The organism is Gluconobacter cerinus (assembly GCF_025961355.1).
GTDB lineage: Bacteria > Pseudomonadota > Alphaproteobacteria > Acetobacterales > Acetobacteraceae > Gluconobacter > Gluconobacter cerinus.
The window spans coordinates 169273-225000 of record NZ_JAOQNM010000001.1; the positions used below are offsets into that span (position 1 = coordinate 169273).

The window sequence follows — 55728 nt, forward strand, 5'->3', positions numbered from 1 at the left end:
TGCCGACCAGAAATCACAGACGGGATTGTTCATCCGAACTGTCGGTATCACCCGGGCCACCATGAGGATCGGGCTGGCCAATATCGTCTACAACATGCGCCGCTTCCTCTTCCTCGAAAGATTGAACGCGAGCGCATAGTCATCCAGCGGGAGAGCAGTCCCCGATCTGCTCAAAACGCAGATCAAAAGCTCCCCCAAAAACCGTCAATCAAATCGCCAAAAGCCTGAAATCACGAGCCAGGCGCATCAACCAACGGTTCTTCGATCCCTCCACATCATATTTTATTTTGAAATTTACAGCGCTTTTCAAACATCCCTGTGCGTGGTGGTGATATTTCCTGAGTGAAGCTTGGCAAGAGAAGCCGGTGGGGGCCCAAATCCCTGTTGGCATGCCGTGAGATACGATTGCATGGTTATGCAGCTTTTAGGAAAAAGCTGTGCCAAGGTGATTTTGTGTTGGATGTTATTCTGCCCACACTGAAGTAGGTTAACCTAGACATCGGCCATGCGGCAGACAGATCCGTTGTAATGTTTTCCAGTTTCAATCATGCAGACAATACGTCTGCCTTACCGTATCGCATCATCAAATTGCACATCTGTAATCCCTACCAGAGTCACATTAGGGCGCCCATTCGATCACTATAATTTCTTTTGAGGCGTATGGTACAAAGAGGCTGAAATGCAGTTTGCATGTATCGCCTTATCACACCCTTAAAAATAACGGTTCGCTTGTCATGAATACGGAAAACAAAAAATTTTTCTGTAAGTGGGGATGACCAAGACTATATTTAAAGTCTTGGTCATCCCTTTGGCCAAGCGTTCATTCCGAACCGCGCGATTTCCATCAGTCTCTCCTGTGATGCTCCGTCACGAGCTTGGACAGCCATGCCGCGTAGGAGGGAACCGTAGAACGCTGCCAAAGCCTCAATATCGGTACCTGTCGGCAAATCACCTACCTCCAATCCCTGTTGCAAGCGCGCAGCCATAGCGCCTTCTGCCTGTGTCCGCTGACTAGCCAAAAGATCGCGCAAACGGTGCTGGTTCGGGGAGCATTGCGTTGCCGCGACTGAGATCATGCAGCCTGCAGGCTGGTCGGGGCGTGTAAATTCAACGGCAGCTGCTGTCGTTAAATCCTGAAAGACAGTTCGCGTATCGGCATCTTCACCGAGGATATCGAGAAACCAACCTCCAGCGACACTCATGTAGGTCTCAATCACCTCGTGATACAGCGCCTCTTTGCTTCCAAAAGCATTGTAAAAGCTGGAAGCACTGATCTTCATGACTGAAATCAGATCATCGAAGCTCGTCCCCTCATAGCCGCGATCCCAAAACAAGCGCATGGCGGCACACAAGGCTTCCTTGCGATCAAAAGATTGAGGGCGCCCGCGCCCTCGCCGCCCACTTGGGTCTTTTTTTGGTGTCATCGCTCCATAAATCCTTGAAACCAGAGATCCAAACCTTATATGCCTTATGTTGGAGCGATTACTCCACATTTAAATCCTTTGCTTTCGACCAACCGGGCATAAAGTACGCATGTGCGTTCTGGCCCATACAGACAGGCACATATCCATGAGCAAACTTTCCGGAAAAGTTGCAATCGTAACCGGCGCCTCTAAAGGAATTGGGGCTGGTATTGCCAAGGCATTCGCCGAAGCGGGGGCCGCTGTCGTCGTCAATTACGCCTCCAGCAAATCCGGAGCGGACGCCGTCGTCTCAGCCATTGCGAGCAATGGCGGTCAGGCCGTCGCTGTTCAGGGAGATGTTTCTCGTAAATCCGATGCGCAGGCCATCGTGGATGCGGCGATCAGTCAATTCGGGCGATTGGATATTCTCGTCAATAATTCCGGGGTTTACGAATTTGCTTCGATCGACGAGATCACCGAAGACCATTTCCATCGTCTCTTTAATGTCAATGTGCTTGGCACTTTACTGACGACCCAGGCCGCCGCCAAACACCTTGATGATGGCGGTAGCATTATCAATATCAGCTCCGTTGTATCTCGTATTACGCCACCAAATTCTGCTGTCTATACGGGAACAAAGGGAGCCGTTGACGCCATTACAGGTTCGCTTGCACGCGAACTGGGGCCAAGAAATATTCGGGTAAACGCTATCAATCCTGGCCTGATTGAAACAGAGGGCACCAAAACGGCCAATGTTGTGGGTTCCGAAATGGAACAGCTCATTATTTCACAGACACCACTGGGACGTAGCGGCCAGGTTCAGGACATTGCTCCACTTGCCGTATTCCTCGCCTCTGATGATGCGCGCTGGCTGACAGGCGAAACACTCATTGCCTCCGGTGGGCTGCGCTGACGTTTGACGTTTGACGTTAACCCGGCAGACCTCTGCCGGGTTAATATTTGATTATTGGTTTGTTTTACAAACAATATTGTCCGCGAAATATACTCTTCCAAGAAAATTTAAGCCCTATTATCTAGAAAATGTTTTTGCGAACAGATGTTACAATCGGTCGGGTAAGCGAAAGAAGGCCCTCGGCTCCTCGGGTAGTGCCATAACCGCTGCTTCGGGCACCTCCAAAGGGGAGCCGAGGATCCGCGGTTGGTATGATAAGGTCATTAATGCAAATGGACCCAGCCGAGATTTTTGGAGCGATGAGTTTGGCCGAAGTTTCTGAACCAAAAATACTGGCTCCCAAAGCGTATGATACCTGCCTGTCGAAGCAGAGCGCTTCTTCCACATCTGCCACGCCAATAATCGCGATCCAAGGCGCAAAAATGTCGGTATCAAGCAGGTGATGCAGTTCTTCCATTTGAGTCAGCAGAGTGACGCTACCTATCGTTTCGGTGCTTCCCCCAGACGCTTTGATAGTTGCCGAGAACGCCTCAAGCCGTTTTTTCTGGTCTTTATCAACCAACAAAGGTTTCTTTTTTTTGAGTAAATTGCGCAAGCGATCGACAAGTTCGGTCTTGTCTTGATGGCTGATAAATACGCGGTGTGGTGCAATACATGTCGCGCCATTATTCAGGCGAGCCCCGTAAACAAGTTTACGGGCGACATGTGCCAGGTTAGCATCTGGAAGCACAAAAACTGGGTCAACGCCCGAAAGCTCTATGATGGTGGGAGTTAGCGTTTTAGAGGCTTGTTCTAGAACAGCCCGCCCTGTTCGAGCTGATCCCGTGAGAATGATCAGATCAAAACCTGCGGCCACCGCGTCAGAACCGGAATCTGTTGGAAGGATCTCGCACAATCCATTTGGAAAACCCGCTGAGGATACCAAATCGGATAGCATCTTCGCCGCTGCCTCTCCTCCGGGAGCCGGTTTCAGCGCGACTGCATTTCCAGCTACTATTGATTGCAGAACCTGTATTCCGGGTAGCATCAGAGGATAATTTCCAGGTGCTAGAATGAGCACCGTGCCGTAGGGTCGCCGCTCGATAGTCGACGTGACACCCGGCAGCCATACTGGCCGCCCCCAGAACCCAGCCCTCCGGGCGCGAAAAGTTTTTGCAGCATTTTTTTCCAGAAATTTGCAAGCTGCCAGAAGAGGCAAGAGTTCAGCTGTAATCGTTTCAATGGCAGGACGATTTGGAAATAATTCAGGCAAAACCCGCCATTTTTGGCGCAGAAGATTTCGAAAACTACGGATAAGACGCAGTCGTGTGACCATCGGCACCGTTTGCCACAGTTCAGAAGTTTGTCTCAGTCGCTGAATATCACTATGGGATATGGTCATGTGCCTTGACGCTATTTCGTTCTCAGAGCGAGGGAAATAGCATTGTTCTGGGCTCCAAGAGACAAAGCGGCATCTGCGAAACTCGGTGGCCCAAAATGCATTGAGGGATTGCGAGAAAAACCTAGAGGTTCTTTTGGCATTCCGAAAAAATTCTGATCAAGCTTCTGATTTCCATTTCTGTCTTGAAACACCTGAACCGCATAGACACCCGGCTGAACATCCGGGAACGTTGTGTTGATCTGTCCTGCACTGGCTTGAACAACAGCATGATACTTGCAGTCTGGTTTGAGGAACTCACTTTCGGCACAGACCGCAATGCGAATTGTCCCAACCGCATCGGGAATATTGGTCACAGTCACGTCGAGTGTAGTGGCACAGGCTATGGAAGGCAGAGCCAGCAGGCCTAGGAAAAATCGGGCTTTCATGCGTCGGTTCTCCTTGGATAAGAGCGGCCTCGCCAGCGGGGAGCATATCCCAGACGCTCCCCGATCAGGGCTTGCCATTGAAGAAGCAAGAGCGCAGCCGTACCAACAGGTGCCACGAGAACCGTTCTCCACCCTTGTTGGAAGCGATAGGCTATCAGGGACCGTGTCAGAAGCGTCATACAGGCCGCAAGTCTCGTCACTTTGGTCCATGGAAGAAAGAACGGCAGGACCTGCGCTGCGCCGAGGAGGAGTGTCCAGACAGGAAGCCCCCTTGGTGTTGCCATCCCTTCGGTCGCGTTCTTCAGAAGTCCATTCCACACTTCCCCAGCACTGCGATACATACGGCACGAAGCAATGTCAGTCGCATCGAACAAAGCCGTTTTAAAACCTTGTTTCCTGAACTGCCTTGCGAGTGCCAGGCCATCGTGCAGCCTGTGACAAATGGCCGCGTGGCCGCCGCTAGCGCGATAGGCATAGTTCCGGACCATCACCAGTTGGCCGCACGCAGCTGCGAAGGCCGGATCTTTTCCCTTATCGAAGGCCATCGGGAGATACCCGACCAGCAGAACGTGAATAAAGGGAAGAAGGAGCCACTCCAGACATGTGCCGGTGATCTGAAGGGGAACTCCACTCAGGAACGCAACATCCGGTTGCTGTGACATCAGGCTCGACAACCGGCTTAATGCATCTGGCGACAAGCGCACATCTGCATCCAGAAACATCATGAGATCATACTGTGCAGCCTCTGCAAGCACAGTACAGGCATGGTTTTTACCACACCAGCCTTCCGGAAGCGCAGGTGCTGAAAGGACCCGTAGCCGCGGATCATCGCACGACTGGAGTATATTCAATGTTCCGTCGGAGGAATTGTCGTCAACCACGATCAACTCGAGTACCACGCCCCGGCTTGCCAGAACGGTTTGTATGGCCTCTGCGATAGTGTCTTCCTCATCCCGGGCAGGGATCAGGACAGAAATGGGAGTTGTGCCAAATTGCTTGGGTAGCCTTCGCAACCTGGGGAGGTTAAGAAGCGTCATGACAAGCGGCAGAAGTGCCGCACCAAATGCCAGTTTTTCAAGCTTTCTCGTCATTGGTCATGCCGCGGCTGAAATGCCTCCCCACGAGCCCACTGCCGAAGACGACGCCCGACATCGTAAAGGCCCCCTATCCCCCCTGTTCCCTGAGATAGTGTGCGGAATTTTGAGGGATCCCGCATCATGGCGTCACGAGCCAGCGTCTCCATGGTTGTGGTAAGAGCTTCTTCCATGAGAACAGTCGTGTTTTGGGTTTGGGTGCTTTCCAAGGCAGACACAGGATCACCAAATCGAAGTAAAAGCTCAGGTCGGCTTTCATTCCAGAACGTATATTCAATGGCGAGGGGCACGAGCATTGCCGAGGGTACACGCCGAGCCAGATGGGCAAAACCCGCCTGAAGACGGATGGGGCGGCTCCGAACGTCGGAAAAATGACCTTCCGGCGTGATCCAGAGTACATGTCCCTGCCCTAAGATTTTGCAGGCTTTCCGTAGAAAATGACGTAGAGATTCCGGATTTTCAGGAGAGACCGGAATCAGTCCAGCCTTTTCCAGGAGCGGATATTTCCGAAGTGCCTGAACTTCCATAGGGCCATAGCCGTGGCAATGACTGAAAAAACGATGTTGCAACCACGCAAAAACGGCTGGATCCCACCATCCCGGGTGATTTGCACAGACAATGAGCGGCCCACGATGGCGTAGGACGTCAGAATTTCCCGACAATCGGACGGCATTGAAATGCCGTTTGATGCCTCGCCGCATTCCCCGGGATACAAGTGCCGCAATGACTGGGTTGCGGCGAGGATATGTTTTCATGATGTCTTGGATTTCGCGCTATCCTGATCGGCACAGTCTGCTGCAATCCAGCCTGACATCAGCGCCATAGGCATTCCGGCTCCTGGATGGGCCGCCCCTCCCGCCATATATACCCCAAGGACTTCAGAAGATCGATTTGCAGGCTTGAACGCCCCATTGAGACGCCCATGGCTGGCCAGTCCATAGATGGCCCCCCGCAGGGTCGAATACCTCTCATGGATGTCGAGTGGTGTCAGATGGTGCTCAACCCGGATGCGGTCTTCGAGATCAGGCATGCCTCCACAGCGCTTGAGCTTGTCCAGAATAACCTGCCTGTATCCTGGGAACAGGTCCTCCCAGTTCTGACCCTTCCGGATATACGGCGTATGAACCAGCACATACAGAGCCTCGCCCCCTGCAGGCGCTACAGCAGGATCTGTTTTTGAGGGGGCCGCGAGATAACAGGTTGGGTCTGGCGCAGGGATGCCCTGTTTGTAGATGGCCTCAAACTCTTCTTCAGGGTTTGCTGAAAAAACGAAATCATGATGCGCCAGGTGGTCATATGAACGGTCCAGCCCCAGATACAGGACCACGCCCGAACATGCCGGTTTGCGTCGTTTCCACTGACGTTCGAATTTTTTCGTTGGAACATGCTCCAGCAGTTCACGCATGGTCCGGACGCTATCCATGTTGGAAATAACGATGTCCGCGTCCAGGACCTCGCCACCGTCAGTCATAACGCCACAAGCTCGACGATCTCGCGTTAGGATACGCTCAACCCTGGTACTGGTTCTGAATTTGACCCCGAGTTCTCGTCCAAGTTGAGCCAGAGCTTCAGGAACAGCCCTCGTCCCCCCCATTGGATACCAGACCCCGTCATGACTTTGCATATGCGCAATTCCCAGCAGAACGGCTGGCGCCCAGAACGGGTTGGATCCAACATACTGCGTCAGATGATCCAGCATCTGGACAGCCTGAGGATTGTGAATGCGCTTTCTGATTTCACGGGCAAAGGTGGAATCCATCCTCAGCCGCAGGAGGTCTCGCAGTGTTGCAGGCGTAAACGTGCTGCTCAGGTCCAACGTATCTGCGACGCCACCAACAGATTTCCAGAAAAAAAATCGCTCGGAAATATCGTGGAGTTGCTCACTCGCGGCCATCAGATCGCGATATCCGTCACCGTCCCCCGAGCACAGGCTTTCGAGAACCTGAGCCATGTTCTCAGCATTTTCCTGGAGGTCGAGGACGTTGCCGTCCTCAAAGAAACAGCGCCACTGCGGGTCCAGCCGGCGTAGATCCAATCGCTCAGTCATAGGGATGCCAGCCTCGGTGAAAATACGCTCCAGCACCCGAGGCATGGTCAGGATGGTGGGGCCCATATCAAATCTGTACCCCCCTTCCTGCCAGTCAGCTGCTTTGCCGCCTAACCAGTCATTGGCTTCAAGAACAGTAACCTCATAACCCCTTGCGGCCATCGTACAGGCCGCGGCAAGACCGCCAAGCCCTGCTCCAATCACGATGACAGAGGCTTTTTTCTCAGGACGTGACATGGGAGGCTCCTTGAAGGGAACGCTTGTGTTTCCGGGCAGACCGTCTGCGAGGTGAGAAGTCTTTAATGACAAGGTCGCTTGTAATCCGCGCTCCTTCGAAAATGACAGGAAGCCCACTCCCTGGGTGCGTTCCTCCTCCGGCAAGGTAGACGCCTTCGATATCTTCAAAACGATTGTGAGGTCGCCGGTGAAGCATCTGACCCAGATTATGCGCGAGATTGAAGACAGCACCCTTGTGAACATCATAACGCTCCTCCCAATCAACAGGCGTTATGATTTTTTCGAAGCGGATCCGTTTTTCGATGTTTTTGAAGCCAGCTTTTTCCAGACGTGCCATGACGAGCCTGCGGGCCTTCGCACGGCGCTCATCGTTCCAATCCAGACCATTCTCTCGGAGATGTCCGACAGGCATTAAAACGTAGAGTGTGGAGTGGCCGGCCGGAGCCTGTTCGGGATCTGTCACGCACGCATTCTGGATGTAAAGTGAGGCTTCTTCAGAGAGTGATTGTCCGGCTTCGATTTCCGCAAAATTCCGATCATAGGCCTCGGAAAGGAAAATCGTATGATGGCCCTTGTCAGGAAGAGTGCCCTCAATGCCGAGATACATCATGAAGGTCGAACAGGAGTACTTCTTGCTGTTGATCGATTTATCGGTCCATCGACGCCGCTTTGCATCCGGGATGAGCTTCGTCATAGCCCTGCCAAAATCTGCATTGATCACGATGGCATCTGCAGTTTTGGGACCCTGATCTGTTAAAACACCCGTTGCGCGGCCATTCGTACTCAGAATTTCACGCACAGGCGTCTTCAAGCGTATTTTCACACCTAACTGTTCAGCCGCCCTTCCCATCGCCTCCATGACAGCCATTGTGCCTCCGACAGGGTGATAAATGCCGTATTCATGCTCCATAAAACTCAGGATGGTGAAGAGGCTTGGGCATCTGTAAGGAGACATACCCAGATATTTGCTCTGAAAAGAAAAAACGAGCCGCGTTCTTGGATTTCGGAAATAACGGGATAAATCTTTATCAACCGAAGAAAAAGGCCGGAGCCTTGGGAAAGCCCGCAGCATATCGGGCCTGAAAAGATCTAGCAGCGTATGGAAAGGACGCCTGAGAACAGGAATGAAATTCTGAAACTTGAGGCGATTATCGGCGATGAACTCGCGCACGTTGCCAGCATCATGCTCATCAATCTTGGCGATTTCGCGCTCTAGCGCATCAATGTTGGCGGTGACCCTTAATGCCGGGCCGTTTTCAAAATTCAGGTCATAATTTTCATTCAGTTTTTTGAGAGTGACTGTGTCTTCCATACGGAGCCCACACCGTTGGAAGATATCTCTTAAAATCTGAGGATAAAGAAAGAACGTTGGCCCGGTATCAAAGCGAAAACGCCCAACATCTGTTTCGGCTTCAATTGCCGACGACCGACCACCCAGTTGTGCATGCTTTTCATACAAGGTGACGTCGGCCCCCTCATAAGCCAGTAACATTGCCGATGCCAACCCGCCTGGCCCACCACCGACAATGGCTATCCGCCTATTGCGGAGAGAGCCAGACTTTGTGAGCGCTTTGACTGTCGCATCATTTTCCAAGGTTTGGTCTTTTCCATTTGAGACAGAATTTGTGTTAGAAACAGAGACGCGATGAAAGTCTGTATTTTGAGTATGCAAGAACTCGTCAGACGACCGTTCGTTGCATTTTGGATCTATTTTGATTCGGCCATTATCGCGGACCAAGTGTTACAACCAGTTTTCGGGCCGAAACGCCTTTGCGCTGGAGTTCGAGCGCATCCGAAATCAACTGCAGGCCGTGTCCGACAACTTCAGGTTCAGGTGCAGGCCTGAACTGCCCGCTTGCAAGCGCCGACGGCAGAAATTCCCTGTAAATCATAGGCCCGACGTCGTTATGAAGAGGGGCGCCACCCCATATGAATTTTGTTTTCACGCCTCTGCGTCGGGCTCTCAGAGCGAGCGAAATATTTCCGACCACCATTTGGATCAAGGCAGGCACCAGTTTTTGCCAGCGCCCACGTCCCGCTGGAACCTCGTCAAAAGACACAGGAGGCGTCGCCATCGCGATAAAACGTTGCCCTTTGGTGGACCCAAGAATGTCGATACACGCTTTGGCCGATCCTTTACCGATTGCAAGAGCCCCGCAGATCTCCCGTCCCCGCAACCCCTCGATCATTGCAGACGGTGTTGACGGACTATGTCGATCATAGACGGCACGGGCTCCCAGACTCTTCAGATAGGGGGCATTTCGCAGAGACGACGTCGCGATGACATCATAGCCGGCCGCGACCGCAAGCTGGATCGCGTTGCATCCAACGCTTGTGGAACCTCCCCATACAACCAGTGTCTGACCCGCTGGTGCAGGCTGGACACAGGGATGGCTCATTGCAAGAAAATCTGGTTGGAACAGGCCTGCTGCGGCCGTTGTAAGGCCAAGAGGTAAAACACTTGCCGCCTCGAAAGACAGGTTGTCTGGGAGCGGCGTAGTCATTTTTTCCATGAGAATGACCTGTTCCTGAAATGCGCCCTCGGCAGACCTTCGCCCCTTCTCTCCTCCCGCGGCAAAACCGGCGACCCTGTCTCCCACCTTGAAACGTGTAATATTCGAACCGATCGCGATGACGTCCCCGGCAACGTCTGAACCAAGAATAGCCGGGTAAGTCATCCAGGGTGTGATGAGATCGCCCATGGACTGGATCAGCCGTTCAAACGGATTAACAGCAACAGCCCGTACGGAAACAAGAATTTCATCCATACCGGGAGCCGTATCTGGAACAACGTGTACCGAGAAAGGACCACGCTTCTTGCCGAGAATAAGGGCTTCATGACTTGTCATGGAATACTCGCATCGCGTTTCAGAACGGCCTTTTTTCTAACGAGCCCTTCCTGTACGATCCATGTTCTAAAAGCTGTTATTTCGTCGCAATCGTACAGAGGCATTATGGACCCACTTTCCGAAATTCTTCGGCTTCTTGAACCTGACAGCTATGGCTTTCGTGGCCTGAGTGCGAAGGGGGACTGGTGTCTTGAGTTTCCTGGCGGACCCGGTCTGAAATTTCAGGTCATACAGACAGGAAAATGCTGGATTGAAGTGGATGGTCTGAACGTTCCTGTCCAACTTGAGGCAGGCGACCTTGTTCTCCTGTCAGGCCAACATGGTTTTCGGACTTATACGGACAGAACCGTTTCGCCTCTGAATGCCTACGATGTTCTGTTGTCCGTGCCCGCCGGCCATACTGCCGTATTGAATGGCGGAGGGCATGTCCTCGGCGTAGGCGGGTTTTTCAAGTTTAGAGCGCCCTATGCAGAACGAATGCTCAGTGAGCTTCCACCTCTGATACACATTAGGCCGGATTCATCGGGAAACATGATGAGATGGGCCATCGAGCAACTGATGTCTGAATTACGTCACCCGGCAATAGGCGGTGAACTTCTTGCGGCTCATCTCGCTCAGACCCTCCTCATCCAAGGGCTACGACTGCATATCGCCAGTAGTGCCCACGGTATTGGCTGGTTATATGCCTTACGAGATCCACGGCTTCATGCCGTCCTGTCCGCTATTCATAAAGCCCCGGAGACCCGTTGGACGATCCAAATGCTTGCTGGCATTGCGGGAATGTCACGCACAAGTTTTGCTCATCATTTCAAGGCTACAATCGGCGAAACCTGCATGGATTATTTAACAAAGTGGCGAATGACTGTTGCGTCATACCATCTTTCTGAAGAAAAAATGAGTGTAGGTCGACTTGCTGAACTGGCTGGCTACAGTTCTGAAAGTGCCTTTAGTGCAGCATTCAAACGCATCATGGGGAGATCGCCATCAAGTTTTCGCTGACATACACAGACGGTTTCTAGAATATTATTGAGAATTTTTCTTAAATGACATGTTTCGTTTGGATGAGCTTGAAGAAAACTAAAATCAGAATGTCGCGTTACTGAGGTGCAGGCCAGTATTATCACTTCTCGGCCCTACCGACCAGACCATCGCCAAGAACGAAGCATGACCATTTTGATCCCCGTTCCGGGGGACCAGCTCTCGTTGTCTCTTGCCTGCTTGCAAAACGTGGATCGCAGCAAAGCGATCGTCCTGCTCACGAAGGTACGGGATGAAGTGGCCTCCGTACGGCATCATAAAAGAGATCGCGTTTATTTTCTCCGCCACGCGGCACTTCGCAAATGAATGACGCTCGGACGAGGGGCAGCGTTGACTACGTCACGCTCGACGATGGTTAAGCATACTGTCTGTGCCACGACGCCGCCACAGGTTGAGTATGCATCGAGCGACCTTGGCGCTCTCTAGCCGAGCCTGTGCGGCAGATGGCTCAATGGGCACTCGTTCATCTTCCAGTTATTCATAACAACCAGCAGCGCTACGACGAGAAACATTGAGTCGAAACTGGCAAAAATCTCTTTCCCTCAAGAGAAAATTCTGACGGAACATGTTGTGAAGACTTCCTTACCTTGTAGCTGCTCTCCGCTTCGGTTTTGGGATCGCTTTTCTTGGGAAGGGTGGCACCAGCACCTAATAAAATGTTGCTCTGGTGCCTTACCCTGCGACCAAGACCTTTCGTCACGACTGTCTCGCGAGAAAGCTGATTGCTGGCCAACTGGATGACTTCTGCATATTCCGCAATCGAGTTGCCCATCATGATGATCCGGGTCATCAACGTCGCCGCGTGCGATGCAAGGCACAGCGATGTCCGCTCTTCAGAAACGGCCGAGCGAAAACCTCTCAGGACAAACATCAATCAAGTGTCCTTCGAGTTCTCCATGCATGGCTTTAGTGTTTCGAAAGGTCGAGTGGGTTCTTAATGGCCAGGAAAGCTCCAATGCTCTCAAGGATTTGCCACCGATTCCGTTCCATAATCACCATGTGGGTACCTTCACCGATTTCGACCCAGCGTCGGAAAGGCGCATTCTGAAAGCGTGGGAACAGGTTTACCATCTGCTCAAGGGTGACATCTCTGTCCCATTCGGCATGAATCAGCAAAACAGGTACCGTGATGTCTTCGGGCTTATAGAAGGACCTTTCGGCAGACCAGAATTCTCGGACATCCTGAATCACCCCCGCAGGTGCACGAATGATACCATTATGTTCTTTAGGATCGCTGGCCAGAATGACCTGGGCCCACTGCTCGAACCATCCTGAGGGAAGCACTTCAGAGCACTTGTCTTCAGAGACACCTTCGAGCCAGTGCTTACGAAACGCCTGAACATCGAACCGGCGATAGGCATGAATGGGGCCACCGGGATCCAGTCGGGTAACCCCATTGTTGATCCATTGCGGTGCGATCAGTGTCAGCTTCTCGATCTTCCCGTTATTGGCTGCTGTATATGCTCCCGTTACGGTTCCGCCCCATGACATGCCGATCAGGCACAGACGAGGAAGGGCGCGTTCAGCGAGGATATGGTCGACAGCCGATCCCAGGTCCCGCACAGCCGTCTCGGTCCGGACCTGTGGAGGCGCATCTTCCGGAGCGCCCTCCATGCCGGCCGGACGTGTCGAGCCGCCGAAACCCCGTACGTTGAGCGCGTAAACGTCAAATCCCTGATGGGCCAGGTTGTCCATGAATGAGCCGTCATCAACGGGTACATCGAAAAGACTTTCTGCCGGCAATGTTGCGCCATGCATCAGGAGGACGGTGCGATCCGGACCAAACACTTGAAGATCCTTGCGTCTCTTGTGACGAAGATGGAGTGAAATTCCTCCAGTATCGCTCGGGATATGCAGATTTTCCGTAAGGATGTCAGTCATCCGATGTTTCCTTGATTTGGGTGTACAAATTCCCATGAAAACCCGTCTTCGCGACGCTTGACCCGCCCCACACCGGTTTCTGCAAAATGCGAGGTGAAGCACAAACTCCCGCTTTCGGCCGCCCGAGCGAGGAACCATCGGCGCGACTGCTCGGCGGGCTTGATGAACTCGCAGTAAACGGATCGCAGATCAGGACGATAGACCTGCAACGGGTGATGCATGACATCTCCTGTAAACCAGGCTTCTTCGCCTCCGGACTGCAGACGGATCGAAGCGTGATCGATGCTGTGGCCCGGGGTCGGATAAAAGGAAAAGCCCGGAATGATTTCCTGTCCGTCGATCTCGATGGCCTGTGCCAGACCCGCTTCGATGACAGGGAGAATGCTGTCCGTATAAACCCGGGGCAGAGGACGATGATTGGGCGCCCCCAACACACCAGGTGGCAAGTCCGGAGCCGGGTAGACACCATCATTGCTGGACCCATATTGTGCTTCGACTGCTGAGAAGATGTGACGTGCGTTGGGAAAGGTCGGAACCCATTTTCCATCGTGCAGACGGGTGTTCCACCCAACGTGATCCGCATGGATGTGTGTATGGAGAACGAGATCAACCTGCTCCGGCTGGACACCCATTTCAGCGAGACGCTCAAGAAAGGGGGTATGGAGATGATCCAGTGCAGGCGCGTCGGGTAAGGGCTTGTCGTTTCCGGTCGCGGTATCAATCAGGAGATTGAGACCCGGTCGCTGAACAAGCCAGGCATGTGTGCCCTGGGCGAGCAGGCCGGTCGCGGCGTTATAGGAGCCTGCGGTCAAACTGGGAGCGAATGTCGCGAGGGTCTCCACATCAATATCCGGATACAGGTGACCGGGATCTGCGTTGTTCCAATGAAGCTCGGGGATGCGGGTGATGCGGGCATCGCCTACCTTAAAAGACGGCGTCATTTCTGGCCTCGGAGCGATTGTGTTGCGTTGCATCGGAAGGTAGGGTGCAGCCGAACATCACACAAATCGATTTGAAAAATGAAGCCAATCGATCACTTCAATTTACGATCTTTCGACCTTAATCTTTTGATCGCGTTTGATGCGCTCGTATCGGAACGCAGCGTCACGAAGGCTGCGCGCCGTTTGCGCATTCAGCAGCCTGCAATGAGTCACTCTCTGGCGACGCTGAGGCACCTTTTGGCCGATGATATCCTGGTGCGAACCGGCGCGATCATGCAGCCGACTGCCAAGGCGGCTGCCATGGCCCCGCAGATCCATACTCTGTTGAGGCAGACTCAGGGTATTCTGACAGCCGAAGACCAGTTTGATCCCAGTACGGAGCAGCGGATTTTTCGCTTTGGGTTTTCATCTGAACTTGAAGTCTTCCTGATGCCGAGACTGACGGCTTATCTTCAGCGTCACGCCCCGGGAATACGGCTGCTATCGCGAGGATCTCCTAGGAACGAAGTTCATGCCCTGCTGGATACAGGCGCACTTGATATCGCTATCGGGTGCTTTGACTTTGGCTTGGAGCGGCACCTTGGTGTGCCGCTCTATGAACAGTCGCTTGCCTGCTGTTTCAATCCTGACCTAATCAATCTGGAAGCGCCCCTCACCGTCGAGAGCTATCTGGCCCTGCCGCATGTGCTCATGACGTTAAAGGACGACATTCAGGGGTGCCTGTCAGACGCGCTGATGCAGATCGGTCAGGAACTGAATGTTGTTCTGGCTGCATCGGATTTCCTGACCGCGCTGGCCACAGCAGCGGCTGCGCCGGTTCTGGCAACGCTTCCCAATCGGATTGCACATCAGCATGCTGCTCATTTTGGTTTGACGGTGCAGCCGGTGCCGCTTGATCTGCGCATACCGGCAGTCTCGATGGTCTGGTCAGCACGCAACAACCGTGACCCGGCATCCGTATGGCTGCGTGAGCAGGCTGCTTCCCTGATAAAAACCTCCGAAGCAGCGGCTTGAACTTTCACGCTGCCTGCAGCCGTAGGGTTCGCAAAACCCTCTGGTTTTGAGGCTGCCTTTGTGATTCCATTTTTTCTGCGTTGATTGGGGTATGGAAGATAAAGCAGCCCGGTTTCGTTGATGTTGAAGAGCACTTGGCCCGCTTGAGCGGGCTTGGTGATTAGCTCTCAGCGTTTTCCCGGACAGTGGATTTTGAAGTATTCCGTCGTGACTTGGAAAAGGCTCTGGCGTATTCTGACGAAAGCAAGGGCGGCCGTCCTCCGTTTGATCCGTTGCTGATGTTCAGAATTCTGGTCATCTAGACGCTGAACAATTTGTCCGACGAACGGATGGAGTATCTGATCAACGACCCTCTGTCGTTCATGCGCTTTCTGGGATCGGGGCTGTCGGACCAGGTGCCGGATGCCAAAACGGTCTGGCTGTTTCGCAAGTGTCTGACTCAGGCGAGGGCCATTGAAAGACTGTTTGACCGATTTGACGCGCCCCTGCGCAATGCCGGTTATCTTCCGATGTCCGGCCAGATCCTGGATGCAACACTGGTGGCTGCTCCAAAGCCGCGCAATACAAACACTGAGAGAGTGGATCTCCGGGCAGAACGTATTCCCGAAGACTGGCAGGACAAGCCGGCAAAGCTGTCGCACAAGGATCGTCATGCGCGCTGGACGCTGACGCTCACGAAAGCAAAACGGCAGGATGACGGAATGATCCCCGCAACGGATCTCGCTATCCCGTTCTTTGGCTACAAATCCCACGTCTTCATCGACCGGAAGTTTCGGTTCATCCGGAAATGGAAGATGACGGATGCCGCCGCCAGTGATGGCGCGCGATTGAGGGGCTGCTGGATAAAACCAATACGGCCTCAACGGTGTGGGCTGACACGGCGTATCGCTCAAAAGCCCATGAGGACTTCATCGAAAAGCAGGGCTTTGTCTCAAAGGTTTATTGCAAAAAGCCGCATCTCAAGCCTATGCCTTGGCACCTCCAGAAATCAAATGCTGCAAAGTCAGTGATACGCTCGCGTGTCGAGCATGTCTTTGCTGACCAGAAGTCTCAGACGGGGCTGTTCATCCGAACAATCGGCATCACCCGGGCCACAATGAGGGTCGGGCTGGCCAATATCGTCTATAAAATGCGCCACTTCCTGTTCCTGGAGCGGATCAACGCGAGCGCGTAGTAATTTTTCGGATAAGAACTCCAGATCTGCGATAAACACAGAGCGAAAATCAGCTCCAAGAACCAGAAATCAGGACAAAACTGTATCAACAAACGGTTCTTCGATCCCTCCCGGTCCTGATGACGTTAGCCCATTTCCTGTGCCATGAGATCACTATAGGCCTTAGCTTCATGGCGGTCAGTAAGGTCACTGGAAATTCCGCTCATGAGGAGCGGGCGGCTCTCGCTATCGAAGCGCGTCTCTCCACGTACTTCCATCCAGCGCTGCTCACCGTTTGGCCTGATGAAAGGCTTCAAGTTTTCCAGGCATTGATGGTGCGTAGAGCTCAGATAGTGGAAGCACGTAAACGGCTTTCTACTCAGATTTCGGCGTGTCGTAAGCAGGCTGTGAGCCCTGACCTAGAGAATACGGACAATAATCTCAAAGCATTTATTGAGAGCCAGTTCAGGCGAGCTCGAACACCGGATTGAAAGCGTCATCGCACGGCGTCTCGTCATAATCGCCAATACTGCCCTCAAACAGGCTTGCCGTGGTGCGTTACACCCTCCGCTCAAACACAGTTTCTAGCTAGTTTTTAAAGTTTCTGCTGTTACAAGCATGTGTTCTACGAGATTTTCGATATTTTTAATTAGAAAGGATGATCCAAACCCCGCCTCTGTAGCTTTTTTATCCACATCAACGATAAAATATTTAAATGAAGATCCTGAGGAATAGTCTAGCATATGAAAAGTCTTTCTAGAAAATTCTGGCGAATGTATTTCATCTACGCAATAACAGATACCCCTTGAATTTTTAACAAAAATCGAATTATGTAAAAAAGAACCGGAAAACGATACTACAATATTATTTTCAAACATTGATGTCTGATCTTCTATTTTAATATCATCAACTCTAACAACAACGACACCACTTCTTTTTAGGGCCTCTTCTAAAATATTTTCATTTATTATTGAATAAGTTCCGGATTTCAAACCTATTCTAGATACATATATTATTTTTTTCTTCAAAAGAAAATTATTTTTTCTTTTTGATTTAACTTCCTGCAAGAAAGATGGAAAGCAATTATATATATATTCATTTATTTTGAACGATGGTTTAGAAAATGTAAGGTTTTTAATATTGGATATACCTGAGACTTCGACTATGTTGTCTTTTTCAATTCCAAAAAATTCAAAATAATAGCTAATCCAAGGCAACGAAAGCAGTTGTTCGATTCCAAATAGCGTATGAAATATTATTTTTTGGCCTCTTTTGTATCCCCATAAATTCGATAACGTTTCGATACAGAAGTGTCCATAATGTGGATCTAAGTACCCTCCCCAGTATAAATCTGAATGTGTCTCAGACAATTTTCTGCTTGATATGTCACTAATATTATTCATAAACCGCTTCGGAACTGCGTCTTCTAGGGGCTCCTTATGAATATAATATAATCCACACGATTCTCTACTTTCGTGGAAAGGAATATATAAAGATCTTCTAATTACACGGACTTCGGGGGCGCCTTCAAACACGGAATCCCTAACATCTATAGGATCTAACTCTATCAAATTTTTCATACTTACCACCTTACGAACAACTAAATGATATATAGGATAAAATTATACAAAAATATATTACTCTAATCAATTAATATTTCTTTCCTGCATACAGAATATACGCTTTATAATTTGAAAATTTTCTCAAAATTTCCATATATCGAACATGTCTTTACTGCTCAAAATTCATGGGAGGGACTGTTTATCCGAACAATTGGTATCGGGCGAACCAACACACTGGCCAATATTTTCCACTGCATGCCCATCTTTCTCAGGAGAAGTTGGCCAGATAGCACCAATGCTGTCCACTGAGCGAGAAATAAAGTCTAAAAAATTGGCTGTAGAACCCTCGAGATTCTGCTAAATCATCACACTCTACAGCCAAATTTATAGATAAAAACTTCCTATTTATTATAAATAAGCATATTATTACCAATTTTTAACATACAATTAGTCACATCAAAAGTATTATCTATTTTCCTCGTTGTTAAAAAATTCGGATTATTAATGAATTCAATTTTTTTTGTATGTATATAAATAGAATCACAACCAGAAACTGTATCAATTAACTCGAAATTAGAATTTATTTCACTTGTTGGGTTTAAGGCTACAACAATCGGCACACATGGTGAAAATATAATAGAGTGAAGGAACGACCCTGCCGTTCCATAAATAATAGATCGGGTAGATATCCATATTATTTGATCCCGAAAGCTTTTTGTTTCAGGTCTAAAGATCTCTATATTACGGTTAGCCATAATTTCAACGATTTCATTTTCATTTGAAAAAGATCCTACACCGGATTTTAATTTATCCTTAGAGTAGTAACCTGGCTTCTTATTCGATATATCTACGTCCCGTAAGATTTTTTTTGATAGAGATAAACAAAATTTCCTAAAATAGGTGTAAATATAAGTCTGCTCCATTAACGAGCTTTCAGGAATAACAACATTCTTAAAGATAATGTTCTTATCAATATGGATAAGATCACTCACATTTATATTCAATAGGTCCATTATTTCGGAAAAGAAATTTAATGAAATTAAATAATCAATAGAAACTTCGGAATGAAAAGCTATTTTCATCTTTTTGTCGGAAAATTCATCTGATCCAAGTACCCACATTCTAGGTAGCGTATTTATTAAGAAATGACCAAAATGTGGGTTGATCCTACCTATATAAATTACTTGTTCATCGATATTTATAACATTTTCGAAAATTATATTAATATCTTCTAAATTAGATATATCCTGATTTATTGGGTTTTTATTATTACCTCGAAAATCGTAGGAATTTTTCATAATAATACCGTCTTTATTATAAATTCCCCACTTATTGTTATAGTTAAACGGGATCGCTAATATATTATCTTCTATTCTTATAGATGGAATTCCTTCTATTACCTTGACTTCTCCCCAATATCTATACGACATAGAGAAATCTTCATATTTTTCGTTATCCAAGCTTAAATTATATATTTTTTTTCTTCTAAAAAATTTTGGAAATAAATCAGCATTGAGATAAGAGATACCTTCCACATACGAGAGAAAATCTTTCTTATCAAGCAACCACCAGCCTGTGTTAGTTATTTCTTGAGCGGTTTTTTCGGAACATCTTCTTTTAATTAATTGTGCCGGATTTCCTGCGACAATTTCAAAATCCCCTACATCACGTGTAACCACAGAATTAGCACCAATAACAGCTCCATTACCAATCTTAATACCAGGTAAAATAGAGCTATTGGAACCAATCCATACATCATGACCAATTATTACTTTACCTTTAGACACGTGGTCAGGTACGCCATTTTCAGATCCTGGCCACAATCCAAATAGTGCCCTAAAAGGGTAAGTACTTGTTAGGCTTAAATTATGGTTAGATAGTATTATATTAACCCCACTGCCAAATGAGCAATAACGTCCAATTTCTAAACTTCCATACTCGGGATCAATAATGTTGGGGCAACCGTACGAATGAGATCCAATTGTCCATCCATATGTTTCTATTAGGAAAGAAAGGTTTTTTTTCAATGAAAACGGAAAATTTTGATCGTCATCATTTTTATCACGCCATTTCATATCTCAGTTGTACCCCATGCGACATTTATGAGCTCTCAAATCGTACGGAAAGCGATCCGATACTGTATTAGTTATAGCTTTGCTACAAAATCTACGCATGTTCTTGGACTTGGAGAGATCGAAAACCATTTGGTAAAGTTCCTATTTTCAGGTTGTAGTACAGTGATTTTGAACCGAAAGGAGAAAAGATACACCCTCGATTTCCCGATAGAGATGTAAGTGACGTGGGGCCCGGGAATGTAACCCATTAAAAATAGAGTCCGGCTGATGAGTCGTATCATGATCCCCTCTGATCCGGGCTGGACCAGAAGACCAACAACAAAGCCGTCAGAATGTCGGCGTAACGCCACCTAGTATACTCCAAAAAAACTGTCCGAGCAGGCGGGTGCTTCTTTATTAATCGGCTTTGCAGATGCGACGATAAACTTCGAGTAGCTCCTTAGCTTGCTGGCTACATCTTCTGAGTTTGGGTTTGTGCGATATCTGCCGAAGATAACGCGAGGGATCTTTATCAATCTTCCTTAGCACCTCGATCAACTCTGACGTATTAGAGACATCGATGCGGAATCCATTAGCTTTTGTTATACCATTGCCAATCGCGCCTTGGTCGGATGCAATTACCCAGCAGCCGGATGACAAAGCTTCACGGGTCACCAGCCCGTAGCTCTCGGGCCATAAAGAGGGGGCGGCGAGTACGTCAATTTCTGCGTAGAGCCGATTAACCTGAGCTTGAGGCAAGCGAGCGCGAAAAATGACATTTGTCGTACCCCATCGATCTTTCTTTTCCGCCCCTGGAGGAAGGGCATGGTCCATAATGATAAGCTCGATATTATCGAGCGGCGTGAACATTACCGCAGCCTTGAGTAGGCTATAACCCTTATGGACAGCGGCGCCTCCTATATGGGCAATACGAACCTTGCCTGATGCTGAAGGCACATGAGGAATTACCTCCAACGCAGAAACGCCGTTTTCGACAACCTGTATGTTTTTGAGACCAAATTCTTCATATATCTTGGCAAACTCTCGCGAGACTGGGAGAACAACCGCGGCTCGTGTTAAGGCGATGTAAAGTTGGTTCATTCTGTTAAGCGTGACTGCACCTTTCCTCTCAAGAAGATTTGCCCCCCGGTTAAGATCGTAAATAGCGGGCTCATGCGCTGAATCGAGCAGGAACTGCTCGTCCGAGATCCACCATCCATCATGAGCTGTAATGATGTAAGGAATTTTGCGCTGGAAAGCTGCATCGCATACTGCCGCAGTCAAACGCTGAATACAGTGAAAATGCACTAAATCAGGCTTAACTAGATCAAGATATGCACCGAAAGTGGCTGCCATTTTGGGGTCGTACGGATCTTTATCGACGTAAGCATTGCTAGGCGCGGTAACTGCAGTAACGCGAATTCCTTGCTCAGAATAGCATTCAACGCTGTAAGGCTTTCTACCGCCTTCTGTTGTAGTGAACACTTCAACATCTAGCAAATCGTGGGCCAGTGCAAAATCGTCAATATTATCTGCAACAACCCTCGTCGCACCCCCGATAGCCTGCGGCGGGTAGTATACATTCACAATAACAACTTTGAGCTTTCTCTTATTGCTTCCAGTAGTCTGCGACGGGATCGTGAACGATAAAATCTCGTTTAAGTTTTGCGCAAGTAGCTCGAGATTGTATTCGGACACTACTTTGCGTAGCGCATTTTCTCCTATTTCCTTACGGTGCTTTCTACTGGTTACAAGGTGCTTAATCTCTTCATATAGACTATCATGACTATCATAGAGAAGGGCATATTTTCCTTCCTCAGCAGCCTCGCATAGCGTCTTCGTCTTGGGAAGAACCGATGGAATACCTAGCATCCCAGCCTCTAACCATTTAATCTCGCTCTTGCAGTGTGATATCTCATTTTGCTGCAGTATCGATAAGTTTATGTCCATTTTCTGTAGGACACCCCAATATGTGTCCAGATCCCAGCAAGGGTTAAGAACTGAAATTCTATTAGAAAACGGTAGCAGGTCATTTGGGAGGGTCAAATAACCCATGATGAAAATACGCACCGAAGAGAATTCTCGCAGAATTCGCACTAACGCTGGAGTTGCAAGGAGATCGAAATCCTCATTGTGAGCACGAGTGCCTGTGCCGTAAAAAATGCGAATGACACCATCACCTTCATCATGACCTTGCCGATCGAGCCAACGCCTATGGTCATCACCCAAACCATTCCGATGGATGAAAACTTTTTGATTCCGAACTATGGACTCCATGTGAACTGCAAGTGCCGGTGTCGAAGCGATACCATAATCACAACGCGCCATTGCAGCATGATATAAAAATGTGCCGGTTACCAACCCGGCATACTCCTGAGCAGTGATTTGGCCACCATAGCTCTCAAAACTATCAGGGTAGTATTGGGGGTCGAAAATAAGATCGTCTATATCGTAGTAAGTTGTGACACCAGCTACGCGCGCCGCATCAATAGATGAGAGAATATTTGGAAACCCTGGAACACGATAAAAAATAGAAACAGCTATAGAAGGAATTATATTAAGGAATGAATCCATATCCTTCCAAACATCAAATACATGTACTTTATGACCAAGGTATTTTAGTTGATCTATCTTCTGTTGAACCCGATACAGCTTACATTGCGGTAGAGACATTTCGGCTACAATTGCTATATCTGCCGCAGCAACAGGTGATTTTAAGACTGCGGAAAATGGGATCTCGGCAGATGTCGATTCTATGGCGGAATGCATATAATCGGTCGCCGTCGATTTTAGTCCTAACGCGGCGCTTTCTTGTGCTTTTTGATACAACGTATTGAAATTGCGATCAATCGCTTGTTGCAATTGCTCCTTAATCCAGACGTCTCCAGTGTGAAGACGGTGCAAGTCGGCAAGCGTCTCTATCTCTGCTTTAAGGTTGCCGACCTCGCGCAGACAGACCGACTTATTATAATATGTCCAAACATTCGCCTTCTCTAGTTCTATAACACGATTATATGCGACTGCAGCAGAATAATACTGAGAAAGCTTTAACATACAGTCGCCGTAATGCTGCAACGCAATGCCGTTATTTGGATCATGGGTTAGAACCACTTCATATAGCTCTTTCGCGCCCTCCAAATCACCAGAGATGGACAAACGATCACCAACGGCCAAATAGATTTCGATAGCAGTTGCAGGCGGAGGGCATCCAGGTCGCTTTTCATTTAAGCCGTAAAGAACAAGGTGCCCAAGCAGTTGCCAACGCGTCAAACCAACGTGTGACAGGTCGGGATTTAGCGCTTCATAGTGGGAAGCATCAAAACCATCAGGAAACTTAACGACGTCACGTAGCCCAAGCGAACGCATAAACGCTGAAGGATTAGGGGCGCGACCACTAGGGCCGCCGTCATTTAGCCAATGGCGATAAATTTCCGCATCCGTAATGTTTGGATCTGCGTTGATTTCAAGGCGGTAGAATTCCAAATCGATAAATTGATCAAGTGAAATTGGAAAAAATTTGAATATTCCCACCTCCAGGAAGTGGCGCAAACACTGTTCGATGTTATACAACCCTTTCTCACCCGAAATAATCAAATAATCAGATTGAGAAAATTGCGTCAATATCCACCGGGAATCAATACCATTCTTGTTGAGCATATTATCGATAGATGAATACTCCATTTCACCCTCTTGAAGGCGCATTAAAATTTTATCAAAATTCTCTCCGTAAAGATTAAGTAAAAAATCTTCATCTTCAAATTTATATTGGCGCCCTTCTCTGCAACCATGTCGAGCATAATGAAGTGCGACTTCCCAATCAGAATTGAACATCCCCTTCAAATCAGGATTAAGATGAAGATAAACCGAAGCAATAAAATTATTAGGGAAATCGTCAGAACCCGTTTCGGCATTCAGATATGCACGCAGATTGGGGTGTCGACCTTCAGCTGCCCCATAATCTGTAAAATGGATCAAGATATCCTCGTCCGCGAACGACGCGACATCAGGATAGAAACTTTTGTAAAACTCTAAATCAAACTCTCTCATCGTCACAATTATCCTGCATTCGTTTTTAGTTTCTAGATCAAACCGGATTTACATACACAGAGCTACGAACAGATAATTAAGGGCTTTTTTCTATTCGCAAGAAGACTTAACAATGCCGGGCTGAACCGGCTGCGGAGTAGCCATAGGAGCCAATTATTTTCACTCTGCGACACATGCAGTGCGAAAATCAGACCGAGGAGCCGTCAACCAATCGTTCCTCAATTCCTCCACCTGTCTGAGAAACGGGACGACATCTTTTACTAACTTGATATCGATTTCGACCGGATGATTTAGCGAGGTAAAGTGCTCGATCTGCGTCTTCAATCAAATGCCGGTAATCAGGATGGCCATCAAACGTAGCAATGCCAAATGATGCCGTCGTGTGGATATTGTTTCCATGCACCACCAAGACAGATTCCCGTTCAATCGCTTCACGAATACGTTCTGCAACTTGAATTGCTTGTTCTTCTGCTGTTTCTGTCAACAGAACGAGAAACTCCTCTCCTCCATAGCGGAAAATAAAATCACTCATCCTGCACTGGGTAACTAATACCTTAGCGACATACCGCAACACTGAATCCCCTACCACATGCCCGAACGTGTCGTTGATAGACTTGAAGTGGTCTACGTCCACCATCAATACGCTGAAAGGAATATGCCGTCGTAGAGAAAGAGAGACTTCTCTCCCAAGAATGGTCGGCAAAAACCGTCGGCTTAATGTTTTTGTCAATGGATCACGGCCATTCTCCACGGCCTCTGCCGCCTTGAAAAGTTGGTCCATCATGTAGTGAATTTCGTTCAGCGCCCCCTGAAGGGCTTTGACTGCCTGCGGGGACATAGGACGTTCTGATACGAACTTGGGGACAAAATCGTTATCAACGTGTTCTACTGCCTTCAATACAACGTCGATTTCTGATGCTCCCTGAAACAGAACAGTGCCTTTATGTCTTAACCAGAGCCCAAAGGCTGAGTCCGAAAGAGTGCTTGCTGAGTCTCCTCCGTAACAGATGTCGAGCAGAAAAGACTGCCCCCATTCCAGCAATGCAGCACGTTGAGTTTCTCGTTCAAGGCTGACATCTTTTCCTAAGGCCATGAGCCGGAACGCCTCGTTGACTTCAACTTCCTTTCGCGTCCCCTGCACAAACGCAAGGCTCATGACCTCAATCGCAATATCGATCATGTCTTCGACATATGCGATGGCCATGGAATATTCTGTCCCGACCAGTTCAAGCCCTTGAATGAACATGCGCAGTTTTCTTTTCAGAAGACGCGCCCCATGCATTACGACATGGATTGGAATCTGAATACGCGCATGAGCCCCCCCAATTCGTTTCTGAGTCTGCACAAGAGCGTCAGCGTCCGGCGCGTCATGCGAGAAAAGCTCTGCCAACCAGCGTCCCAGTGCTGCACGAAGGCGGGTATCGACAATTTCGTTTGAAAGAAACGGAGCGGCATCAACGTTATTCAGCAGCACGTCATAAAACCTTTGCACGCAGTCCATAGCGTGCCTGTCTATCACTTCGGCAACAATGTTCCGTACCCGATCCGATGTCTGTGCGATCAGGTTCTGCCACTCCTTCAGAGCAGCAGAAGACTCTTGTACTTCACGGGCATCAGTGGTCATGAAAAGATTTCCGTACAACTATTAAGATGATGTTCCTGAAAGGCATACAACCTCATCCTCATGAGACTTCGGACACATAAAGATGTCCAAACCAGTTCTGGATCCGTTTCAGTTCTCACTGTGTCTCGCAATGATATTCGAAAGAAGAACGAGTGATGAAGAGTAATAATCCGTGCTTCTGCTTAAGGCCGGGCGGAAGCCGTTTTCAAACCCACAAACCGCACCAATCGCATGGAACCCTTCAGGCGCACCATAAGGCGATGTCTCATCTGTTTTCAAATCGATCCAGGCGGGCAATACGCCTGAAGCGTAAGCATGCCAGTAATTTACGAAAGGACTTGCAATATCCAGATCCAGCATGCCTCCCCATTGAAGGTATAAAGGGACCCGAATTGCATCATAAGAAAACCGGGGAGGCCAGCCCGTAGCAATCTCTGGTGTATCCCGATCCTGTCCCAGAGTAAGCCAGTCTGGCGGAAGACCCCATCGACCAAACCGTGCCTGTCGAATTAGAGCTACCCCATCATCAATGGCTTTCGTCCATATCCCGGCATCGTCAAGCTCCTGTGCTGCCCGCATGGATGGAATAACGTAGTAGGACATGTTTAATGTAGCCTTACCAGGCGACAAAAAACCTGAAAGACCAGGGAGAAGAACAAGACGTCCGTTAAAATTAACCAGCAATTTCTTCCGAATACTTGAGTAAATCTTCTTTGCTTGCGTCAGAAGATGTGGGCGCTGCCATTTCCTTGCAGCACTCGCCAGGGCGAGAGCAATGAGAAGATCGCCATCTGTGGCGTTATTGTGATCAGGCACATGCGGAACAGAATTATTGATATATCGCCAGGAAAAAAGCGAATCCTGCGGCCTGCGCAGCGTAGTAGCCGTCCAACTCCAGAGCTTGTCAAAGGATGATTGATCGTTGAACGCAACCGAGAAGAGCATTCCATATCCCTGCCCTTCACTATGAGATGCAACACCCTCATGAGCGTCAATGATGCGGCCGTCAGGTGTCATAAAGCGCTGCTTGTAATCTTCCCACAGACCGTCTGCCGTCGCTGCGAAAGCATACGATCCGGTTGCCGCAAAAAGCGACGTACAGAAAGCCCCTTTCAGGACCATTCGCCTGTGCAGGAGGTCTGTTGCCATGGCGGGATCGCACATCACGTTTTTCATTGCATATATTCTCTCGGAAACCGTCTCGCTTGAGGAGTTTTCAACGAAAAATCTCGTTGAGGTCCTTTGCGGGCGCGCCGCCGGTGCTCCTGTCTTGCTCCAGAACCGAAAATACCCGGGAGAGTGGAATACTACCGGCGTCCATGGATGAATTTTCAGTCGGGAGGACAATATCCCTCCTGCTCACGTCCTGAGGGGGTAAAGTCACTACAGTTTCTGCTGGAGACTTTAATGCTTCACCGTGTTCCTCTTCGTCCACAGGCATCATTTTGTAATGCATCTGTGGAATGAAAGAGACATTATCGAACGAATGATATCTGAAATCAGGCTTACCCATTGCCTTACACAGCGAAGGCACGTCGGATGAGAACTGTGGCATGTTTAATCGTCCTGATGCAGTGAGCAACCAGTAGTGGTTCTGTTCAGCCCGTACTCGAACTGTAAACTTTCAAGCGCGGTAGAAGATGTTTGCGAAACCCACGTTATCCGGCAGTTTTCCGTAGTATTCGGCTGATCCATGAGCCATTGTTCATAAAGGCCAGCCAGACATGCTGTCAGCCAGCGTCCTGACGGCGTTCCGGTACTCCCCAGCAGTGGCAAATCCTTATGCGTCAAGCGAAGACATGCATGTGTTTCGTCCAGGGAAAGCCTCGTTTGGCCCCACCCAAGCATGGCAAGCTGAACATTCATTTCCAACTCCAGGTTAAGCAGCGTCTCGCAGGCCGGTAATGTCACTCGGCACGCGATCCGGTATCCAACTTTCCGAAGAAAATTATCTCGCGCGCCCTCACCGGCCTGCTGGTCAAATTCACGGGCAAGTTCAGTAAGAAGCAACGTAAAATCAACAGCCATTCAACGAACTCCGGAAAAATCATAGTGAACGGAAAGGTTCACATCTGTCTGATTCCAGGGACCAGACTTCTGATAAAGAAACCGACCACCAATCTTCAGATCAGGCGTAATGTGGTAATAGAAAAGCGCATCTATACCGCCTGAAATTCCCGATGAGGATTTCGCGGGATCACGATAATTGTACTGGCTCAGAACACTTGTAGAAACGCCACCGCAGGGTGTGATTGTTGACCCGTTTGCGGCAGCGAGTGCTTGCTGTTGCACGCAATCCTGTGCAGCATCGTAATTTGCTCTTGCTTGTGTCTGATAGCTACTGTCTCGAGGAAAAAGCAGTGTGCTGCGCTGACGATACGCCTGAAAGCCCCCAAAACCGGAAGCCGCCCAATCCCACGCCCCCTTATGTCCTGCATACCGCACCGGGATAGTCAGAGAAAAAAAGGACTGTGGCGAAAAATAACCGCCATTCCCGGGCGTATAGAGAAACTGGTTGTTATTATACCTGAACCAGTCGGCATCCGCACCGATATGAACTTTGTTCATACCATCGTCGTAGATACGAAAACTGCCCCCCACACCGGCTTCATAACTGACATTGGACTGCGTGTTACGCCCATAGATGTAAGCACCGCCCCCACCTGCATACAGAGAAAAGGCATCATCTCCGTATTCGAACTGTGCGTGGGCTCTATTTTTGGTGACACCGCCCCAGCTCCTGTGCTGGGTTACGTCCCTCACTTTCTCCGTCTCACGCAGACCTGCATAAGAGAGGACGCTATCCGCGATAGCACGTCGTTCGAATATCGTATGCAGTATAAGATGAGGCGCAATCTGGGGGGTTAATTCAATTCCCCCTAGAATGTTGGTCACAGCAAAACCCAAAGGGGACGTACCAATATCCGCCCTGAACCAATCAAGAGAATAATAAAGATTTGTACCCACGCCATAAGCCGAGCGGCGACGTATCGCATCACTGTAACAGGCAGAAGTTACCTTGACGTCTTGAGGCGCGCAGGTCACCGCTGTCGTTCCGGTTTTCCATAACCCTTCCCGATAATCCATAGTCCCCGTACCGGACGCAAGCACCGTAGGATCCAAAACAAGACCCAGCCGTCCTGAGCCAACCGTCATGGCTCCTTCCATTTTCAGATCAGCACGGGAAAGCCTGGTCAAACCGGATCCGGAACGTCTCAAAAAGCCGGGGGTAATATCCACGGTCGGGGCATAAGTCTGGCTGACCCGGCTTTCATCTTCCTGAATGCCGCTGAGCATGGGATCCTGCTCGCTGTCGGCTTTACCGTTTTTTTGCTGCCGAAAGGGATTGGCGTCCTCAGCGAGACTTCCATCCGTCCTTCGGACCTGGGCGGCACGGAATTCTCTGGCCCGGGCGAGATCTTCAAGGCTTTCTCTCCAGTTCCCATCCATTTCTGCCACACGCGCCGCCGCAATCCATGCACGCGGATCGGTAGGTGCACGTTCTTTGAGAGCGTCGGCGTTAGCTCTGGCCTCATCTTTCCGGCCAGCCTGAGCTTCCAGCTTGACCAGCGCGAGTCTGGCTTCCAGATCGTCCGGATCGCGACTTACAACAGCCCGTACGATTTCATCCGCCTTGGTCGTGTCCTGCCGGGCTTCATACAGGCGCACAAGTGCCATACGGGCTGAAGTATCAGACGGATTGTCTGCCAGAACAGGCCTGAGAACTTCATAAGCTTCCGCCTGATCACCTTTCGCATTCAACTGATCCGACCGGGTTATAGCCAAACCTGTTGTAATATCGTGGCGCTCACGTTCCTCGTCCGAAGTCAGGCGCGCACCTGCCAGGCCTTCCATCAGGTGTCGCGTTTCGTCTGTCCTGCGAAGGCTCAGGAAACTGCCCGCATAAGCCAGTCTTTGCTGTGCTGTTAGCTGGGCCGAGGAAGACAGAAGGCTTCGAAGGAAGAAGATTGCAAGAGACGGTTTGCCAGCGCTGATCAGTTGGTTTGCAACACCAGCACCCCTTACGCCTGTAGGGTCACTCATCCTGTCAGCAAGTCTGCGCACATAGAAACGCGCATCGGTGTCATCTGGCGGAAGAGTGGCAATCCGATCATGATCTTCAAGACGCATCTCAACCTGTCGAATGGATTGCGTCCGTGCCTGTGCAGGTAATGTTCTTAGAAGCTGCTTGATTCTATCAAAATCATTAACCTGACTGCTAAAGAAAACAGCGGCCTGTAACTGTTCGACTGTCAGATGACTATCTGCAGACAGAATGGGCTCCATGACCTCCCGCGCTTCCTGCTGTCGCGAAGACTGCAGGAGAGCCTGAGCGAGATGCAGCCTGATCCACGGATCATCTGGTTTTTCGTTTAGAGCCGAAGTGAGTAGAGTAATCTTTTCCCCAGCGTTATCGGACCTGGCGGCTTCAGCCTGAAGATCGGATGCACGCATATCGCGCAGGAAACGGTTTCCCATACCCGGAATACGTCGGGCAAAGACCTGAGCCTCACTCAACCTTCCATCCGAAGCCAGAAGTCCACTCAGCCCCTGAAGCGCTGCGATATTGCCGGGCTCTGAAGCAAGAACACTACGATAGCCTCGCTCGGCTTCAGCCGTTCTCCCCTGTTTGCGATCTATATCTGCAAGTTTGACTTTAAGAGCTATTTGATCAGGCGCCACCTGCAATGTATCAACAGTAAGCTGTCGTGCCTCGTTATAGCGTCCTGTAGCAATCAGGCCGTCTATTCTGTGATAGGTGCCAGCCAGCTTCGACCCTGCGAGCGCTTTTGTCCAACGCATAGCCTCCGCAGGGTTCAGTTGCGATGCACGGTTCAGAAGTTCCGTCGCTTCGTCCGAGCGCCCTTGCCGCAGACGCACAAGTCCGAGCCCCCCTACGGCGTCTGCATCATCCGGATGAGTCTGTAGCACACCATTGAAGTCACTTTCTGCCTGCTGAAGATTACCATGGTCCAGAGCCTGAAACCCTTCCGTACGGGTCTGTGCCAATTCTTCACTCGGTGCATGCTCGGCTCGGCTTCGACGTTCCTGCACGTCATGATCCTGCGGGAATATCGTTAGAAAAGCATCATAAAGCGGGAGACTTCGAGACGTTGTGGGAACCCAGTACAGTGCCGTTCGCCAGGCCCTCATAACAGATGCCCGCTGTTCGTTTGAAAGCCCCCCAACACCAGCCAAACGTTGCAGCCGCTTCATTCCGTCAAGACGGGTTTCCTCTTTCCATGTCAAAGCTTCGGCGTAACCAATCTGAGCCGCAATATTATTATGATCAGCACGCAGGAGTGATTGCAGTCCGAAAATGCCATCGTTTCTCATCGAACTGGCTGCTGCCATCACCTGATAATATTCAAGCGCATATCCTTCAGGCGGACCATTCGGAAATAAACGCTCGTAAATACGCACTGCGTCAGTCGTCTTCCCTGAACGGGCAAGAGTGCGGGCCTCCTCCAGAAGAGGACCAGAAACAAGACTGCCCCTCATGACGGACTCAAGCTTTTGTGCCGCTTCCGGATTAACTTTCTGAAGCGACTTCAGAATTTTTCCCGAGGCCTCAACGTCCCCTTTTCGGGCCGCCCACTCTCCATCAATTTCCAGAACAGCCGGGTTTTGAGGGGCTATCTGCCGCGCCTGAGCCAGCGTTTCCGCTGCACGATCATATTGACTGCGACTAAGCCAGTAACGCGTCTGTTTCAATAGAAGCTCGACAACCTCTCCCTGCCCCGCGGAACGCGTGGTAGCCTGCTCGGCCTGTGCATTTTCAGGTAACCAAAAGAACATACCCGGCGCCAGACCGGAAAGAAGCAGGGCAGAGGTATGCAGTGACGGTAGGAAACGTCCTTTCATTGCACTTGACCGCCCTGCCTCGAAAATTGAACTTCATCCATGACACGTTTGCGCAACATGGCCTGATACATGACAGCTTTGTGCAGGCTCCGCCCGATCAGGAGGATAGCGATGGCAGCCGCCACGATGATGCGAAACGGATGTTCCCGGAAAATACGTTCAATATTTACCCAGAAAGGTAGACTGCCCACGGTGTAGGAGACACCGTTACGGGACGCGACAACATGCGTACCATTAATGACAGTCAAGTCTCCCTGAATACCCCGTTGCCGTTCCGGATCACGCATGGCGTGGACCAATTCATCCAGCCCCTGCGGTGTGCCTGCCAACATCATGACAAGCGAGCGATGAGACGCATAAGATGAACGTGCTGCAATCAGGGCTCCACCGCTCTGGAGACTGAGCGCACCCTGAAGCTTTACGGTACCGGCGTCAGAAATCGTATTTCCGGCAAGATCGGCAAAGAAGTATCGAATACCATCCAGCATTGTTCGCTGCCGGAAATGAAGCTTACCATTCTCAAGAGCGTAGGGAGTTGCAGCTAGCAGGGAAGCATAGGACCTGCCCAAGCCAAGCGTTCCCATAACCAATACATCCTGATCCGGAAATGTCTTTCCTGAGGTCAGTGCGCTCTCGCCAATCAGGGTCATTTTGTCTGCTGGATACCAAGTATAAGAACCAATCGTACCCATCATGTCTAAAAAAGCTGTGGTTACAGCTGAATCCGGATGGTCAGGAAGGCAAATGACCGTTTCGGAAAGGTCGGCAAGCCGCGTAAACGGAAAAGCACTGTTTGCGAACATTGCAAGATTTGGAAGCACGGCAAAATGATACGCCCGCCTGAAATCAAGCGTGGAATCAGGATCAATGCTGACCGTGACATCCTGTCCGGAAGCAGCAATCTGGGTGTTCGCAGTGGGACGACCGCTAAAATAGAAATCAAGCTGATTCTGCGCGTAAACACCCCAAACCGGAAGTTTGATCCGGTGCTCCTGCGAAGCAGAAGTCGAGGGAAAATAGCGGGAAACCCATAACGGCAGATGTGTGTAAACTCTCCAGGAATAACTCCGCAAGTACAGACCATTAAGGCTGACATCGACATGAGACCGGTCAAGATCGACAATTGACCCCAGGGGACCATTGATTCCTACCTTGGCGAGAAAGGGCTTATCTCGCCATGTGTAGAGATCCGGCAGAATCCGAAAAGGGATACTCAACGTTCCTGGAATATACCCATGTCCCGTAAGTGCCGCGTCGCTAACCAGTTCTCCAAAACGGACAACGCGGCTTGTCGATATAAACGCCGGAGCATCGTAAGGAATTCTGGGGAGTGCTTCCGGCGCACTCACATTCTGTGAGGCGTTCTCCGAAAGCCCTTCTGGTAAGAAGACTACCGCACGCGCAGCTTCCTGAACCTCTTCTGGCGTACGTCCGGTAACAACCAGTACGGTTCCGTTATCATCTGCAGGATTGGCGACTTCAGCGACGAAGGGCCCTTTGACATATGAAGGAATCACAAGCCCTGCTGGCAACAAAGCCACTGGCGCGATGGCAACGGCATTACCGCTTGCGGGGATACTCCTACTGACTTGAAACGAAATTCGTCGAACATCCGTGATCTTTCCAAACCAGCCTGCCATAATGGCCGCAGCACGCAGATCGGCTGGGGACTGGTTGTCCGGAAGAACAAACGGCAACACGACAGCGTCAGTCGCCTCCATATCCAGAAGAGGGGCCGGAAGACGATTGAGATGCCGCTGAGGCGGCAAAGGTAAAGTCGTGAGTGTCAAAGACGACATACCTCTGATTTCGGCCCACATATCAGCCGTCCCCTGAGCAGGAACAGGCGTTCCATGATCCAATAAGCCGCTTCCCAACGAAAAAGTCAGCGTATTCTTTTTCGTAAAAAGGACAGGATCAATGTCAAAACTCAGAGCATCAAATGAGACATGAGAACGATCCAGAGTAATCGTTCCTACATATTGATCATTGAGGCGTATTGTAATTGCTCCCCCCGTTGCGACGAGTTGAGGCGAAAATGCGCCACTCACGACAAGACGCGCGCCCGTAACAAGACGGGACGACGGAACAGGGAGGGTGACACCCTGAATGGAAGCCCAGGGCAACATTCTCAGAACTGAGGGCATTCCAAAGTGCATAAGAGAAAATGTTTGCGGCGTTCCTCCCGCAACGGGCGGAATAACGTTTCCCGGGGCACTCGTCCCAGTACCGATATCCGGCAAAGGAATATTATCTCCGGTATCTGGAATTGAAGACGGTAATGTCTGAGCATAAACCTGTCCGCTCGTTAGGACACTGACCATCAGGCCGACAATCAGAAGGGCGATCGTTGAGCCATGCTTCATGGGGTGCACCACTACTCTCTCACGTTTTTTCTTGCGGGCAGCAGCTGCAAAATCTTTCGCTTGCTGTTCAGCATTCAGAATTCGTTTATCCCGCTCCGAATAGACAGCAGCATCAGTCCGCTTCAGCAAAGATCCAAAACAGCGCAAAAGCAACCATGCACTTCGTAGCGGGCGGTCTGGCGCATAATTATCCCAACCGAGCCACGCATCAGCCCGACCAAACATGAAGCGTACAATCACCGCTTCTTCCTGTGGCGACACAGGTGTCCAACGCAGGCTGACTTCGTCCTCTTCAACAAGTACAACTCTCGCGAATACATCTTTTTCATCAGATTGCAGGCGAAGACGCACGGTCATGTCCGGACTTATTTCAGCGACCTCTTCGGGAGGAACGTGAACTCTGCAGCCTCCTCGTGAGATATCTATTGTGAAGACCTCAACAAGGCTGCCATTCTGCAAATCCAGCGTTAACGGAAATATCGCGGCAAGCCTAGGACTATGCCTGATCTGACGTGTCTCGCGCCCCACGAGAATAGCTCCGAAAACTAGCAGAGCATTCAAAGCTGCCCAGAAGCAGGTAGTCCACAACGCATTCAAGACCACGATATCATTCTGTGCAAAGATAATTCTCCACACTCCGGAAATCACAGCAGCTAGAAGTAAAATTAGGATACCGATCTGTGGCCAGATGGCGCGCATGTCTGTGTATTGATGCTCAACGAGACCGCCCTTGTCAGTCACGTTAAAACGGCCGCGCCTCGGAAAAAGCAGTGTCATAAGAGTAATTGGAGCGATAAATGGCGCAAGCGCGATGTCATAGACCTCACTCCAGAATGAATAACGCCAGTTTTTCTGGATGTGCGACGCGGTTGCGACGGAATGAAAAAAGTGAGGCAACACATAGACAGCAAGAGCGACAGGAGATGCTGCGATGAGCGTTTCTCCAAAAAAAAGATAAGCGAGCGGCGCCAGAAGAAAAATCAGACGCGGTATCGCAAAAAGAAAACTCATCGTGGCAGAGAGATAACAAAGCCTCTGAGCAATGGTCAGGCCAGGCCCAAACAACGGATTATCGACACGAAAGATCTGTGTCATGCCTCGCGCCCACCGGGCACGCTGGCCGATATGCAAAATAAGGCGTTCTGTCGCCAATCCTGCTGCCAAAGGCAGACGCAGATAAGCGCTCGACCAGCCTGCCCTTTGCATCCTGAGTGCTGTGTGACAGTCTTCCGTCACCGTATCGGTTGCGACCCCGCCAATCTCTTCCAGTGCTGCTCGTCTCAAGACCGCACACGAACCGCAGAAAAATGCACTATCCCAAAAATCATTACCCGGCTGAAGCAGCCCATAAAACAGGTTGCCTTCTGGCGGCACGGAAAGTCCTTCCGAAAGATTTCGCTCAAAAGGATCGGGAGAATAAAAATAATGAGGGGTCTGAATCAGACCAATACGACGATCAGCGATCATCCATCCCATCGTGGCCTGAAGAAACGCTCTGACTGGCATATGATCGCAATCAAAAATCGCGACATACTCACCTGACGTAAGAGCAAGTGCATGGTTCAGGTTGCCAGCTTTTGCATGAAAATTGTCGGGACGCGCGATATAGCCTGCTCCGCAGGCCTGCGCGAAGTCGAAAAATTCACTTCGATGTCCATCATCCAGAATGTAAACATTCAATCGATCAGCAGGCCAATCCAGCCCCATACAAGCCAAGACTGTCATCCGTACAATCTGAAGGTCTTCATTGTACGTGGGAATATAAACGTCAACAGAAGGCCATTCTTCCGGTTTATCCGGCAACTCTGCCGGTTGTCTCTCTAACGTATGCAATGTCTGGAAATAACTCAGAACAAGCATTACTCCCGCGAAGAACTCTGCAAATATCAGAGTCCCACTTAAGGCAGCCTGAGCAAAGTCCTGCAGCTCAATTGTTTCGGCCAGTCGCCATACAAAATATCTTAAAGAGACAAATAAAGACAATAATTTAAGTATAATTGCTGCGTTTTCATTGCGAACTCTATCTACAACAAAGAAAGCAAGAATACCAGCAACAGCAAGGACAGCTTGATTTTGCGTAGAAAGAGGGATGGTTGCCGCCCCCCCGAACAGAAGCACCCCACCTATCGTCGCAAATATGAGATGGCGCGCTCTGAACGAACGCCATGTGGCAAGGGAGGAGGCTACCATTCTCTATGAACTCTGAATACTCTAATATTTTTTGTAGTTAATAGAAACTACAAAAAAATTGGGAAATTTGATTTTAAATAATCATGAACACCCCTGTTGAAATATAGGTGTTCATGATTATTTTATTATTTATATCTATTATTCACATAGTCGGTATTTCTATTGGCCCACAATGGACTTCTATCGCCAGGCGTTCATCTCGAGAAAGTTCTACCAAAGCCGCACAATGATATGCAGAGCCACGTGCTGCCGACCGCGCGACATGCCACCATGCATTAATGTCGCTTCGTTCGACCCCACATATTCGACCACCTGCGTTAGGACTGTATTCTATTGTCCACCCCTCGCACGTTGCCTGCTTCAAATCGAAGCTTCGTGAGCATGGATCAACCGATTTGTGTGCCGCGACCTCCTCACTAAAATCCTGTTCGATAGCAAGAAGCGTTATCCCGGATAGGGGTTGTACTCTACAATTTCCACCGCTTGTGAGGTTCTGACCTACATATAATCCGGATCGTTCTTCCTTTTGACCTGGCGCCAAAAACGGTCGTTTAACGCAAGTATGATCGATACCTCCGACACTCATGCAGTGAGCCCAGTAAAATGGCTGATTTTCCAAACGCCTCCTCACCTCAAAAAGATGTAAAACGCATGGGAGTAAAACGACCGTTTTTGTCAACGTGATCGCGCGTTCGTTCATCAATTCGATCTTAACCATCCCTAGCATACGAATAGCTTCGTACGTTGAGGCACAGATGGAGACTGCTAGTATGATGATAGGTTATGCGAGGGTATCTACAGACGAGCAGAAATTAGACTTGCAGATACAAGCACTTGAGTCCGCTGGCTGTGATACTATTTTTACCGACCAAGGAGAATCAGGGGGGCACTTTTCTCGCTCGGGCCTAGACGCGGCAACAAACGCTCTTACTGAAGGCGGCACCCTTGTCGTTTGGCGTCTTGACCGTCTGGGACGCTCACTATTCGGGTTAGTACAAATAATGGAGACATTGAGTAGTAGAGGTATTCATTTTCGATCATTAACAGAACACATTGACACAGCCTCCTCTGGCGGGCGATTTATGTTTCATATGATGGCTGCATTAGCCGAATTTGAAAGATCCCTTATCGCGGAGAGAACTCGTGCTGGTCTTACTGCAGCACGAATACGGGGTAAGACACTCGGCCGTCCCCGGCTCCTTTCCGAAAAGGATCTTCGCAATGCATCCTCCCGCCTCGATAACGGTGCAGAAACGTTAAGCGACATTGCTTATTCATTTAAGGTATCATCTAGAACACTATCGCGTTACCTTAAAAATATGAAATATCGCAACGTAGATGTACGACCTTAGGTGTTTAGCCCCGGGATATAATAAGGTTCCGTTACGACAACCATGAGCAACTGAAGGCCCATCTAACGACTTCATGGCAGCCTATAACTTTGGGCGAAGGCTCAAGTCTCTCAATAGGCTAACCCCTTACAAATATATCTGCAAAATCTGGCCTCCAGAGTCGGAAATATTCATCCTTAATCGGTTGAATCCACGCGCAAGTTAACTATCCATAGTTGCCAGAAGAGCGTTGTATGATTCAGGTCGGCTTTTGGGAAACGCTCCTAACCGTATGTGTGTCCGACATGAGGCAATTCTGTTGAAAAAGTCAGGTCGAGGTGCCTGGCTAGGATTTCGTATGCAATCAGGAATGAAGAATCCCCATAATTAGAACTTTCTAAATGTTGCAATATCGAACCTGATTGCTACGTAGAAATTCTATCACGACTTTTTCAATATAAATATGCGAAAGCCGCCTGTCTGCATTGCTGATGTAGAGCAGGCAGGCGGTTATGGGGGGAAAGCGGAATGTCTGCTAACTGGCAGCCCCAACATGATAGCTGACCTCCATTGCAGCAGCCTTTCTCGAACGTGATTCTTTTGAGAAAGCACCGGCTATCTTGAACGCCGTTTCCAATCGGAGAAGGCGTTGGCTTAACTGCCTATCCTGTCATGAGACCTACAATACCTAATCCGAGCCTTGATACTTCATCCTGACGCAAGGTCAGAATTTCCACACCGCTTTTTGTAACTGCAACAGTATGCTCGAACTGAGCGGAGAGCTTTCGGTCTTTGGTCACGACTGTCCATCCATCGTCTTTAGTCATAACCAGCCGCGTACCCTGATTGACCATGGGCTCTATGGTAAACACCATTCCTTCCTTGAGTTCTTGGCCAGCTCCTCGCTTTCCGAAATTAAGCACCTGTGGTTCTTCATGCATCTCGCGACCGATCCCGTGTCCACAATACTCGCGGACAACTGAACAGCCATTTCTTTTGGCATAACGCTCGATTGCGAAACCGATATCTCCCAAGTGAGCGCCTGGGCGCACCTGTTTTATCCCTTCCCACATCGCCTCCTGGGCGATCTGGACAAGGCGACGCGCGGCTGGCGGTACATTCCCCACAAGATAGGTTTTGCTCGAATCTGTTATGAAACCGTTTTTCTCGAGTGTAATGTCGAGATTGATGATGTCCCCGTCACGGATGATCTCGTCCAGATCAGGAACCCCATGACAGACAACATGATTGATTGAGCTGTTCAGGACAAATTTGAAGCCATATTGTCCCTTACTGGCAGGGCGAGCTCCAAGATCAACAGTGATGAAGCGTTCAACCAGATCATTGACCGCTAACGTCGACAGACCAATGAGATCTAGTTCATCCAGCATTTCAAAAACGGATGCCAACAGTCTGCCTGACACCCGCATGAGGGCCAGCTCTTCAGAGCTTTTTACCATGTCACGCGGCTGTGAGGTCTGGGACACGAACGTCTCCGATAACAAGCTGCTGCTTCACAATGTCATTGAAGGAGAGAGTCGGATTAGCTTCGGCCAACATTCCGATTTTCATCCAGAACTCGGCCTGAGCGTTGATGGAACGGCACATGACGGCACTGGCCCGACGTGCTTCCTCGTGAAGGTCTTCGTCGATCTTTACAATGCCCATCGATGTCGCTTTCAAAAAAAGAATATATGGAACGTATATGGACCATATATTTCTTGCGTCAATGGCATAGCAGTTTGAAGAGCCCTCGCCTTTTTGAGCTCTCCATAAGGAGAGTCTACTGGCAGCTAGCTTCTGAGCAACTGCTATGAGGAAAGTATCAATCTCAATCGAATATCCAGAATATCGGCGATAGCTAGCCTGCTGCTTACATCGGTTATGTCAGATATAAAGTGCCTAACCCCTCATCCTTGAAGGTAGGCCTTTATGGGTAAATATAATTTAGCATCAGATAGGGCGCGACAAAATATTCGGGCGATACCTCAAAATACTCTAGCGTAAATGCGTTTATATTTAGCCGCACCGCGCGATAAAGCCGCAATTTATCTAAAATGATTTCTTAGTTCTCACCTGCTCCATGCCCGAGCCTGTGTCCACGTCGGAACCCGTGAGAGTGGGCTCGCCATGCGATTAAAAATCCAGCAGTTGTAAGCCCCAGCACAGCCCAGGGAAAAGATGGTGCCCCCCATGTGTCCAGCATGATCCCGCCTAGTAGTCCGCCGCCTGCAATCGCGCTGTTCCAGACGACAACATTCATCGATAATGCCTGGGAGCACCGTCAATCACCGAGTTAAATATCGCACTCAAACTAATTGCCGATATACGAATGAAAAATCCAATAATTAAATCTAACTTAGCGATCTAGACTCACAATGGCGGGATGCCCATTCCTGAGCAGTCCGGTTAGGGCAAGGTATCCGTTCAAGACATTCGTCTCTGTCGTATGGTGTAGCCACAGGCTCCCAAGACGGGCCTGAAGGCCCCAACCCCGCTCCATCACACAAAAGTGAATCCCGACAAATCTACGCCCCAGTACCTTTCCGTTTGTTTCCTATGAGTTTCCTGCGCCGCGCTTTGGGCAACAAAAAACCCGCCGTGTGAAGGCGGGTTTATCGTGTCCTATCAGTGACTTATTATATGGTTGCGGGGGTAGGATTTGAACCTACGGCCTTCAGGTTATGAGTTCCAGTCGAATACTTACACTTTTGCCGTGCGCAGCCAGTTTTTCTACGATAAATGGCGGTTTTTATTACGTTTTTACTCAGAACATGGTACACTCTCCTACGACTGGAATCGCCTGATTTCGCCCCCAAATGATTCCTATTTGATTCCAGTGATTCCAACCAAGGGAGGGTTCTCCATGGTCAAGATCACGAAACGTTCCGTCGAAGCCGCCGCTAGAACCGGCAAGGAGTATTTCCTCTGGGATGACGAGCTTCGGGGCTTTGGTCTCAGGGTCCATCCGTCGGGCCGGAAAATCTACCTCGCCCAGTTCCGCGCGGGCGGGCGCATCCGCCGGGTCAATATCGGTCCGCATGGTCCTATCACCCCGGATCAGGCCCGCACCGAGGCCATGAAACATCTGTCCGATGTCCGGCTGGGCAGCGATCCCGGCGCGCAGCGCGACCGCCTGCGCGCTGCCGCGACCATGAAAGAGTTCGGCAAGCGGTTCCTCGACGAACACGTCGCCTCGCACTGCAAGCCCTCGACACAGTACGAGTATCGCCGCTGTGTTGACCTGTTCATCCCCCCGAAACTGGGAACGCTCAAGGTTATCGACGTGACCCGCGCCGATGTCGTCGAATTGCACCAGGGGTTGAAAGAGACACCCTATCAGGCCAATCGCGTGCTGGGGGTAATGTCCATCATGTTTACCCTGGCCGACACATGGGGCGTTCGGTCGGATGGGATCAATCCCTGCTGGAAAGTGAAGCGTTATAAGGAGACGAAGCGCGAGCGTTACCTGACACTGGACGAACTGGCCCGGCTGGGCAAGGTGCTCCGCGAGGCGGACGGCGAGCCGGAAGCCGCGACCTGCATCTGGCTTCTGCTGCTGACCGGCTGCCGTCTGGGGGAAATCCAGACGCTGAAATGGGACTATGTGGACGTCCGCGCGGGTGTCCTGCGGCTGCCGGATTCCAAGACCGGAGCCAAGGTCGTGCCCATCGGGACGGCGGCGCTGGACGTTCTGGCGAGGATTCCCCGGACCGAGGGCAATCCCTATATCATCACCGGGAAAGTGGAGGGGCAGTATCTGACCGACATCCAGAAACCCTGGCGGCGGCTACGCGCGCGGGCCGGACTGGATACGCTGCGTATCCACGACCTACGCTATTCCTTCGCATCGGACGCACTCCAGCTTGGCGCGGACCTGACCATGATCGGACGACTCCTGGGCCATACGCAGGTACAGACCACCGCACGTTATGCACACCTCAAGACCGATCCGATTCAGAAGACGGCAAATTTGGTCGCCCACACAATCTTCCAAGCATTAGATGGAAATAAAGTATGAGATCTTTTTATCTACGGAAATTTTTAACATTTCCATAGGGATGCATCTCTTACAAACGTCCCCGCGCCGCCAAGTTACCCAAGCGAATACTCATAGCATGCTGGCTTACTTTATAACGTGCAGCAAGAACTTTAACCGACGCCGGGTCTTCCACATCAAGCTCCGAAAGCAACGGATCAGATCTTAGGAACTGCCACGGCATCAAAATTGATGCGGCAAAAAAATTTGCCTCAATTTCCTCAATATCCGTGCCTAACGTTGACGTATGTGAACGGAAGTCCACCTTGAAATTCTGATCGTAATGTACTTCCTTGCCGTCATGGAGAAGGGCATGCCCCAATTCATGAGCCATCGTAAATCTTCGACGTTGCGGGCCGTCAGATTTATTAATTCCAATCACAATATTACCATGATCTCGCACCACCAATCCAGATATGTCTTTAAGATCAAGGAAGGTTACTGTAATTCCACAAGAATTTATCAACTTTTCTACTGGAACTGGAGCAGATACAACTTCAGCCTTTTGCAACAAACCCGCTGCCAAAGCTTCTATACGTCCGAAACGAGGCCGACTTGGCGTCACGACTTTTCAGAACCTATTTTACCTGAGATCTTTTTCAGCTTCTGCACAGCATTCCTAACATTTTCTGGCATTTCTATCTGCTCCTCAGATTCAATATTCGGCGACGGGAGAGCCAAACACGGATCAAGATCTAACACCGAACACAGTGTCAAAAATTGGTGCAACAGCACTGATTGTCTACCCGCTTCAATATTGGCCACTGACCCACGCGCAAGCCCAATTTTTTGCGCCAGTTCCAACTGCGTCAATCCTAGGTCATCACGTCTTTCCCGAATTTTTTTCCCGAGTTCCTTATACACCCATTCCGAGTTCATAGCGCTCCTCATTTGCAGTTCATGTGCATGATTGGAACCACAATGTCAATCTCACAAACATCACAAGCCCTGCGATAATGACAGTAATACAAACATTGATTGTATGATTGACATTGCGTTGCGCGATATGCTTCCTTGGCTTCAAGGAAACGAATCGATTACGGTTCACTTAATTCGAGGAAAAAGCCTGATGGCTGATGTAAGAGTACTGTGTGTTTCTAAGCAGCCCCGTACGGATACTCACACAGGGATCACTCACCTGGGGGGTCAAGGGTGGAAATGGACGACAAACCAAGTCGTTCAATCAATAGATAACAAAACCAACAGTTTTTATACCTATGTGAATCAAACAAGAGCAAACATTGGCGTAGTCAACGGCCCAAACGGGAAATACGTACGGACTTATGCCGACGGAAAATGGACTGATAATTTGTTATCGCTCCCCGAATGCCCATAAAATCCGATCAGGAAAGAGAAATAATATGGCCAAGGCACCACGGAAGCCCAGTAATTCCAAAGCTAGCAGAGCAGGACGCGATGCTCACAGCAACAATCCCAAAGTGCGAAAAGAAGCTATGGAAGTACTTTCGTTAATTCCTCGCAAAAAGAAGCCGAAATAAGGATTTTTACCTATGCTAAAGATACAGGGGCTCAATGAGCTTCAGCAGAAACTGCGCAACATCTCTCAGCGTGCTCGGGAATTGGATGGCACTCAAACGTTACCGGTGACAGATTTGCTCACGTCTGATTTTATCAGATCACATAGCCGATTTAATTCGGCAAATGAGATGTTTGATGCCAGCGGATTTAAAATCGAGTCCAAAGAAGACTTCGAAGCTATCCCGGACGAGGCATGGGATACATTTATAAAAAGCAATACATCCTTCTCAAGCTGGAAGGAAATGTTAGAGCGCGCAGGAGCAGAATGGGCCGCACGAAAAATCGGCCTTTAAATCCTCCTTTCTGAGTTCACATTCATGAACTAAGGGCTTCGCCCTCGCGCCGACAAGGGTTCGCGTCAGCAGGCTGACGCCGCCCAGAGGGGTTTCCCGGTCTTCCTGCGCTGCGCTCCGTGCAGACACGGGTGATCCTCCTCCCCTCCGGTCGCCCTTGTCGTTGCTACCCCGCTGCTCGCCGCGAGGCAGAGAAACAGCGGGGGCTGTTCCTCGCGGAACAAAGGGCACAGACCATGACCGGCAATACAAACACGACAACGAACTTCCGTAATCTGATCCTTCACGGCGACAGCGTTGCCCTCATGCAGGCGATGCCGCGCGGGAGCGTGGATTTCATCTTCACCGACCCGCCATACCTTGTGAATTACCGGGGCCGCGACGGGCGGACGGTGCGCAATGACAACAACGCCGCATGGCTTCGCCCCGCATTCAAACAGATGCACAGAGTTTTGAAGGATGGCGGGTTCACCCTCTCGTTCTATGCGTGGAACCGGATTGATCTGTTCATGGCGGCCTGGAAGGCGGCGGGGTTCCGGCCCGTGGGACATATCATCCTCCGCCCGCTTCGTCCGCTACACCCATGAGGCGGCTTACCTGCTGGCCAAGGGTGACGCGAATCTGCTCCGCCAGCCCATCCCGGACGTGATCGACATGCCCTATTCCGGCAACAAGATGCACCCGACGCAGAAGCCCGTCGCGGCGCTGCTACCACTGGTTCATGCGTTTTGCCCTCCCGATGGTCTGGTCATGGACCCGTTTTGCGGCTCCGGTTCATCTCTGGTTGCCGCGCAGCATCTTGGCCACGACTGGCTGGGCATGGAACTGGACGAAACCCACGCCGCCACGGCATCCCGGCGATTGGCCTACTGGGGCGAGAGGCGGGCGGCGTAAGTCGCCTCCCCCCTTTCCGGCCTTTTACGTACCACGAAATAGTCGCGCGCCGATCCTCACGGATCGGCGGAAGGACAAGACAGCATTAATAACCATTCTACTTAAAGCGCGCTCTGAATAATCGCGACCAACCTTCGCGTAATACGGTCAACCAAAAAGTCATCGATAGGCATCTGTCGATTGTGTGCAGCGTCAATAAGTGCCCCTGTTATCGTGCACAGGTCATCTGCCAGAATTTTTGCAGTGTCCTCCTGAACAATTCCCTGGCACTTGAGGAACGACGCAACAATCGCGCAAAGCTCAGCCGCTACCAGCAGATGATCCGCTTCCAAAGAAAGAGCCGCCTCCAACCGATCAAGCCGGACCGTAAACGATGGACGGCTCTTGTCCGCCTTCACGGCAGCGACGACCAGACAGCGCACACCCTCGGAAAGTGGCAACGAGCAAGCGGTTTCGAGTAATGACGCAACATCATCGACCAGTGTTTCCCTTACCCGACGACTAAGTGCCGCGACGACGCTCTCCTTGTTCTCAAAATATTGGTAGAGCGTGGCAATTCCCACGCCAGCACGTTCGGCGATAGCGTTGGTACTGAAACTTCGTCCCGTTTCCAGAAGCTGAGCAGTCGCCTCTAAAATAGCGTCGATCGTCGCTTCTGAGCGTGCCTGATGCGGCCATTTCCTTGGCGCAAATGACAGGTCGGCTCCCTCTACGAAAATACGAGTAACGCCACCGGCGACCATACCATTACTCTTGGATGCCTCTCGTTTTCCTTGCGGAGTCACCATGATCACCCCCCTCTTTCGTCCACAATTCGCACCGCAGATTCAGTGTGTGATTGATCGCCTTTATTCCGAGACACTCTCGCAAGATCCAGCGATACGCCAATTGGCGCAAGCCAAAGGACTGACACATGACGGCCAGCGTGGTTTCTACGAGGCCATGAAAGATGCCAGACTACCCGTTACGCCCGAGTTCGGCGCCCTGCTCTATATTCTGGCGCGCAGCACCAGCGCCCAACATATCATCGAATTCGGCACGTCCTTCGGTGTTTCAACATTATTTCTCGCAGCGGCTTTACGCGACAATGGCGGGGGCCGACTGGTGACATCGGAACTTCTCCCCGACAAAGCAGAAAGGGCTTCCGCCAACCTGCGGGAGGCAGGATTGGCGGACCTCGTGGACATTCGCATCGGAGACGCCCGCGCCACGTTGTCGCGTGACCTTCCTGAGTCGATCGACCTTATCCTGCTGGATGCGTCTAAAGGGCTCTACCTTGATCTCTTACTCCTGCTGGAGCCTGCATTACGGAAAGGCGGCCTGGTAATCAGCGATCGCGCCGATCTCGATGGTGACGACGGCGGTCGCGCAGCAGCCTACCTTTCCTATCTGACAACCCCGGCTAACGGATATCGCATGGCCAGCATCACTACACAGGCGTTGGGACAAACCTTCGCTCACGACGTAGCGGTGCGCGCCTGATTATCCGAAAAACAACAGGCAATGTCATTACGTATTCATTATGGCTCTTTTTGCGATCATTTACCCCTCTGAGCGCTCCACAACGAAGCGAGACAACGCGGCGCTCCGCACCGCGAGCGGCGCGGCCCTCACGGGCCGCACGTTAATTCATGATTCATGTAATGCACATCACGCCATTTCGTGATGCGCGCTTCGCACTATGCAAACAGGAATCCCGCCAAGGATCATCATCTGTCACCCCCACGGAGCCCGCGAAGACAGGAGATCGCCCACCATGCCGATCGACATCTGGCAGTCCGAGACTGATCTGGTCGCACTGAAACGTCTGGACGACGCCGGGCTCGCAGGTGCCTTCATGCGGCGCTGGCGCTCCTATCGCGACGATTACGCCGAGACATTCAGCCTGGTCGCGGCGGGAGGCCCCGATCCCGGCGGTGAATGGGACGTTTTCTGCCAGCGCTGGAGGTTGCGTTTTCCCGCATGACCCGGACACTCCCGTCACCCGCGTTCCCATCATATGGCAAAGCCGCGCCACGACCAGCGTCATCAACCTGACATCTGCCCTCGACGTCTTCGACCCGCCGCCATTGCCCGCTTTCTCGGGCATAGGAAAACAGGTTCTTAATAGAGCCGACCGGCTGGGACAGGTCGTCGTGCTGGCCAGCGGCGGCTCTACCTTTACCCTCTCGCTGCATGGAAAGTGGAACGCCGCTACTCGCCCGGCCATCCATCTCCCTCTCGATCCCCATTATCGCCGCCGATCGGACGAAGCCTTGCGGTTCTCTGCCGTCGTGCTCGGCCACCGCCTGCCAGCGCGCCATCCTCGCCGGATCACTCCCGCTCGCCAGCGCCAGCTTGTCCTGCGCCTGCACGCCTACGATCTGACCGACGCGAGCGCGAGCCTGCGGCAGATCGCCGCGACGTTGCTCGACTCATCTGCCCTGACGATGCCCGATGATGTGTGGCGCGATTCGTCCCTGCGCACCATGGCCCGTACGCTCCGCGACGAAGGGAGCGCCCTCGTTCACGGAGGTTATGTGAGCCTTCTGGACGGGCTTTGACATATCCATTCCTACGCCTGCCCACGACAGGGCGCGCTTTTGGGGTGGAGAAATTCGCGCGCGTCATTTCCTCCACTCCCTGACGGCCTTTTTCCCGACAGCCTCCCGTAAGCGCCACCGCTTCACGCCCTGAAGCGCGCCGCGCCGACAGGAGGTTTCCATGACCCACGACAAACCAGCGTCACCACCCGCGCTGACGCTGCCACCGCCGCGCCCGGTCCCCGCGCGCTTCCTGCGCGACTATCTGCGCACCACCGAGGTCGCCGAACTGCTCGGCCTCTCGCCTCGCACCCTGGAGAAATACCGCTGCATCGGCGAAGGACCGGCCTTCCTGAAGCTCGGCCAGCGCGTCCTCTATGCCCGTTCCGACGTGGAAGCCTGGCTTCAGGCCCATCGCTGCGCCCACACCTCCGATGGCACCTATACCGCCGTCATCGACGCGCGGCGCGCCCGGAGGCAGGAACCATGACCGGCATGGATGCTTCCGACGCCGCCCTGTTCGGTCTGACCACGGTGGAACTGACCTTTATCGAGAAGCGGGTCGAACACTGGATCAGGTTCGGTCAGCCGGTCTCCGACAAAGTGCTGGACAAGCGCCGCCGCCTGGTCGCCTTCGCGCCGGGCAGCGTGTTCGGCTTCATCCGCTGGGCCGCCAACGATTACGGGACCGTCGTCTCCTGTTTCGACATCGTGCGCGCGGCGGAACCGGGTGCCGCCTTCCAGACCGTGCCCTTCGTGCGCCCCGGCGGTGAACTGCTGCTGAACGTGTCCGGCTGGCCCAAGGTCCGCCGCGTGCTGGAAGAGATCGACGCCATCGAGGAACTTGGGCTGCACCCCGCCGAAATCTGCCCCGATCACTGGCGCGTCCTCAATGGGCGCATCGCCGCCAACGTGGCCTCCCGCCCCTATACGCGCGCCATGCACAAGGCATGGCTGGCGCGAAAGAGGCTCGCGTCATGACCCGGCGCTCCGCCCTGGCCGCGACGTTCGTGGGGATCACCATCGTCACGGCATCCGCGTCCCTTCATGTCGCGCCCCGGCTGCTCTGGAACGAGACAGCCAGCGTTCCAGTCGGACTGTATCGCGTCCAGTCCGGCAACCCGCTCCATGTCGGGGACATCGCCGCCCTGCGTCTGCCCGACCAGCTGGCACTATTGCTGGCGCTGCGCGGCTATCTGCCGTTCGGCGTCCCGCTTCTGAAGCCCGTCGCGGCCTTGCCGGGGCAAAACGTGTGCCGCACGAAAAGCGCCATCAGCATCGGCGGTGCGCATGTCGGCGACGCGCTGACCAGTGACCATCGCGGACGCCCGCTGCCCGTCTGGCAAGGGTGTCACCGGCTGGGACCGGACGAGGTTTTCGTCATGAACCTGGCAGAACCCCGCAGCCTCGACGGACGGTATTTCGGCCCCCTTCCCGCAACCGCCGTGATCGGGCGCGCGATTCCGGTCTGGATCACCACCGGGCGGGCCGAATCTCATTCGTACGGGATGCCGTCACCCGTGCTGCTGCCCCCGCCGCAACAATGAATCCCCAACAGGAAAGACCATTCCGATGATCCATCTTGGCACCTTCACCCGCACCGAGAGCGGGTTCTTCGGGCAGATCACATCGTTCCTCATGGCCGACGATCTGGCCATCGTCCCCAACGAAAACCGCAGTTCCGAAAACGCGCCCGATTATCGCGTCCTGCGCGGTCTGGACGACGAGGGGATAGAGGTCGGCTGCGCCTGGGCGCGGCAGGGCGAGCGCATCGGCCTGTGGCTCGCCGTGATGATCGACGATCCCCTGTTCGCACGCCCGCTGCGCATCCGGCTGATGCCCGACCGTAACAGCGCCGACAGCTTCCGGCTGGTCTGGAACCGGCCCGAGTGGCGTCATGGTCCGCGCTGACTCCTGCCCCGAAAAACCTGTTTCCCTGTTCGCGAGAAGACAGGCTCGTTTCCCCGCCCTGCTCGACACCGGCCATGCCATCGCGCGCAGCTTCGGTCCTGGGCGGTCGTCAGACCGGCGCGCCAGCGCCTTGTCCTGGTGGGAAGCGAGCACGATGGCAGGCTTACGGACAGCGGGAGCACCGGCGCTCATGTTGCTGCCGATTTGCGGCGGTCTTGCGGCATCTTTGCAGACCGCCAGCGCTTCGCCGTTCGATGCCTATGTCAGCGAGGCGGCCACGCGGGCGAACATCCCGCCCGCGTGGATCACGGCGGTGATGCGCGCGGAGAGCCAGGGTGATGCCTCAGCGGTATCACCCAAGGGGGCGACGGGCCTCATGCAGATCATGCCCGGCACATGGCGGGAACTGCGCGCGACGTTGAATCTCGGTGCTGATCCATACGATCCGCACGACAATATCATCGCAGGCGCGACATATCTTCGCTGGCTGCATGACCGCTACGGCGATGCGGGTTTTCTTGCCGCATATAATGCCGGGCCAGGGCGGTATGAGCAGTTTCTGACAGCAGGGAAAACGCTGCCCGACGAGACGAAAAAATACGTTTCCAGAGTCATCCGCCTGCTGCGTGGAGAGTCGATTGGCAGCACGATTTCTGATGCGGATTTCGTCAATCAATCGCACGCCGAAATGCCATCTGGAAATCGGCTTTTTGTCGGCCCGTTTGCACCCCAAACCGTCGTCCAGAACGCGCCCGAGGTGATGCCTGTTTCTGATCACGTGATGCGATTTGTGGCCCCAACTCATGGCCTGTTCGTCTCCGTTTCGCAAAGGAGCATGCCGTGACGGAGGATTTACGGCATATGAGGGGAAAACTGCCATCCCATCGGGAGCGGTTCGGGTGTGCGTCGGAAGTTGGGGTGATCGGGAAACGTGAAGAATTAAGAGGGCAAGATAAAATGGCTTGCCACGTCGGGCGACGAAGCGCGGTCGCGCTTCGTCTTCTTGTGTGCATGGCGGGTCGGTCGTGTGCAGGGTTTCAGGTTTTGCCCTGCTTCCCTACGGGGTTTTCCTGCACAGGGAGGTTCTGATGGCCCGCGATGAGGATTTCCGGGTCCGTCCGGGTCACATCCGGAGCACGGGAAACGCGGCCCGGCCCCGAACCTTTCTGGCGCAGGTGCTTCATGCCTCCCGCCGCGCAGGCGGAGGGGCTGGCGGCAACCCCGGAAAGGGAAAAGGCAGCAGTCCGCGCTCCGGCCCCTCGACCTTCGGGCGAGGCCATTCCCGTTTTGGCAAAAGCCGCCTGTTCGACGCCCATCGCCGCGTCACCGTCAAGGCTCGCGTGGTGCGACAAAGTGGGCGCGGCGCGCGTCCCGGATCGCTGGCCGATCATCTCGCCTATCTGCGTCGGGATGGCGTCACCCGCGACGGCGAGAAAGCGCACCTGTTCGGGCCGGATGGTCAGGAGGTGGACGCACAGGATTTTGCTGCCCGTTGCCGGGATGACCGACATCATTTCCGCTTCATTGTGTCGCCCGAGGACGCGCCGGAGATGGCCGACCTCGACGGCTTCACGCGCGACCTCGTGACGCAGATGGAAGCCGATCTCGGCACGCGCCTGGACTGGGCCGCCGTGTCGCACTGGAACACCGACAATCCGCATGCGCATCTGATCGTGCGTGGCGTCGATCAGGCCGGGGCTGATCTGGTGATCGCCCGCAACTACATCAGCCACGGGCTGCGTTCGCGCGCGGAGGATCTGGTGTCGCTCGAACTCGGCCCACGCGCCGAACACGAGATCGAAGCCGCGTTGCGCCAGGATGTGACAGCGGAACGCTGGACCCGGCTCGACGCCGAATTGCAGCGTCATGCCGATGAGCTGGGCATCGTAGACCTACGACCCGACACTGGGGACGCTCGCGGCCTCGGGCAAAATGCAGCGCATCGCGCCTTTCTCACCGGCAGGACGCAAACGCTTGAGCGCATGGGGCTGGCCACGCCGGAAGGACCGGGTCGGTGGTCGCTTGCCCCCGGCATGGCGGACACGCTGCGCGAGATGGGCGCGCGCGGCGACATCATCAAAACCATGCACCGCGCCATGACGGAACGAAGCCGGGAGCGGGTGATGTCCCCCGGCGATTACGTGATCTCGGGGCGCGATCAGCCTGTCACCCTGACGGGACGTCTGCTGGAACGTGGGCTGCACAACGAACTGACCGGCGAAGCCTATGCCGTGATCGACGCCACGGACGGGCGCGTACATCATGTCCGCTTCCCCGGCGTCGAGGCGTTCCGCGATGCCCCCCGCGACAACGGCATCGTGGAAATCCGCACCGCGACCGGCAGGACGAACGGAAAGGATTATCTCGTGCTGTCCGCCCGCTCCGATCTGGACCTTACGGCCCAGGTCAAAGCGCCGGGGGCGACATGGCTGGATCATCGGCTGGTAGAGCGCCAGCCCATGGAACTCGCCCGCAGCGGCTTCGGGGCCGAGGTGCGACACGCCATGCAGGAGCGCACCCGGCATCTCGCGGAACGAGGGCTGGCGTCATTTCAAGAGGACGGGTCCGCGCGCTATCAGAGAAACCTTCTGGCAACGCTCCGACAGCAGGAACTCGATCAGGTCGGCGCGAAACTCGCGCAACAAACTGGCCTGCCCTATGAGCGCAGCGTTCCGGGCCATTTCGTCACCGGCCAGTATGTGAAACGCCTCAGCCTGTCCTCGGGGCGCTTCGCCATGATCGATAACGGCATGGGATTCCTGCTTGTGCCCTGGGCACCGTCGCTGGAGAAACAGCACGACCGGTATGTCGATGGCGTCGCCCGTGATGACGGGGGAGTCGACTGGCGGCATGACCGAAAACGCGACCTCGGGATCAGTATGTGAACCACGCTGCCCGTTCTTTTCACGCTGTCGCCCGCCTCGGTACACTCGACGCAGTTTCGGTCTTGTTCCAGGAAAAGTTTTTCGGTCACATCATGGCTTTTCATGGAGGGTTTCCATGCGTGACCGCCTGAACGTCTCCCTGCCCGTCGCCATGATCTCGCAGATCGGTGATCTTGCCGCACGCCGGAAGGTGACGCGCTCCGCCGTGGTGGAGGCGGCGGTCGCCTCGCTCCTGTCACCCGATAGCGCAGAGAAAAGCGAAGCCGCCCTGACACGGCGACTGGACCGTCTGACACGGCAGATGCAGCGCCAGGAGCGTGACCTGATGATCGCGCTGGAAACGCATGCCCTGTTCATCCGCTTCTGGCTGGGCCAGACGCCGCCCCTCCCTGCCGAAGCCCAGGCCGCCGCCAATGCGCTGGGCCAAGAACGCTTCGCCCGGTTTCTGGACACGCTGGGGCGACGACTGTCTCAGGGGCGGTCGTTCCGCGACGACATTCCGCTCGATATTCCCGCCATGCGTCAGCAGCCCGCTGAAAACAAGGACACATCGCCTCCGTCCCAGTCGTAACCCTGCGCCAGTCCCACGAACGGCATGGCGACAGAATTGCCCTCATGAGAGAGCCGGAGCCCCTTATTCGCGTTCACATGGGCAAATCAGCCTCACTATTAGATTTTCTACTAACATGAATAATCTCAATGAGATCCGCCACATAATGTGACAACTCCAGAAAGCATGTTACGCTGCAATATATTGGCGGAGGAATTTTATGTCGTTTCCAGCAACTGTATTCAACGTATTGATTGCATCACCATCCGACGTTCCAAAGGAACGCCAAGCTATTTCAGACTGCCTGCACGCATGGAATGCGTTGCACTCGAAGGATACCGGGAAAGTATTACTTCCAGTAATGTGGGAGTCTCACAGTGCGCCATCTATGACCGAAAGAGCGCAGGGAGTAATAAACGAACAGCTCGTTCGCTCATGTGACATGCTTATAGGCGTTTTTTGGACCAGGCTCGGCTCACCAACTGGGAAAGCAAAAAGTGGCACAGTTGAAGAAGTCAACTGGTTTATGCGCCAGAAAAAGCCCGTGATGTTGTATTTCTCTAAAGCGCCAATAGACCCTGAAAAATTGGACACAAAACAATTTGAAGAACTCAAAGAATTCAAAGCGTCCCTTATGTCAAAGGGATTATTGGAGCATTACACTAGCGTCGAAGATCTTGAGCACAAACTATCACGTCAAGTAACAATCATAATGCGTGAAATAAATGTTACATCCGTAGTAGACACAAAAGCTGTAAAAAGAGCGATTGAAATTGAAGCGGAAGGTGACAACGAACAACCTACTGGAACTGATATATTTTTAGAAAACTACACAGAAAAATCATTCATTTCTGTTGGTAATACGATAAAATGGAGAGACGAGTTAAAAGAAATTGGGGGCTCATGGATTAAGACAAAGCGTGGTTTTTCCACTTGGTGTTTTTCCAAGAAAAAATTGTCTGCTGTTGCCTCTGTCATAGGTATTCCAGCTACCCTTCGAGAGCCGCCGAATGCCTAATATCTATAGCAATGTCGCTAGGCTCAAGAAGGATGCGTGTTTTGTAGGCCTGGCCTTTTATGGGGCCGCCCTTACACATCGCAATTGTATCGTCCAAATCGCGACCTGAGAACCGTAATCCGATTCGCGCCCTTCCCGGCCAACCAGCGCCGCGCTCCATGCGACGGCCTGCTACGCGGGATTTCTCCGCCGAATGATTCCTATATGATTCCAGTTGGCATCGTAGAACGCAGAAAGCCCGCTCGGAGAGCGGGCTAACTACTTGATTTTATTTGGTAATTTTGGTTGCGGGGGTAGGATTTGAACCTACGGCCTTCAGGTTATGAGCCTGACGAGCTACCGGGCTGCTCCACCCCGCGGTGGTATTGGTGATGTTGGTATTGTGGGAGTGGTGAGTGGGCTAGGGGACCTGGCGGCGACCGACTTTTCCGCACCTTGAGGTGCAGTATCATAGGCGCTGAGGGATTTCACGGCCGAGTTCGGGAAGGGATCGGGTGTAGGGCCCTCGCAATGGCCACCAGGTCTTCTAGCCCACCCAGTCTTTTTGAGAGTGGGTGGAGGTTGGTGTTTTATGAGTGTGGCTGATTTCTGTGCATGTGTTTGATGTGAGAAGTATGAGCGATTAGGACCGGTTAGCTGCATGCATTACTGCACTTTCACACCCGGCCTATCAACGTGATGGTCTGTCACGGCTCTATGAGACCTCGTTTTGAGGTGGGTTTCCCGCTTAGATGCTTTCAGCGGTTATCCCGTCCACACTTAGCTACCCGGCTGTGCCACTGGCGTGACAACCGGTGCACCAGAGGTATGTTCATCCCGGTCCTCTCGTACTAGGGACAAATCCTCTCAAGTCTCTTACACCCACGGCAGATAGGGACCGAACTGTCTCACGACGTTCTAAACCCAGCTCACGTACCACTTTAATCGGCGAACAGCCGAACCCTTGGGACCTGCTCCAGCCCCAGGATGTGATGAGCCGACATCGAGGTGCCAAACCTCCCCGTCGATGTGGACTCTTGGGGGAGATCAGCCTGTTATCCCTAGAGTACCTTTTATCCGTTGAGCGATGGCCCGTCCACGTGGGACCACCGGATCACTATGGCCGACTTTCGTCTCTGCTCGAACTGTCATTCTCGCAGTCAGGCGGGCTTATGCCATTGCACTCGACAGCCGGTTTCCGACCGGCCTGAGCCCACCATCGCGCGCCTCCGTTACACTTTGGGAGGCGACCGCCCCAGTCAAACTGCCCACCATGCAGGGTCCCGGACCAGGCTTACTGGTCTCGGTTAGACATCAGAAAAATTCAGGGTCGTATTTCAAGGGTGGCTCCACCGGTGCTGGCGCCCCGGCTTCAAAGCCTCCGACCTATCCTACACAGGATTTTCCTGATGCCACTGCAAAGCTGCAGTAAAGGTTCATAGGGTCTTTCCGTCTGACCGCGGGTACCCCGCATCTTCACGGGGAATTCAATTTCGCTGAGTCGATGCTGGAGACAGTGGGGAAGTCGTTACGCCATTCGTGCAGGTCGGAACTTACCCGACAAGGAATTTCGCTACCTTAGGACCGTTATAGTTACGGCCGCCGTTTACCGGGGCTTCAATTCAATGCTTGCACATCTCCTCTTAACCTTCCGGCACCGGGCAGGCGTCAGGCCCTATACGTCATCTCACGATTTCGCAGAGCCCTGTGTTTTTACTAAACAGTCGCTACCCCCTGGTCTGTGCCACCCAACCATGGTTGCCCACGATTGGGTCTCGTTTATCCCGAAGTTACACGAGCAATTTGCCTAGTTCCTTCAGCATCGTTCTCTCAAGCGCCTTGGTATTCTCTACCAGTCCACCTGTGTCGGTTTCGGGTACGGTCTATACGCCAGAGCTATTTCCTGGAATGGTCGAAAAGCCTGTTCAATCCGATAAGGACAGACAACATTTCTCATTCGTCACTTCTGGCAGGCCTAGGAATATTCACCTAGTTCCCATCGACTACGGCTCTCGCCCTCGCCTTAGGGGCCGGCTCACCCTGCGTGGATTAACCTTGCGCAGGAACCCTTGGACTTTCGGCGACAGTGTTTCTCGCACTGTTTGTCGCTACTCATGTCAGCATTCGCACTTCCGATATCTCCAGAGGGGGTCACCCCGCCTCCTTCGCAGACTTACGGAACGCTCCGCTACCGCGCATTCATAAGAATGCACCCACAGCTTCGGCACGTGGCTTGAGCCCCGTTACATTTTCGGCGCAGGGTTTCTAATAGACCAGTGAGCTATTACGCTTTCTTTAAAGGATGGCTGCTTCTAAGCCAACCTCCTGGTTGTTTTGGAATCCCCACATCCTTTCCCACTTAGCCACGATTTAGGGGCCTTAGCTGGTGGTCTGGGCTGTTTCCCTCTCGACAATGGACCTTAGCACCCACTGTCTGTCTGCCGGGCTATACTCCTGGGTATTCGGAGTTTGGTTAGGTTTGGTAAGGCTTTGGGCCCCCCTAGCCCATCCAGTGCTCTACCCCCCAGGGTAAACACCCGACGATCTACCTCAATAGATTTCGCGGAGAACCAGCTATCTCCGAGTTTGATTGGCCTTTCACCCCTAGCCACAGCTCATCCCCGACTTTTTCAACAGGCGTGGGTTCGGCCCTCCAGTGCGTGTTACCGCACCTTCAGCCTGG

General features: G+C 51.9%; 45 protein-coding genes, 1 tRNA gene, 2 rRNA genes and 4 pseudogenes (2 of these 52 cut by a window edge). 23 read left to right on the top strand and 29 right to left on the bottom strand.

The window, feature by feature from the left end; all coding sequences use genetic code 11:
• A protein-coding gene (locus tag M2305_RS00780) for an IS5 family transposase (RefSeq protein WP_015075063.1) crosses the window boundary here: on the top strand, window positions 1-139 show its 3' portion. The gene continues 941 nt to the left of window position 1, outside the view; 139 of the gene's 1080 nt are visible here — the last part of the coding sequence; the start codon falls outside the window, past its left edge; its stop codon occupies window positions 137-139.
• A gap of 661 nt (window positions 140-800) precedes the next feature.
• On the opposite strand, the gene M2305_RS00785 is transcribed toward M2305_RS00780, so the two are convergent.
• Window positions 801-1424 (bottom strand): TetR/AcrR family transcriptional regulator, encoded by a 624-nt coding sequence (locus M2305_RS00785; protein ID WP_264648286.1) that lies wholly within the window; start codon window positions 1422-1424, stop codon window positions 801-803.
• A gap of 145 nt (window positions 1425-1569) precedes the next feature.
• On the opposite strand from M2305_RS00785, the gene M2305_RS00790 reads away from it, so the two are divergent.
• On the top strand, window positions 1570-2316 hold the full coding sequence (locus tag M2305_RS00790) for a glucose 1-dehydrogenase (protein ID WP_264648287.1): 747 nt from the start codon (window positions 1570-1572) through the stop codon (window positions 2314-2316).
• A 121-nt stretch (window positions 2317-2437) separates the two neighbouring features.
• Here the strand turns inward: M2305_RS00790 and M2305_RS00795 are convergent, their stop codons facing one another.
• From M2305_RS00795 to M2305_RS00825, 7 genes are all read right to left on the bottom strand, one after another.
• Window positions 2438-3697, bottom strand: a complete 1260-nt coding sequence (locus tag M2305_RS00795) for an aldehyde dehydrogenase family protein (protein WP_264648288.1) — start codon at window positions 3695-3697, stop codon at window positions 2438-2440.
• Between the two features lie 11 nt (window positions 3698-3708).
• The gene (locus M2305_RS00800) at window positions 3709-4122 is read right to left on the bottom strand and encodes a DUF2141 domain-containing protein (protein ID WP_264648289.1); all 414 of its coding nucleotides are present in this window, start codon (window positions 4120-4122) and stop codon (window positions 3709-3711) included.
• Window positions 4119-5213 (bottom strand): glycosyltransferase, encoded by a 1095-nt coding sequence (locus tag M2305_RS00805; RefSeq protein ID WP_264648290.1) that lies wholly within the window; start codon window positions 5211-5213, stop codon window positions 4119-4121. The genes M2305_RS00800 and M2305_RS00805 overlap by 4 nt, the downstream gene beginning before the upstream one ends.
• The gene (locus tag M2305_RS00810; RefSeq protein WP_264648291.1) at window positions 5210-5971 is read right to left on the bottom strand and encodes a lysophospholipid acyltransferase family protein; all 762 of its coding nucleotides are present in this window, start codon (window positions 5969-5971) and stop codon (window positions 5210-5212) included. Before M2305_RS00810 ends, M2305_RS00805 begins: the two co-directional genes overlap by 4 nt.
• On the bottom strand, window positions 5968-7500 hold the full coding sequence (locus tag M2305_RS00815) for a phytoene desaturase family protein (protein WP_264648292.1): 1533 nt from the start codon (window positions 7498-7500) through the stop codon (window positions 5968-5970). The genes M2305_RS00810 and M2305_RS00815 overlap by 4 nt, the downstream gene beginning before the upstream one ends.
• Entirely contained in the window at window positions 7487-9094 is a 1608-nt protein-coding gene (locus M2305_RS00820; protein ID WP_264648293.1) for a phytoene desaturase family protein, read from the bottom strand. The genes M2305_RS00815 and M2305_RS00820 overlap by 14 nt, the downstream gene beginning before the upstream one ends.
• A gap of 130 nt (window positions 9095-9224) precedes the next feature.
• Window positions 9225-10349 carry a zinc-binding alcohol dehydrogenase family protein gene (locus tag M2305_RS00825; RefSeq protein WP_264648294.1) on the bottom strand — a complete coding sequence of 375 codons (1125 nt, stop codon included), beginning with the start codon at window positions 10347-10349 and terminating at the stop codon, window positions 9225-9227.
• A gap of 105 nt (window positions 10350-10454) precedes the next feature.
• Between M2305_RS00825 and M2305_RS00830 the strand changes: the two genes are divergently transcribed.
• A complete protein-coding gene (locus M2305_RS00830; RefSeq protein ID WP_264648295.1) occupies window positions 10455-11348 on the top strand; it encodes an AraC family transcriptional regulator in 894 nt (297 codons plus the stop codon).
• Window positions 11349-11513: 165 nt separating this feature from the next.
• Window positions 11514-11693, top strand: coding sequence for a cryptochrome/photolyase family protein (locus M2305_RS00835; protein ID WP_264648296.1), 180 nt, complete (start codon window positions 11514-11516; stop codon window positions 11691-11693).
• Window positions 11694-11883: 190 nt separating this feature from the next.
• Here the strand turns inward: M2305_RS00835 and M2305_RS00840 are convergent, their stop codons facing one another.
• The 3 genes from M2305_RS00840 to M2305_RS00850 are packed head-to-tail and all read right to left on the bottom strand — an operon-like array spanning window position 11884 to window position 14209.
• Window positions 11884-12261, bottom strand: coding sequence for a hypothetical protein (locus tag M2305_RS00840; RefSeq protein WP_264648297.1), 378 nt, complete (start codon window positions 12259-12261; stop codon window positions 11884-11886).
• A gap of 32 nt (window positions 12262-12293) precedes the next feature.
• Entirely contained in the window at window positions 12294-13268 is a 975-nt protein-coding gene (locus M2305_RS00845) for an alpha/beta hydrolase (protein ID WP_264648298.1), read from the bottom strand.
• Window positions 13265-14209, bottom strand: coding sequence for an MBL fold metallo-hydrolase (locus M2305_RS00850; protein WP_264648299.1), 945 nt, complete (start codon window positions 14207-14209; stop codon window positions 13265-13267). The genes M2305_RS00845 and M2305_RS00850 overlap by 4 nt, the downstream gene beginning before the upstream one ends.
• Window positions 14210-14287: 78 nt before the next feature.
• Between M2305_RS00850 and M2305_RS00855 the strand changes: the two genes are divergently transcribed.
• Entirely contained in the window at window positions 14288-15223 is a 936-nt protein-coding gene (locus tag M2305_RS00855) for a LysR substrate-binding domain-containing protein (protein ID WP_264648300.1), read from the top strand.
• Between the two features lie 98 nt (window positions 15224-15321).
• Window positions 15322-16397, top strand: a pseudogene (locus M2305_RS00860) (IS5 family transposase).
• 125 nt (window positions 16398-16522) lie between these two features.
• Here the strand turns inward: M2305_RS00860 and M2305_RS00865 are convergent.
• From M2305_RS00865 to bcsA, 9 genes are all read right to left on the bottom strand, one after another.
• On the bottom strand, window positions 16523-16693 hold the full coding sequence (locus tag M2305_RS00865; protein ID WP_211507644.1) for a hypothetical protein: 171 nt from the start codon (window positions 16691-16693) through the stop codon (window positions 16523-16525).
• 267 nt (window positions 16694-16960) lie between these two features.
• Window positions 16961-17956 carry a glycosyltransferase family 61 protein gene (locus M2305_RS00870; protein WP_264648301.1) on the bottom strand — a complete coding sequence of 332 codons (996 nt, stop codon included), beginning with the start codon at window positions 17954-17956 and terminating at the stop codon, window positions 16961-16963.
• Window positions 17957-18339: 383 nt separating this feature from the next.
• Window positions 18340-20013, bottom strand: coding sequence for a glycosyltransferase 61 family protein (locus M2305_RS00875; protein ID WP_264648302.1), 1674 nt, complete (start codon window positions 20011-20013; stop codon window positions 18340-18342).
• A 396-nt stretch (window positions 20014-20409) separates the two neighbouring features.
• Entirely contained in the window at window positions 20410-24039 is a 3630-nt protein-coding gene (locus M2305_RS00880) for a glycosyltransferase (protein ID WP_264648303.1), read from the bottom strand.
• Between the two features lie 187 nt (window positions 24040-24226).
• Window positions 24227-25663 (bottom strand): diguanylate cyclase, encoded by a 1437-nt coding sequence (locus M2305_RS00885; RefSeq protein WP_264648304.1) that lies wholly within the window; start codon window positions 25661-25663, stop codon window positions 24227-24229.
• Between the two features lie 108 nt (window positions 25664-25771).
• A complete protein-coding gene (locus tag M2305_RS00890; RefSeq protein ID WP_264648305.1) occupies window positions 25772-26839 on the bottom strand; it encodes a glycosyl hydrolase family 8 in 1068 nt (355 codons plus the stop codon).
• 381 nt (window positions 26840-27220) lie between these two features.
• The gene (gene bcsD, locus M2305_RS00895) at window positions 27221-27691 is read right to left on the bottom strand and encodes a cellulose biosynthesis protein BcsD (protein ID WP_264648306.1); all 471 of its coding nucleotides are present in this window, start codon (window positions 27689-27691) and stop codon (window positions 27221-27223) included.
• Complete coding sequence (locus tag M2305_RS00900; RefSeq protein WP_264648307.1) at window positions 27692-31528, bottom strand: cellulose synthase subunit BcsC-related outer membrane protein; 3837 nt, start codon at window positions 31526-31528, stop codon at window positions 27692-27694. It lies immediately after the preceding gene.
• A complete protein-coding gene (bcsA, locus tag M2305_RS00905) occupies window positions 31525-36084 on the bottom strand; it encodes a UDP-forming cellulose synthase catalytic subunit (RefSeq protein ID WP_264648308.1) in 4560 nt (1519 codons plus the stop codon). Before bcsA ends, M2305_RS00900 begins: the two co-directional genes overlap by 4 nt.
• 773 nt (window positions 36085-36857) lie before the next feature.
• On the opposite strand from bcsA, the gene M2305_RS00910 reads away from it, so the two are divergent.
• Window positions 36858-37436 carry a recombinase family protein gene (locus M2305_RS00910; RefSeq protein WP_249196720.1) on the top strand — a complete coding sequence of 193 codons (579 nt, stop codon included), beginning with the start codon at window positions 36858-36860 and terminating at the stop codon, window positions 37434-37436.
• Window positions 37437-37459: 23 nt separating this feature from the next.
• Window positions 37460-37641: pseudogene (locus M2305_RS00915) on the top strand (IS481 family transposase); the annotation flags it as partial.
• 436 nt (window positions 37642-38077) lie between these two features.
• On the opposite strand, the gene map reads toward M2305_RS00915, so the two are convergent.
• The 3 genes and pseudogenes from map to M2305_RS00930 all read right to left on the bottom strand — a co-directional run.
• Complete coding sequence (gene map, locus M2305_RS00920) at window positions 38078-38902, bottom strand: type I methionyl aminopeptidase (RefSeq protein ID WP_264648309.1); 825 nt, start codon at window positions 38900-38902, stop codon at window positions 38078-38080.
• On the bottom strand, window positions 38877-39083 hold the full coding sequence (locus tag M2305_RS00925) for a ParD-like family protein (RefSeq protein WP_264648310.1): 207 nt from the start codon (window positions 39081-39083) through the stop codon (window positions 38877-38879). Before M2305_RS00925 ends, map begins: the two co-directional genes overlap by 26 nt.
• A gap of 397 nt (window positions 39084-39480) precedes the next feature.
• Window positions 39481-39687 (bottom strand): annotated as a pseudogene (locus tag M2305_RS00930) (MFS transporter); the annotation flags it as partial.
• A gap of 390 nt (window positions 39688-40077) precedes the next feature.
• Between M2305_RS00930 and M2305_RS00935 the strand changes: the two are divergent.
• On the top strand, window positions 40078-41436 hold the full coding sequence (locus tag M2305_RS00935) for a site-specific integrase (RefSeq protein WP_338085665.1): 1359 nt from the start codon (window positions 40078-40080) through the stop codon (window positions 41434-41436).
• 49 nt (window positions 41437-41485) lie between these two features.
• Here M2305_RS00935 and M2305_RS00940 read toward each other — a convergent pair whose 3' ends face one another.
• Window positions 41486-42019: an ImmA/IrrE family metallo-endopeptidase gene (locus M2305_RS00940; protein ID WP_264648311.1), complete on the bottom strand. Its 534-nt coding sequence runs from the start codon at window positions 42017-42019 to the stop codon at window positions 41486-41488.
• Window positions 42016-42333 (bottom strand): helix-turn-helix transcriptional regulator, encoded by a 318-nt coding sequence (locus tag M2305_RS00945; RefSeq protein ID WP_264648312.1) that lies wholly within the window; start codon window positions 42331-42333, stop codon window positions 42016-42018. The genes M2305_RS00940 and M2305_RS00945 overlap by 4 nt, the downstream gene beginning before the upstream one ends.
• Window positions 42334-42523: 190 nt before the next feature.
• Here M2305_RS00945 and M2305_RS16340 point away from each other — a divergent pair, with 190 nt between their 5' ends.
• The 3 genes and pseudogenes from M2305_RS16340 to M2305_RS16265 all read left to right on the top strand — a co-directional run bounded on the left by M2305_RS16340 (window position 42524) and on the right by M2305_RS16265 (window position 44180).
• Window positions 42524-42790: a DUF3892 domain-containing protein gene (locus tag M2305_RS16340; protein ID WP_408871484.1), complete on the top strand. Its 267-nt coding sequence runs from the start codon at window positions 42524-42526 to the stop codon at window positions 42788-42790.
• Between the two features lie 175 nt (window positions 42791-42965).
• On the top strand, window positions 42966-43286 hold the full coding sequence (locus tag M2305_RS00950; protein WP_264648313.1) for a hypothetical protein: 321 nt from the start codon (window positions 42966-42968) through the stop codon (window positions 43284-43286).
• Window positions 43287-43522: 236 nt separating this feature from the next.
• A pseudogene (locus tag M2305_RS16265) lies at window positions 43523-44180 on the top strand (DNA methyltransferase).
• A gap of 101 nt (window positions 44181-44281) precedes the next feature.
• Here the strand turns inward: M2305_RS16265 and M2305_RS00965 are convergent.
• Window positions 44282-44968 (bottom strand): TetR/AcrR family transcriptional regulator, encoded by a 687-nt coding sequence (locus M2305_RS00965; protein WP_264648316.1) that lies wholly within the window; start codon window positions 44966-44968, stop codon window positions 44282-44284.
• Between M2305_RS00965 and M2305_RS00970 the strand changes: the two genes are divergently transcribed.
• The 11 genes from M2305_RS00970 to M2305_RS01020 all read left to right on the top strand — a co-directional run bounded on the left by M2305_RS00970 (window position 44967) and on the right by M2305_RS01020 (window position 53066).
• A complete protein-coding gene (locus M2305_RS00970; protein ID WP_264648317.1) occupies window positions 44967-45662 on the top strand; it encodes an O-methyltransferase in 696 nt (231 codons plus the stop codon). The two genes, M2305_RS00965 and M2305_RS00970, sit on opposite strands and share 2 nt — an antisense overlap.
• A 274-nt stretch (window positions 45663-45936) precedes the next feature.
• A complete protein-coding gene (locus tag M2305_RS00975) occupies window positions 45937-46146 on the top strand; it encodes a transcriptional regulator domain-containing protein (RefSeq protein ID WP_264648318.1) in 210 nt (69 codons plus the stop codon).
• On the top strand, window positions 46097-46723 hold the full coding sequence (locus M2305_RS00980; protein WP_264648319.1) for a DUF2285 domain-containing protein: 627 nt from the start codon (window positions 46097-46099) through the stop codon (window positions 46721-46723). The genes M2305_RS00975 and M2305_RS00980 overlap by 50 nt, the downstream gene beginning before the upstream one ends.
• Window positions 46724-46883: 160 nt before the next feature.
• Window positions 46884-47192: a helix-turn-helix transcriptional regulator gene (locus tag M2305_RS00985; protein WP_264648320.1), complete on the top strand. Its 309-nt coding sequence runs from the start codon at window positions 46884-46886 to the stop codon at window positions 47190-47192.
• Window positions 47193-47197: 5 nt separating this feature from the next.
• Window positions 47198-47683, top strand: a complete 486-nt coding sequence (locus tag M2305_RS00990) for a DUF2840 domain-containing protein (protein WP_264649911.1) — start codon at window positions 47198-47200, stop codon at window positions 47681-47683.
• The gene (locus M2305_RS00995; RefSeq protein WP_264648321.1) at window positions 47680-48249 is read left to right on the top strand and encodes a S26 family signal peptidase; all 570 of its coding nucleotides are present in this window, start codon (window positions 47680-47682) and stop codon (window positions 48247-48249) included. Before M2305_RS00990 ends, M2305_RS00995 begins: the two co-directional genes overlap by 4 nt.
• Before the next feature lie 25 nt (window positions 48250-48274).
• Complete coding sequence (locus M2305_RS01000; RefSeq protein WP_264648322.1) at window positions 48275-48613, top strand: DUF736 domain-containing protein; 339 nt, start codon at window positions 48275-48277, stop codon at window positions 48611-48613.
• Window positions 48600-49457 (top strand): lytic transglycosylase domain-containing protein, encoded by an 858-nt coding sequence (locus M2305_RS01005; RefSeq protein ID WP_408871453.1) that lies wholly within the window; start codon window positions 48600-48602, stop codon window positions 49455-49457. Before M2305_RS01000 ends, M2305_RS01005 begins: the two co-directional genes overlap by 14 nt.
• Window positions 49458-49701: 244 nt before the next feature.
• The gene (locus tag M2305_RS01010) at window positions 49702-51498 is read left to right on the top strand and encodes a relaxase/mobilization nuclease domain-containing protein (protein ID WP_264648323.1); all 1797 of its coding nucleotides are present in this window, start codon (window positions 49702-49704) and stop codon (window positions 51496-51498) included.
• 115 nt (window positions 51499-51613) lie between these two features.
• Window positions 51614-52069, top strand: coding sequence for a CopG family transcriptional regulator (locus tag M2305_RS01015; RefSeq protein WP_264648324.1), 456 nt, complete (start codon window positions 51614-51616; stop codon window positions 52067-52069).
• Window positions 52070-52268: 199 nt separating this feature from the next.
• A complete protein-coding gene (locus M2305_RS01020; protein WP_264648325.1) occupies window positions 52269-53066 on the top strand; it encodes a DUF4062 domain-containing protein in 798 nt (265 codons plus the stop codon).
• Between the two features lie 282 nt (window positions 53067-53348).
• On the opposite strand, the gene M2305_RS01025 is transcribed toward M2305_RS01020, so the two are convergent.
• The 3 genes from M2305_RS01025 to M2305_RS01035 form a co-directional block, all read right to left on the bottom strand.
• Window positions 53349-53425: transfer RNA gene (locus M2305_RS01025), tRNA-Met, on the bottom strand.
• A gap of 48 nt (window positions 53426-53473) precedes the next feature.
• Window positions 53474-53588, bottom strand: a 5S ribosomal RNA gene (gene rrf, locus M2305_RS01030).
• An 80-nt stretch (window positions 53589-53668) separates the two neighbouring features.
• A 23S ribosomal RNA gene (locus tag M2305_RS01035) occupies window positions 53669-55728 on the bottom strand (it continues 677 nt past the right edge of the window).

Bases quoted from the DNA above. Each gene is read 5' to 3' on its own strand.
- M2305_RS00885 (WP_264648304.1), bottom strand. From the start codon at position 25,663: ATGACCACTGATGCCCGTGAAGTACAAGAGTCTTCTGCTGCTCTGAAG.
- M2305_RS00925 (WP_264648310.1), bottom strand. From the start codon at position 39,083: ATGGGCATTGTAAAGATCGACGAAGACCTTCACGAGGAAGCACGTCGG.
- M2305_RS00875 (WP_264648302.1), bottom strand. From the start codon at position 20,013: ATGAAATGGCGTGATAAAAATGATGACGATCAAAATTTTCCGTTTTCA.
- M2305_RS00855 (WP_264648300.1), top strand. From the start codon at position 14,288: ATGAAGCCAATCGATCACTTCAATTTACGATCTTTCGACCTTAATCTT.
- M2305_RS01000 (WP_264648322.1), top strand. From the start codon at position 48,275: ATGATCCATCTTGGCACCTTCACCCGCACCGAGAGCGGGTTCTTCGGG.
- M2305_RS00825 (WP_264648294.1), bottom strand. From the start codon at position 10,349: ATGACAAGTCATGAAGCCCTTATTCTCGGCAAGAAGCGTGGTCCTTTC.
- M2305_RS00785 (WP_264648286.1), bottom strand. From the start codon at position 1,424: ATGACACCAAAAAAAGACCCAAGTGGGCGGCGAGGGCGCGGGCGCCCT.
- M2305_RS00975 (WP_264648318.1), top strand. From the start codon at position 45,937: ATGCCGATCGACATCTGGCAGTCCGAGACTGATCTGGTCGCACTGAAA.
- M2305_RS00845 (WP_264648298.1), bottom strand. From the start codon at position 13,268: ATGACTGACATCCTTACGGAAAATCTGCATATCCCGAGCGATACTGGA.
- M2305_RS00970 (WP_264648317.1), top strand. From the start codon at position 44,967: ATGATCACCCCCCTCTTTCGTCCACAATTCGCACCGCAGATTCAGTGT.
- M2305_RS00870 (WP_264648301.1), bottom strand. From the start codon at position 17,956: ATGAAAAATTTGATAGAGTTAGATCCTATAGATGTTAGGGATTCCGTG.
- M2305_RS00790 (WP_264648287.1), top strand. From the start codon at position 1,570: ATGAGCAAACTTTCCGGAAAAGTTGCAATCGTAACCGGCGCCTCTAAA.
- M2305_RS01010 (WP_264648323.1), top strand. From the start codon at position 49,702: ATGGCCCGCGATGAGGATTTCCGGGTCCGTCCGGGTCACATCCGGAGC.
- M2305_RS00795 (WP_264648288.1), bottom strand. From the start codon at position 3,697: ATGACCATATCCCATAGTGATATTCAGCGACTGAGACAAACTTCTGAA.
- M2305_RS00890 (WP_264648305.1), bottom strand. From the start codon at position 26,839: ATGAAAAACGTGATGTGCGATCCCGCCATGGCAACAGACCTCCTGCAC.
- M2305_RS01005 (WP_408871453.1), top strand. From the start codon at position 48,600: ATGGTCCGCGCTGACTCCTGCCCCGAAAAACCTGTTTCCCTGTTCGCG.
- M2305_RS00830 (WP_264648295.1), top strand. From the start codon at position 10,455: ATGGACCCACTTTCCGAAATTCTTCGGCTTCTTGAACCTGACAGCTAT.
- M2305_RS00950 (WP_264648313.1), top strand. From the start codon at position 42,966: ATGCTAAAGATACAGGGGCTCAATGAGCTTCAGCAGAAACTGCGCAAC.
- M2305_RS00910 (WP_249196720.1), top strand. From the start codon at position 36,858: ATGATAGGTTATGCGAGGGTATCTACAGACGAGCAGAAATTAGACTTG.
- M2305_RS01020 (WP_264648325.1), top strand. From the start codon at position 52,269: ATGTCGTTTCCAGCAACTGTATTCAACGTATTGATTGCATCACCATCC.
- M2305_RS00990 (WP_264649911.1), top strand. From the start codon at position 47,198: ATGGATGCTTCCGACGCCGCCCTGTTCGGTCTGACCACGGTGGAACTG.
- M2305_RS00945 (WP_264648312.1), bottom strand. From the start codon at position 42,333: ATGAACTCGGAATGGGTGTATAAGGAACTCGGGAAAAAAATTCGGGAA.
- M2305_RS00850 (WP_264648299.1), bottom strand. From the start codon at position 14,209: ATGACGCCGTCTTTTAAGGTAGGCGATGCCCGCATCACCCGCATCCCC.
- M2305_RS00810 (WP_264648291.1), bottom strand. From the start codon at position 5,971: ATGAAAACATATCCTCGCCGCAACCCAGTCATTGCGGCACTTGTATCC.
- M2305_RS00965 (WP_264648316.1), bottom strand. From the start codon at position 44,968: ATGGTGACTCCGCAAGGAAAACGAGAGGCATCCAAGAGTAATGGTATG.
- M2305_RS00835 (WP_264648296.1), top strand. From the start codon at position 11,514: ATGACCATTTTGATCCCCGTTCCGGGGGACCAGCTCTCGTTGTCTCTT.
- M2305_RS00800 (WP_264648289.1), bottom strand. From the start codon at position 4,122: ATGAAAGCCCGATTTTTCCTAGGCCTGCTGGCTCTGCCTTCCATAGCC.
- bcsA (WP_264648308.1), bottom strand. From the start codon at position 36,084: ATGGTAGCCTCCTCCCTTGCCACATGGCGTTCGTTCAGAGCGCGCCAT.
- M2305_RS01015 (WP_264648324.1), top strand. From the start codon at position 51,614: ATGCGTGACCGCCTGAACGTCTCCCTGCCCGTCGCCATGATCTCGCAG.
- M2305_RS16340 (WP_408871484.1), top strand. From the start codon at position 42,524: ATGGCTGATGTAAGAGTACTGTGTGTTTCTAAGCAGCCCCGTACGGAT.
- M2305_RS00900 (WP_264648307.1), bottom strand. From the start codon at position 31,528: ATGAAAGGACGTTTCCTACCGTCACTGCATACCTCTGCCCTGCTTCTT.
- M2305_RS00880 (WP_264648303.1), bottom strand. From the start codon at position 24,039: ATGAGAGAGTTTGATTTAGAGTTTTACAAAAGTTTCTATCCTGATGTC.
- M2305_RS00815 (WP_264648292.1), bottom strand. From the start codon at position 7,500: ATGTCACGTCCTGAGAAAAAAGCCTCTGTCATCGTGATTGGAGCAGGG.
- M2305_RS00985 (WP_264648320.1), top strand. From the start codon at position 46,884: ATGACCCACGACAAACCAGCGTCACCACCCGCGCTGACGCTGCCACCG.
- M2305_RS00805 (WP_264648290.1), bottom strand. From the start codon at position 5,213: ATGACGAGAAAGCTTGAAAAACTGGCATTTGGTGCGGCACTTCTGCCG.
- bcsD (WP_264648306.1), bottom strand. From the start codon at position 27,691: ATGGCTGTTGATTTTACGTTGCTTCTTACTGAACTTGCCCGTGAATTT.
- M2305_RS00995 (WP_264648321.1), top strand. From the start codon at position 47,680: ATGACCCGGCGCTCCGCCCTGGCCGCGACGTTCGTGGGGATCACCATC.